The sequence below is a fragment of the uncultured Roseobacter sp. genome (assembly GCF_947493125.1).
GTDB lineage: Bacteria > Pseudomonadota > Alphaproteobacteria > Rhodobacterales > Rhodobacteraceae > Roseobacter.
Map to the genome: position 1 here is coordinate 669,913 of NZ_CANLQB010000001.1, position 53,798 is coordinate 723,710.

70 protein-coding genes and 1 pseudogene (2 of these 71 only partly in view) are annotated in these 53,798 nt (G+C 57.1%); 46 read left to right on the forward strand and 25 right to left on the reverse strand.

Annotation, left to right across the window (positions count from 1 at the left end; translation table 11 throughout):
- The 20 genes and pseudogenes from Q1A71_RS03310 to Q1A71_RS03400 all read left to right on the forward strand — a co-directional run.
- A protein-coding gene (locus Q1A71_RS03310; protein WP_299671725.1) for an AAA family ATPase crosses the window boundary here: on the forward strand, positions 1-29 show its end. It extends 1,099 nt beyond the left edge of the window; the window shows 29 of its 1,128 coding nt (coding positions 1,100-1,128); its start codon lies beyond the left edge, outside the window; its stop codon occupies positions 27-29.
- A gap of 38 nt (positions 30-67) precedes the next feature.
- Positions 68-379 (forward strand): HNH endonuclease, encoded by a 312-nt coding sequence (locus tag Q1A71_RS03315; protein ID WP_299671727.1) that lies wholly within the window; start codon positions 68-70, stop codon positions 377-379.
- Entirely contained in the window at positions 376-627 is a 252-nt protein-coding gene (locus Q1A71_RS03320; RefSeq protein ID WP_299671729.1) for a DUF2312 domain-containing protein, read from the forward strand. Before Q1A71_RS03315 ends, Q1A71_RS03320 begins: the two co-directional genes overlap by 4 nt.
- Positions 627-1,019 carry a MerR family transcriptional regulator gene (locus Q1A71_RS03325; RefSeq protein ID WP_299671731.1) on the forward strand — a complete coding sequence of 131 codons (393 nt, stop codon included), beginning with the start codon at positions 627-629 and terminating at the stop codon, positions 1,017-1,019. The genes Q1A71_RS03320 and Q1A71_RS03325 overlap by 1 nt, the downstream gene beginning before the upstream one ends.
- Positions 1,016-1,198 (forward strand): hypothetical protein, encoded by a 183-nt coding sequence (locus Q1A71_RS03330; protein ID WP_299671733.1) that lies wholly within the window; start codon positions 1,016-1,018, stop codon positions 1,196-1,198. The genes Q1A71_RS03325 and Q1A71_RS03330 overlap by 4 nt, the downstream gene beginning before the upstream one ends.
- A complete protein-coding gene (locus Q1A71_RS03335; protein WP_299671735.1) occupies positions 1,195-1,380 on the forward strand; it encodes a hypothetical protein in 186 nt (61 codons plus the stop codon). Before Q1A71_RS03330 ends, Q1A71_RS03335 begins: the two co-directional genes overlap by 4 nt.
- Positions 1,377-2,498 (forward strand): hypothetical protein, encoded by a 1,122-nt coding sequence (locus tag Q1A71_RS03340; protein WP_299671738.1) that lies wholly within the window; start codon positions 1,377-1,379, stop codon positions 2,496-2,498. The genes Q1A71_RS03335 and Q1A71_RS03340 overlap by 4 nt, the downstream gene beginning before the upstream one ends.
- 223 nt (positions 2,499-2,721) lie before the next feature.
- On the forward strand, positions 2,722-3,120 hold the full coding sequence (locus Q1A71_RS03345; protein ID WP_299671740.1) for a hypothetical protein: 399 nt from the start codon (positions 2,722-2,724) through the stop codon (positions 3,118-3,120).
- A gap of 4 nt (positions 3,121-3,124) precedes the next feature.
- Positions 3,125-3,517 (forward strand): hypothetical protein, encoded by a 393-nt coding sequence (locus Q1A71_RS03350; RefSeq protein WP_299671742.1) that lies wholly within the window; start codon positions 3,125-3,127, stop codon positions 3,515-3,517.
- On the forward strand, positions 3,517-3,672 hold the full coding sequence (locus Q1A71_RS03355) for a hypothetical protein (RefSeq protein WP_299671744.1): 156 nt from the start codon (positions 3,517-3,519) through the stop codon (positions 3,670-3,672). Before Q1A71_RS03350 ends, Q1A71_RS03355 begins: the two co-directional genes overlap by 1 nt.
- 15 nt (positions 3,673-3,687) lie before the next feature.
- Positions 3,688-4,206 (forward strand): annotated as a pseudogene (locus Q1A71_RS23635) (DNA cytosine methyltransferase); the annotation flags it as partial.
- 94 nt (positions 4,207-4,300) lie between these two features.
- Complete coding sequence (locus tag Q1A71_RS03360) at positions 4,301-4,873, forward strand: hypothetical protein (protein ID WP_299671746.1); 573 nt, start codon at positions 4,301-4,303, stop codon at positions 4,871-4,873.
- An 11-nt stretch (positions 4,874-4,884) separates the two neighbouring features.
- The gene (locus tag Q1A71_RS03365) at positions 4,885-5,556 is read left to right on the forward strand and encodes a hypothetical protein (protein ID WP_299671748.1); all 672 of its coding nucleotides are present in this window, start codon (positions 4,885-4,887) and stop codon (positions 5,554-5,556) included.
- On the forward strand, positions 5,540-5,800 hold the full coding sequence (locus tag Q1A71_RS03370; protein ID WP_299671750.1) for a hypothetical protein: 261 nt from the start codon (positions 5,540-5,542) through the stop codon (positions 5,798-5,800). Before Q1A71_RS03365 ends, Q1A71_RS03370 begins: the two co-directional genes overlap by 17 nt.
- Before the next feature lie 43 nt (positions 5,801-5,843).
- Positions 5,844-6,026 (forward strand): hypothetical protein, encoded by a 183-nt coding sequence (locus Q1A71_RS03375; protein ID WP_299671752.1) that lies wholly within the window; start codon positions 5,844-5,846, stop codon positions 6,024-6,026.
- Positions 6,023-6,550: a hypothetical protein gene (locus tag Q1A71_RS03380; RefSeq protein WP_299671754.1), complete on the forward strand. Its 528-nt coding sequence runs from the start codon at positions 6,023-6,025 to the stop codon at positions 6,548-6,550. Before Q1A71_RS03375 ends, Q1A71_RS03380 begins: the two co-directional genes overlap by 4 nt.
- A 50-nt stretch (positions 6,551-6,600) precedes the next feature.
- Entirely contained in the window at positions 6,601-7,029 is a 429-nt protein-coding gene (locus Q1A71_RS03385) for a hypothetical protein (RefSeq protein WP_299671756.1), read from the forward strand.
- Entirely contained in the window at positions 7,026-7,202 is a 177-nt protein-coding gene (locus Q1A71_RS03390) for a hypothetical protein (protein WP_299671758.1), read from the forward strand. Before Q1A71_RS03385 ends, Q1A71_RS03390 begins: the two co-directional genes overlap by 4 nt.
- Positions 7,199-7,777, forward strand: coding sequence for a hypothetical protein (locus Q1A71_RS03395; RefSeq protein ID WP_299671760.1), 579 nt, complete (start codon positions 7,199-7,201; stop codon positions 7,775-7,777). Before Q1A71_RS03390 ends, Q1A71_RS03395 begins: the two co-directional genes overlap by 4 nt.
- Positions 7,778-7,779: 2 nt before the next feature.
- Positions 7,780-8,148: a hypothetical protein gene (locus tag Q1A71_RS03400; protein WP_299671762.1), complete on the forward strand. Its 369-nt coding sequence runs from the start codon at positions 7,780-7,782 to the stop codon at positions 8,146-8,148.
- A 340-nt stretch (positions 8,149-8,488) separates the two neighbouring features.
- Here Q1A71_RS03400 and Q1A71_RS03405 read toward each other — a convergent pair whose 3' ends face one another.
- The 10 genes from Q1A71_RS03405 to Q1A71_RS03450 form a co-directional block, all read right to left on the reverse strand.
- The gene (locus Q1A71_RS03405; RefSeq protein WP_299671764.1) at positions 8,489-9,775 is read right to left on the reverse strand and encodes a tyrosine-type recombinase/integrase; all 1,287 of its coding nucleotides are present in this window, start codon (positions 9,773-9,775) and stop codon (positions 8,489-8,491) included.
- Positions 9,776-9,890: 115 nt separating this feature from the next.
- Positions 9,891-11,441: a recombinase family protein gene (locus Q1A71_RS03410; protein ID WP_299671766.1), complete on the reverse strand. Its 1,551-nt coding sequence runs from the start codon at positions 11,439-11,441 to the stop codon at positions 9,891-9,893.
- A complete protein-coding gene (locus Q1A71_RS03415; protein WP_299671768.1) occupies positions 11,438-11,773 on the reverse strand; it encodes a hypothetical protein in 336 nt (111 codons plus the stop codon). Before Q1A71_RS03415 ends, Q1A71_RS03410 begins: the two co-directional genes overlap by 4 nt.
- Positions 11,774-11,899: 126 nt before the next feature.
- The gene (locus Q1A71_RS03420) at positions 11,900-12,280 is read right to left on the reverse strand and encodes a hypothetical protein (RefSeq protein WP_299671770.1); all 381 of its coding nucleotides are present in this window, start codon (positions 12,278-12,280) and stop codon (positions 11,900-11,902) included.
- Positions 12,281-12,350: 70 nt separating this feature from the next.
- On the reverse strand, positions 12,351-12,824 hold the full coding sequence (locus Q1A71_RS03425; RefSeq protein ID WP_299671772.1) for a hypothetical protein: 474 nt from the start codon (positions 12,822-12,824) through the stop codon (positions 12,351-12,353).
- Positions 12,825-12,827: 3 nt separating this feature from the next.
- Positions 12,828-14,441, reverse strand: a complete 1,614-nt coding sequence (locus Q1A71_RS03430; protein ID WP_299671774.1) for a type IV secretory system conjugative DNA transfer family protein — start codon at positions 14,439-14,441, stop codon at positions 12,828-12,830.
- Between the two features lie 11 nt (positions 14,442-14,452).
- Positions 14,453-14,674 carry a hypothetical protein gene (locus Q1A71_RS03435; protein ID WP_299671776.1) on the reverse strand — a complete coding sequence of 74 codons (222 nt, stop codon included), beginning with the start codon at positions 14,672-14,674 and terminating at the stop codon, positions 14,453-14,455.
- Positions 14,675-14,702: 28 nt separating this feature from the next.
- Positions 14,703-14,969 carry a hypothetical protein gene (locus Q1A71_RS03440; protein ID WP_299671778.1) on the reverse strand — a complete coding sequence of 89 codons (267 nt, stop codon included), beginning with the start codon at positions 14,967-14,969 and terminating at the stop codon, positions 14,703-14,705.
- A gap of 165 nt (positions 14,970-15,134) precedes the next feature.
- Positions 15,135-15,437 (reverse strand): hypothetical protein, encoded by a 303-nt coding sequence (locus Q1A71_RS03445; protein ID WP_299671780.1) that lies wholly within the window; start codon positions 15,435-15,437, stop codon positions 15,135-15,137.
- Between the two features lie 196 nt (positions 15,438-15,633).
- On the reverse strand, positions 15,634-16,086 hold the full coding sequence (locus tag Q1A71_RS03450; RefSeq protein ID WP_299671783.1) for a hypothetical protein: 453 nt from the start codon (positions 16,084-16,086) through the stop codon (positions 15,634-15,636).
- A gap of 127 nt (positions 16,087-16,213) precedes the next feature.
- Here Q1A71_RS03450 and Q1A71_RS03455 point away from each other — a divergent pair, with 127 nt between their 5' ends.
- Together Q1A71_RS03455 and Q1A71_RS03460 are read left to right on the forward strand one after the other, a co-directional pair.
- A complete protein-coding gene (locus Q1A71_RS03455) occupies positions 16,214-16,519 on the forward strand; it encodes a hypothetical protein (protein ID WP_299671785.1) in 306 nt (101 codons plus the stop codon).
- A gap of 11 nt (positions 16,520-16,530) precedes the next feature.
- Positions 16,531-17,868 (forward strand): hypothetical protein, encoded by a 1,338-nt coding sequence (locus Q1A71_RS03460; RefSeq protein WP_299671787.1) that lies wholly within the window; start codon positions 16,531-16,533, stop codon positions 17,866-17,868.
- A 34-nt stretch (positions 17,869-17,902) separates the two neighbouring features.
- Here Q1A71_RS03460 and Q1A71_RS03465 read toward each other — a convergent pair whose 3' ends face one another.
- From Q1A71_RS03465 to Q1A71_RS03480, 4 genes are all read right to left on the reverse strand, one after another.
- Positions 17,903-18,328 (reverse strand): hypothetical protein, encoded by a 426-nt coding sequence (locus tag Q1A71_RS03465; RefSeq protein WP_299671790.1) that lies wholly within the window; start codon positions 18,326-18,328, stop codon positions 17,903-17,905.
- A 30-nt stretch (positions 18,329-18,358) separates the two neighbouring features.
- Complete coding sequence (locus tag Q1A71_RS03470) at positions 18,359-18,703, reverse strand: hypothetical protein (RefSeq protein WP_299671792.1); 345 nt, start codon at positions 18,701-18,703, stop codon at positions 18,359-18,361.
- A 129-nt stretch (positions 18,704-18,832) separates the two neighbouring features.
- Entirely contained in the window at positions 18,833-19,201 is a 369-nt protein-coding gene (locus tag Q1A71_RS03475; RefSeq protein WP_299671794.1) for a hypothetical protein, read from the reverse strand.
- 6 nt (positions 19,202-19,207) lie between these two features.
- On the reverse strand, positions 19,208-19,972 hold the full coding sequence (locus tag Q1A71_RS03480) for a VPLPA-CTERM sorting domain-containing protein (protein WP_299671796.1): 765 nt from the start codon (positions 19,970-19,972) through the stop codon (positions 19,208-19,210).
- Between the two features lie 201 nt (positions 19,973-20,173).
- Between Q1A71_RS03480 and Q1A71_RS03485 the strand changes: the two genes are divergently transcribed.
- The 6 genes from Q1A71_RS03485 to Q1A71_RS03510 all read left to right on the forward strand — a co-directional run bounded on the left by Q1A71_RS03485 (position 20,174) and on the right by Q1A71_RS03510 (position 27,667).
- Complete coding sequence (locus Q1A71_RS03485) at positions 20,174-20,803, forward strand: tyrosine-type recombinase/integrase (RefSeq protein WP_299671798.1); 630 nt, start codon at positions 20,174-20,176, stop codon at positions 20,801-20,803.
- Positions 20,804-20,906: 103 nt separating this feature from the next.
- Entirely contained in the window at positions 20,907-22,592 is a 1,686-nt protein-coding gene (locus tag Q1A71_RS03490) for an RNA-directed DNA polymerase (protein ID WP_299671800.1), read from the forward strand.
- A 268-nt stretch (positions 22,593-22,860) separates the two neighbouring features.
- Entirely contained in the window at positions 22,861-23,526 is a 666-nt protein-coding gene (locus tag Q1A71_RS03495) for a hypothetical protein (protein ID WP_299671802.1), read from the forward strand.
- Positions 23,527-23,656: 130 nt separating this feature from the next.
- Positions 23,657-26,650, forward strand: a complete 2,994-nt coding sequence (locus tag Q1A71_RS03500) for a TrlF family AAA-like ATPase (protein ID WP_299671804.1) — start codon at positions 23,657-23,659, stop codon at positions 26,648-26,650.
- Between the two features lie 203 nt (positions 26,651-26,853).
- Positions 26,854-27,372, forward strand: a complete 519-nt coding sequence (locus Q1A71_RS03505; RefSeq protein ID WP_299671806.1) for an antirestriction protein ArdA — start codon at positions 26,854-26,856, stop codon at positions 27,370-27,372.
- Position 27,373: 1 nt separating this feature from the next.
- Entirely contained in the window at positions 27,374-27,667 is a 294-nt protein-coding gene (locus Q1A71_RS03510; protein ID WP_299671808.1) for a hypothetical protein, read from the forward strand.
- A gap of 35 nt (positions 27,668-27,702) precedes the next feature.
- Here Q1A71_RS03510 and Q1A71_RS03515 read toward each other — a convergent pair whose 3' ends face one another.
- The 7 genes from Q1A71_RS03515 to Q1A71_RS03545 form a co-directional block, all read right to left on the reverse strand.
- On the reverse strand, positions 27,703-29,205 hold the full coding sequence (locus Q1A71_RS03515; RefSeq protein ID WP_299671810.1) for a hypothetical protein: 1,503 nt from the start codon (positions 29,203-29,205) through the stop codon (positions 27,703-27,705).
- Positions 29,206-29,339: 134 nt separating this feature from the next.
- Positions 29,340-29,732 (reverse strand): hypothetical protein, encoded by a 393-nt coding sequence (locus tag Q1A71_RS03520; protein WP_299671813.1) that lies wholly within the window; start codon positions 29,730-29,732, stop codon positions 29,340-29,342.
- Positions 29,733-29,848: 116 nt separating this feature from the next.
- Positions 29,849-31,165, reverse strand: a complete 1,317-nt coding sequence (locus Q1A71_RS03525) for a relaxase (RefSeq protein ID WP_299671815.1) — start codon at positions 31,163-31,165, stop codon at positions 29,849-29,851.
- Entirely contained in the window at positions 31,162-31,608 is a 447-nt protein-coding gene (locus Q1A71_RS03530; RefSeq protein ID WP_299671817.1) for a hypothetical protein, read from the reverse strand. The genes Q1A71_RS03525 and Q1A71_RS03530 overlap by 4 nt, the downstream gene beginning before the upstream one ends.
- A 291-nt stretch (positions 31,609-31,899) precedes the next feature.
- Entirely contained in the window at positions 31,900-32,952 is a 1,053-nt protein-coding gene (locus Q1A71_RS03535) for a YeeE/YedE family protein (RefSeq protein WP_299671819.1), read from the reverse strand.
- Between the two features lie 42 nt (positions 32,953-32,994).
- Complete coding sequence (locus tag Q1A71_RS03540; protein WP_299671822.1) at positions 32,995-33,375, reverse strand: metalloregulator ArsR/SmtB family transcription factor; 381 nt, start codon at positions 33,373-33,375, stop codon at positions 32,995-32,997.
- A gap of 6 nt (positions 33,376-33,381) precedes the next feature.
- Positions 33,382-33,672, reverse strand: a complete 291-nt coding sequence (locus Q1A71_RS03545) for a hypothetical protein (RefSeq protein ID WP_299671963.1) — start codon at positions 33,670-33,672, stop codon at positions 33,382-33,384.
- A gap of 157 nt (positions 33,673-33,829) precedes the next feature.
- On the opposite strand from Q1A71_RS03545, the gene Q1A71_RS03550 reads away from it, so the two are divergent.
- The 12 genes from Q1A71_RS03550 to Q1A71_RS03605 all read left to right on the forward strand — a co-directional run bounded on the left by Q1A71_RS03550 (position 33,830) and on the right by Q1A71_RS03605 (position 44,355).
- Positions 33,830-34,570 (forward strand): cytochrome c biogenesis CcdA family protein, encoded by a 741-nt coding sequence (locus tag Q1A71_RS03550; protein WP_299671824.1) that lies wholly within the window; start codon positions 33,830-33,832, stop codon positions 34,568-34,570.
- A 15-nt stretch (positions 34,571-34,585) separates the two neighbouring features.
- Entirely contained in the window at positions 34,586-35,146 is a 561-nt protein-coding gene (locus tag Q1A71_RS03555; protein WP_299671826.1) for a thioredoxin family protein, read from the forward strand.
- Positions 35,147-35,299: 153 nt separating this feature from the next.
- Positions 35,300-35,776 (forward strand): sulfur oxidation c-type cytochrome SoxX, encoded by a 477-nt coding sequence (gene soxX, locus Q1A71_RS03560; protein WP_299671828.1) that lies wholly within the window; start codon positions 35,300-35,302, stop codon positions 35,774-35,776.
- Between the two features lie 22 nt (positions 35,777-35,798).
- Positions 35,799-36,221, forward strand: coding sequence for a thiosulfate oxidation carrier protein SoxY (gene soxY, locus Q1A71_RS03565; protein WP_299671830.1), 423 nt, complete (start codon positions 35,799-35,801; stop codon positions 36,219-36,221).
- A gap of 60 nt (positions 36,222-36,281) precedes the next feature.
- Positions 36,282-36,611: a thiosulfate oxidation carrier complex protein SoxZ gene (gene soxZ / locus Q1A71_RS03570; RefSeq protein WP_299671832.1), complete on the forward strand. Its 330-nt coding sequence runs from the start codon at positions 36,282-36,284 to the stop codon at positions 36,609-36,611.
- Between the two features lie 32 nt (positions 36,612-36,643).
- Positions 36,644-37,477, forward strand: coding sequence for a sulfur oxidation c-type cytochrome SoxA (gene soxA / locus Q1A71_RS03575; RefSeq protein ID WP_299671834.1), 834 nt, complete (start codon positions 36,644-36,646; stop codon positions 37,475-37,477).
- Positions 37,478-37,565: 88 nt separating this feature from the next.
- Positions 37,566-39,266 carry a thiosulfohydrolase SoxB gene (gene soxB / locus Q1A71_RS03580; protein WP_299671836.1) on the forward strand — a complete coding sequence of 567 codons (1,701 nt, stop codon included), beginning with the start codon at positions 37,566-37,568 and terminating at the stop codon, positions 39,264-39,266.
- Positions 39,267-39,283: 17 nt separating this feature from the next.
- Positions 39,284-40,546 (forward strand): sulfite dehydrogenase, encoded by a 1,263-nt coding sequence (gene soxC, locus Q1A71_RS03585; protein WP_299671965.1) that lies wholly within the window; start codon positions 39,284-39,286, stop codon positions 40,544-40,546.
- Entirely contained in the window at positions 40,530-41,840 is a 1,311-nt protein-coding gene (locus tag Q1A71_RS03590; RefSeq protein ID WP_299671838.1) for a c-type cytochrome, read from the forward strand. The genes soxC and Q1A71_RS03590 overlap by 17 nt, the downstream gene beginning before the upstream one ends.
- Entirely contained in the window at positions 41,840-42,550 is a 711-nt protein-coding gene (locus Q1A71_RS03595; protein ID WP_299671840.1) for a c-type cytochrome, read from the forward strand. Before Q1A71_RS03590 ends, Q1A71_RS03595 begins: the two co-directional genes overlap by 1 nt.
- A gap of 24 nt (positions 42,551-42,574) precedes the next feature.
- Positions 42,575-43,843, forward strand: a complete 1,269-nt coding sequence (locus tag Q1A71_RS03600) for an NAD(P)/FAD-dependent oxidoreductase (protein ID WP_299671842.1) — start codon at positions 42,575-42,577, stop codon at positions 43,841-43,843.
- A gap of 80 nt (positions 43,844-43,923) precedes the next feature.
- On the forward strand, positions 43,924-44,355 hold the full coding sequence (locus Q1A71_RS03605) for a DUF302 domain-containing protein (protein WP_299671844.1): 432 nt from the start codon (positions 43,924-43,926) through the stop codon (positions 44,353-44,355).
- A gap of 428 nt (positions 44,356-44,783) precedes the next feature.
- Here Q1A71_RS03605 and Q1A71_RS03610 read toward each other — a convergent pair whose 3' ends face one another.
- The 3 genes from Q1A71_RS03610 to Q1A71_RS03620 form a co-directional block, all read right to left on the reverse strand.
- Entirely contained in the window at positions 44,784-45,845 is a 1,062-nt protein-coding gene (locus Q1A71_RS03610; RefSeq protein ID WP_366140214.1) for a YeeE/YedE family protein, read from the reverse strand.
- 86 nt (positions 45,846-45,931) lie between these two features.
- Positions 45,932-46,873 (reverse strand): MBL fold metallo-hydrolase, encoded by a 942-nt coding sequence (locus Q1A71_RS03615; protein WP_299671848.1) that lies wholly within the window; start codon positions 46,871-46,873, stop codon positions 45,932-45,934.
- Positions 46,873-47,787: an MBL fold metallo-hydrolase gene (locus Q1A71_RS03620; RefSeq protein WP_299671850.1), complete on the reverse strand. Its 915-nt coding sequence runs from the start codon at positions 47,785-47,787 to the stop codon at positions 46,873-46,875. The genes Q1A71_RS03615 and Q1A71_RS03620 overlap by 1 nt, the downstream gene beginning before the upstream one ends.
- Before the next feature lie 407 nt (positions 47,788-48,194).
- On the opposite strand from Q1A71_RS03620, the gene Q1A71_RS03625 reads away from it, so the two are divergent.
- From Q1A71_RS03625 to Q1A71_RS03650, 6 genes are all read left to right on the forward strand, one after another.
- Positions 48,195-48,863 (forward strand): Crp/Fnr family transcriptional regulator, encoded by a 669-nt coding sequence (locus tag Q1A71_RS03625; RefSeq protein ID WP_299671967.1) that lies wholly within the window; start codon positions 48,195-48,197, stop codon positions 48,861-48,863.
- Positions 48,864-48,948: 85 nt separating this feature from the next.
- Positions 48,949-49,161 carry a DUF2892 domain-containing protein gene (locus Q1A71_RS03630; protein ID WP_299671852.1) on the forward strand — a complete coding sequence of 71 codons (213 nt, stop codon included), beginning with the start codon at positions 48,949-48,951 and terminating at the stop codon, positions 49,159-49,161.
- A 3-nt stretch (positions 49,162-49,164) separates the two neighbouring features.
- Entirely contained in the window at positions 49,165-49,596 is a 432-nt protein-coding gene (locus Q1A71_RS03635; RefSeq protein WP_299671854.1) for a YeeE/YedE thiosulfate transporter family protein, read from the forward strand.
- A 3-nt stretch (positions 49,597-49,599) separates the two neighbouring features.
- Positions 49,600-50,046, forward strand: coding sequence for a YeeE/YedE family protein (locus Q1A71_RS03640; protein WP_299671856.1), 447 nt, complete (start codon positions 49,600-49,602; stop codon positions 50,044-50,046).
- 285 nt (positions 50,047-50,331) lie between these two features.
- A complete protein-coding gene (locus tag Q1A71_RS03645) occupies positions 50,332-50,739 on the forward strand; it encodes an STAS/SEC14 domain-containing protein (RefSeq protein ID WP_299671858.1) in 408 nt (135 codons plus the stop codon).
- Positions 50,740-50,931: 192 nt separating this feature from the next.
- Entirely contained in the window at positions 50,932-51,360 is a 429-nt protein-coding gene (locus Q1A71_RS03650) for a c-type cytochrome (RefSeq protein WP_299671860.1), read from the forward strand.
- A 266-nt stretch (positions 51,361-51,626) separates the two neighbouring features.
- Here the strand turns inward: Q1A71_RS03650 and Q1A71_RS03655 are convergent, their stop codons facing one another.
- Positions 51,627-53,798, reverse strand: the 3' portion of a protein-coding gene (locus Q1A71_RS03655; RefSeq protein WP_299671862.1) for an Ig-like domain-containing protein. It continues 1,005 nt past the right edge of the window; only the last 2,172 of its 3,177 coding nucleotides appear in the window; its start codon lies beyond the right edge, outside the window; its stop codon occupies positions 51,627-51,629.

Genomic DNA, 53,798 nt, shown 5'->3' on the forward strand with positions numbered 1-53,798 from the left:
CGTCCGAGCAAGTGACGGTGGTAATATGATAGACCGACAGGCGCTCATCCAGATCAGCGAAAGACGGTTGATCATCATCGACAAGGTGCTCGAGCGCGTCTTTGTTGACCCGGTGACAGGCTGCTGGATTTGGCAGGGGCCGACCTCGGGCGACGGCCGAGGGGGAGGTTACCCACGCATGCACCTCGACGGTCAGACGGTGGCGGTGCACCGCTTCATGTTCGTGTGCGTGCATGGGTTTGTTCCGGGCAAAAAGCAGATCGACCATACCTGCCGCAACCGGATGTGCGTGAACCCATATCCCGAGCACACCGAAATGGTGACACACAAGCAGAACCAAAAGCGCAGAGACAAAGCAATTCAGGAGGGCTCGCCATGAGCGACGAAGAAACTTACCGCGTTACCGCCAATGAGTTGCGCCAGTTCGTCGAACGGATTGAGCGCCTGGACGCGGAAAAGAAGGACCTGGCCGAGCAGCAGAAAGAGGTTTTGGCTGAGGCTAAGGCCCGCGGCTATGACACCAAAATTGTGCGGAAGCTCATTGCTCTGCGCAAACGCAACGCTGACGACATAGCCGAGGAGGAGGCGCTTCTCGATATGTACAAGCAGGCGTTGGGGATGAACTGATGGAGGAGTTCGTTCACATCGGCAAACTCGCAGAGCGGCTTGGTATCACGACACGCGCGCTGCGGTTCTACGAGTATAACGGCTTGCTGAAATCCCAGCGGTTGAGCGAGAAGGGACAATCGCGCAGGCTATACTCGCCTGAGATGTGTGAACGTGCCCGGCGGATCGTATTGGCGCGCAAGGCGGGCGTGTCCGTGGCGGCGATCTGCGACAACTACCCGCTCGAGCAACTTGACCTTGTGATCCCGCACCGTGTTTTCCTCGCCATGAAGGTTGAAAATATTCAACTTATTAAGGGATTGGGTGAGAAAAATACGATGATCGACCAGATTTGCTTCGGCAATCTGGAAAGGGAGGGCGTCTTCTGCGGACCGCCCGATGAAATCACATGACTGTGGACAAGGCCCGCCTCGAACGCGCCCGCAAGATGGCCGCTAACCTCACGCTGCTGAATGGAGCGTTCGCCCCGATATTTGATCGGTTGGACGAAGAGTATCAGGCGCTCAACAGCAGCCCGCTTGAACGAGCCCGGCGCGTGCTGGCGGAAGAGCAGCGGAGGGGCCTGCAATGAGCAAGATGAAATTCGAGGTGACGGGTAAGCCGCACGGCACCGATGCTGTCAAACACATCATTTTCGCCGCAAACCGCGTGGCGGCTTGGGACAAGTACCTGCGCGCCTACTCCAAACACGAGCCCGTCAAGGTGCAAATTGAACCGGCGCTTAGCCAACCTATCGAGGGAGAAAAGCAGTGACATCATTCAGCATAGAAGCAACCCGGCTGCGCCGCATGGTGAAGGCACTTGATCTGGTGGTCGAGCGGCGCAACACCATTCCGATCCTGGGCACTGTGCTCATTCGCGCCAAAGACAATGCCATCATTGCGACGGTCACGGATCTCGAGCAGGACATGATCATCACCGATGAGGCGGTGACCGAAGGGAAGAGCGAGTTCTGCATCAACCTGGATACGCTGAAACGCTTCGCATCCTTCGCAACCGGAGCAGTAGCCTTCACAATGGTTGAGACGCCGAAATCGTTTTCGGAGCACGCCGTCGAGATCACGGATTCCGATACATCACTGAGGGTCAACACGCTGTGGCCGGTGGTGGATTTCCCGGTGAACACGTGGACGAAACCGCAAGCGGTCTCCGCCCAGCGCTGGAAGATGTCACATGATCAGGCCAAGCGGCTCTTTGGCAATCTGCTGCATTGCATCAGCACGGAAGAGACCAGGTACTATCTGAACGGTGTGTTTCTGACGGCAAAGCCGGAGGCTAACACATTGCGCGCGGTCGCGACGGACGGCCACCGGCTGGGCGTGGTTGATACCGACATTCCGGTTGATAGTGATTTCGGTGCAATTGTGCCGCGCAAGTCGGTCAACCTGATTATGGCGATGTTCACCAAGGGTGGAAACGAACCCATCAGTGTGACTGTTAGCGATCTGCATTATCAGATCAAGGTGTCGGACGTGCTGCTTGCGGGCAAGCTGATCGACGGCAGGTTCCCGGACTACACGCGCGTCATTCCGAGTGGCGAGCCAAAAATGAGCGCTCACGTCAGTGCTGAGAGCGTGAAGCGGCTCAACGCTATGCTGACAGGCGGAAGATTTGCCAGAAGCGCTGTCGCGTTCGATTATGACACTCAGCGCTTGAACGGACAGTCTGCGGACTCCGAGTATGAGTTTTCGGTGCCGTTTCAGGGCACATCCGAAGTCAAGGGCCATCAGGGCTTCAACTTCCGCTTCCTATACGAGCAGTCGCGCGTCACGCCAGCGTTCACCATGAAAGCAGCGGGTGTCAATGATCCCGCCATCGTACAGGGTGAGGACCCTGATGCGATGTGGGTCATGATGCCGATGCGGGTTTGAGGCAGTGGTCGTATTTGCCTCGGATCAGTACGACAATCCGCCCGAGCCGTACTGCATGGCCTGTGATCGCAAGCCCGGTGACTTCTGCCCGAATTGTGACTGTGCGACATGCAGAGGGACCGGCTCTGTCAATCCCCTCACCTCGCCACCCGGAATGCTCTGCCTCGGTGTGGAGGACTGCCCACACTGCGACGGCTCGGGCGACAACATTTAAGGACCGAACATGACCAACAAACCCATCCTTTGCTTAGATTTCGATGGCGTCATTCACAGCTACACCAGCGGATGGCAGGGCGCTGATGTCGTGGCTGATCCACCCGTGCCCGGCGCAATTGAGTTCATCTGTGATGCAATCTCTCTGTTTGATGTGCATATCTTCTCATCGCGCTCCAACCAGCCGGGCGGCATAGAAGGCATGCAGGAGTGGTTGGCAGAGGCTTTGGCGAAATACTTCGATGATGCGCCGGCGGATTTCGAGAACTTCGCCCGCGAGGCCATCACATGGCCGACAAGCAAGCCGCCCGCCATGGTCACGATTGATGATCGCGCAATCACCTTCACCGGCGAGTTTCCCGATCCGCAAAGCCTCTTGGACTTCAAACCTTGGAACAAGAGGGGCTGAACTGATGCCAGGACGGAAAATCACTCAGAAGCAAATCGACCAGATCGCGAAGTTTCGCGAACGCGGATGGAGTGTGGCGCGAATTGCCGAGCACATGGGAATTTCCCGCGGCGCGGTGGACTGGAATTGCCTTAAGTTTGGCATTGAAAGCCCAAAGACTGAAGCCTTGGTGGCGGGCGAATACAACGGGCCAATGGTTTGCAAGAGAGGCAACCATGTCGTCCGCCGCTTCACCAAAGAAGAAGATGTCATTCTCATGGACATGGTGGAGAAAGGCGCCCGCCTGGTCGACATTGGCCAACGACTTGGGAGGCCAGGAAACTCCATTGGCGGGCACCTCATGACCCTCGCCCGGCGGGATGAGCGCCAACTTGCTCGCGACACGGGGGGCCAGTGATGGATCTCGTTACTTGGTACACGCTGTCCTTCGCCTGCATCGGTATCGGAGCAGATTGGGTTCTGGAGGGGATGATCCAAGATCAACGCTGCAATCAGGCCGCTGCTTACTGCTCTGCCATGAGCGGTTGCATCGACGCAGACATGACGCAGTGAGGGTCTATGCATGACATGGTGCCACCTCCCCGACACGGCCTCTCCCTCTGCGCAGGCGGCGGCGGACTTGACATGGGTCTTGAGCTTGCCGAGCCGGGCTTTGCCTCCGCCTGCTATGTCGAGATCGAAGAATACCCCCGCCAGTGCCTCATTGCCGCGCAGCGCGCCGGATACATGCGGCCCGCGCCGATCTGGGATGACCTTAGGACCTTCGACGCCAGACCATGGCGCGGACAGATCGACACTTTGCTCGCGGGCTACCCATGCCAGCCGTTTTCCCAAGCGGGACAGCGAAAAGGCGAGGATGATCCGCGCCACCTCTGGCCCGACATCGAGCGAATCGCGGGAGAGTTGGGAGACGGATTGCGTTGGTGCTTCTTTGAAAATGTCGCGGGCCACCTCTCCCTCGGCCTTGGAACCGTGGTCAACGACCTTCGAGAATTGGGTTTCAACGTTGCGGTTGGCCTATTCTCGGCGGAAGAAACAGGCGCGTCGCATGAAAGGCAGCGGGTTTTCATCGTGGCCTACCGCCCGAGCGTCGGAGAGCGAGAACCGGACAACCAAGAGTGTACCCAGTCACGGCAAGAGCCATGGAGAGGTTCTTGCGGGTGTTGCGGGGGACTTCATGATGAACTGGCCAACCCAGATGGCGGGAACGCCAGCCCAGAACGGCAACAGCGCGGCGGGCAACAACGATTTCACCCGCAAGGCCGAGGATCTGGCTCGGCAGATGTGGGGGACGCCGAAGGGGTCGGATGGTGCCAAGGGCGGACCGAACATGGCCTACAGTGCGGGCGGCACACCGCTACCAGCGCAGGCGGCGAACTGGACGACACCACAAGCACACGACGTGACCATGCGGGACAGCGGTCAGGTGCCGAGCAGTGCTGCGGGGAATGCTTGTCTGGCGCGGGATGCAGCGAACTGGCCGACGCCGGCCAGTCGGGATCACAAGGGCCAAAACTCTGCCGAGCATGCCGCGAAGGGCAAGGGGCATCTGGCCCAGCTGCCGAACTTTGTCGCCCATTGCTTCACCCGCCCGGCCCCAGCGACCTCGATGCCTGGTCCGGCGCCCTCGACCTCGCAGGACATTTGGCGCCGGCTCTATCGCTACGTGAGGTCCACGCATGGGCGCGCCGTAGGAGTATCGCGAACGCGCCCAAGTGGCACCACGCGGTCATTACATCGCCATCCCGACTGAAGGCTGGGCTTATGACGGCGAAACGATCTCCTTCGAGATCATGCTGCCGATGTTTTGAGGAGATGACTATGAAACCGACCGATATTGACCAGATCGCGACAGCTCTTGAAGGGACTGCGCTGACGTTGACCGGATGGTCAGAGCGAGAGGTTCAACTGAAACCTCAAACTGCACATGGCGCACTGATGGCAATCTCGAAACAGATGGCAGAAGTTGCTCAAAAACTGCGGGCGATGGTTCCCGTCACACCAGCAGCTCTTGCCGACGCCGAAATGGCTGAAACGCGCGCGCGCCACGCCGAAGCGATCGAGGCGTATTCGCAGCACTACAATCCGCGTGGTTTTTTCGGAAACCCTTATCTGGTGATCGACAACCGGTCGTTCGGGTTCAGTTGGAGCGTCGAGGAAGACACCGCGGAGGCGGACGCGCAGCACCGCGAGTGGTTTGGCATCATGGTCTGCGCTGCGCTTAAGACGTTGGTTGAGGAGCACCAGCCCAGCGCACGCCTCAGTGAAAACACGCTCTACTACCTGCGCGCCATCGCGAGGCGGATGGATGAGTTTCACAGCGCGCTCGACGGAATTGAGGGGCTGACTTTGGGTGGCGAAGCGTTCGCAGATGAGCGGGATTGGCTCAGCGATTTTATCGAGGCGCAAGAGCGCCAAGGTGACAGTGATGCTTAGCTGGTGGATCGCGTTCGGGGCTGGCGCACTCGCGGCCACGTGCCTGCTGTTCTTTGTGCTTCTGTGTGTCGTAGAGAAGACGGCTCGAGATCCGCGCAACGCACGTGCCCTTGAAACACTCAAGGTGGCGCGGCGGTTTCTCGAAACCATTCAGCACAGCCGCAGCCCTGAAAATGCCCGAGCCCTAGCCAAGACCGGGCTCGAACAAACTCGCATCTACAGCCTTGGTGACGATGATGCCTAGAGGGAAGATAAACTCGGAAGTCATCCCGCCAGGAATGTGTTTTGTGGGATGGAACAAGCTGGCTTTCACGACCGGTGCCGCAGTGGCGCGACTTAAGGAACTCCAAGAGGAGGCGCGGCTGAAAGGTGACTATGAGACAGCCGACAAACTGCGTCTCGTATGGATGCCCTTTCAGGACAGCATGTCTTATCTCGGCCTCAAATACACTGAGGAGGAAGACAAGTGAAACGCATTGCCTTTGCTACCGCTCTGGCCATGGCCGCGCCTAACATAGAAGCCGCAACGATGTCCGTGTTTCACCTGAACGACCCGGAAGCGCTTCACGTACATTGGGATGAAGCGACGGGCCGCGTGTCTTTCCGCAAGCCTGGCATCTACCTCGGTGACAAGATCGGCTGCGTGGAGCGACTCCAGTTCAACTACATCAGGCAAGATGGGTTCACACAGGTATTTGACGGCAAGTGCCGCGAAATCGCACCGATTGTCGAACCCATCTTTGCAAAGCATAACGGCATACTTATCCGGGGGGCTGGTCTCGTCCCCTTAACTCAAAGACATCCTGCGTGGCGTTCTGCCGTTTTGGTTTCATTAGCGCCAAGGGTGTCAGGGAGGAGTGGCTCACCAGACGAGCCGACCGTCACAGTACTGCCGCCGGCGGACCAACCCTTGGCGCCGGTTTGGTTGCCCGCGACATGGTTTTTTGTTGTCTCGGCGGTCGCATTTTTTCAACTCGTTCGGAGATTTCGATGAAATATTCCTACAGGTTCCGTGGAACCGCGCCCAACGCTTGGGCCAAGCGCATGCAGGATCACATCGACTGGTTTTTGGATGAGGTACTGCCGTGGCACAGCCGTGCGAGAGTCATTCGTCTTATCGGAGAGAGAGACGGTTTTGAAACCCTTTGGCGCGGTGAACTTCGGCGGCATCAAGAGTTGCAACGCCTGATGGGGAAAAACCTCCCCATGCCACCTTTGAGATCGGAGGTCACGCTTCAGGAGGTGGACTATGCGTTCGGGAAGGAAGTGACGCTTCGGATTGAGGTCGACCCCAAATACATCAAGCATCGCATGACTGCTGCGGATCTCCGCCGCTATGGCGATGACGCATTTCCGCTGATGCTGGAAGCCTTTGCCGTGCATTTTCATGAGACGGTTGTCCATGACATATGGGCCGAGATCGAAGAGCAACTGGTCAGGGTTGCCCGCCTTGAGGCGAGGGCAGCGCGATGAGCGATCTGCGCGTCCTTTCCGGCGATGGGAAGACAACCACCGAAACCACGAACGAGCTTTGCCAGGCGATCGAGGATACCGTTTACAGCTTTGCGGGTCGCGGGGTGACGGTTGCTGCGGCCATAGGGGTGTTGGAGATCGCGAAGCAGGAAATCTTGGAGGAACAATCATGACGCAAGCATATCCTCTGCAATGGCCAACTGGCAGGCCGCGGACTAAGACCCGGGTCAAGTCGAAGTTTCGGGTCAAACCTGCGACCGCTTATTCGGAGATGATGAGCGAGCTAAGCCGGTTCGATGTTCAGAACGTGGTGGTCAGTTCAAACATCCCCCTGCGCCGCGATGGCACGCCATACCGCGACGGGTTGACCGATCCGCTCGAAGATCCCGGCGTGTGTGTGTTCTTTATCCGCAAGAAACGTCAGGTCTCGATCCCCTGCGACACCTTCAAATATCCGTGGGAGAACATTCGGGCCATAGGGACAGCCGTCGAATGTTTCCGCACCATGGAGCGGATGGGTGCCACACAGGTGCTGGATCAAGCATTCGAAGGGTTCACCGCGCTTCCGCCTCCAGATGCTGAGTTTGAGAGCGATGAAGCGTGGTGGACGGTTCTGGGCGTATCCACTGCGGCAGACATGGTTGAGGTGAAGAAAGCCTTTAAGCAGCGCTATGAGGACGCTTCTAGGCGCGGAGACACGGAACTGCAGCGCAAGCTGCTGTGGGCAAAAGAGCAGGCGGGGGTTTGAGGATGAACGACGGTTTGTTCGTACCCGGCGCATGGCAGTGTCAGAAATGCGATTTTCGCTTGATGAAAAACATCCTCTCTGCGACCACGGGTGACGTGCACGCAGACACCTCTACACCCGAGAACTGCGCCAACTGTGATGTGCCGCTCTGGCGCGTGACTTGGGAAGCAGATTGTCGTGAGGCGTGGCAGCACCTTGAAGAGGAGATGGAGAAAACTCGTCGGCTCACGAAGGTGCTCAAAGAGATTGCCTACTGGCGGCGCGACGCGCATGCACATGACGACGATTGCGGGCACTTTCGGCGGTCGTTTGGGGGCGGCGACGTGGCGCAGATTGAGCGGATTGCACGGGCGGCTATAGACCCGCTATGAACATGCGCCAGTACAAAAAGGCAGCCAAACGGGCCATGGAAATTCTCATTCTTGAGTTTGGTTGCAAGCGCAGCGACTTCTGGTCTCCGCCTAAAAGCGAGAGAGGCGAGCATGAATTGCAGACTTCGCTAGTGGTGGAAGGCAAGTGCCCTATCTGGGGCATACCTCATTGCCCAGGGATTCCGTCCTACTTGCCAGAAAAAGTGGATTATTGGGGTGAAGCGAACGAACCACAGTGTTGTGTTGATGTTTTGCGAGAGATGATGTTTTGGAGTGTTTGCGGTGCTTCTTACGCACGGCGGCAGAGTCGCCGATAGAGCGGTTAGATACTAACTACGGCTCAAAGCGCCACCGGCTTCAACACTTCCCGCACCTTCTCCAGTGCCACCTCGCCATAGCGGTCCTCGGTCAGACGGTGGCCGAACACGTCGCGCCGGATTCTATCGTCAACGTCTGCCTCGATCATGCGCGACTGAAAACTGTGACGCAGGCTGTAGCAAACGTGATCCTCGGTTTCGAGTAGTTTGTTCTCGCGCAGGAACTTGGTCAGGGTGGACGAAACGTTGGCCTTTTCGAAGTACCGCGGAAATCCGTCTGGGCACTCTTTGAACGCCTCAAGGCTGACGCCCAAGAGTGGTATCAGACGACGCGCATGGCGGGTCTTCAGGGTGCGTCCGATGGGCTCAATGCTGATGTGAGGCACGTCATGATCCAGCACAATCTGATCAGGGCCAAGCACGCAGGCTTCGGACGGCCGATATCCGGTGTTGATCATCCCAAGCAGTATGACGCGCGCCTGCGTGTTTAGCCCTTTCAAGGCACCCGGCGCAAGGATCTTGTCCCGTATCCAACTGGTTGAGAAAGCAGGCCGTGTGCGCGCCTCGCCCTCTGATATGGACAACTCCTCGAACGGAAGGTTGAGTTTCAACCGCTTCTTTCTGTTGATGAGCCGGATCACCGCGCAGAAGTGGATCAAATCCTTGTTGGCGGTGTTTGACGTCACGATCCCGGCTACCACCCTATCCATCAGCCACTCTCTGAAATCCAGCATCATGTCGCGCGTGATCTCAGACAGATCGGGATTGCCGCATACCTTGATGAAGTTTTTGAAGGCCTTCTTGCGCGGGTTGCGCCAGCGGCGTACCTGGTCCTCGCTTTTCCCAAGGATGAGATCACGGGCGAGGGGCCAGTATTCTTCGAGGGCCTTGGACACTTTTAAAGTCGGCTTTTCGACGATGCCCAGCAACGCTTCGGCATCGCGCAGGTTCGGCTTACCCGACCCATCGTGTGCCCGCTCGACCCGCTCTATGATCTGCTCGAGGGGCAACTGGCGCGCCTGCTCAATCGGCAGGTAGTCGAAGCCATAGGACTTTGCAAGATCCCGGGCCGCGTTGTAGCGCGCCTCTGCCTGACTGGTGTCTCCGGCGAGCCGCGCTTCCCAGCTTTTCATCACATTGTCCCAGACGCCCGGTGCTTTCTTGCGCGCTTCGGTCAGGCTGTCGGTGTGCAGGCTTATCCAGAGAAGTTTCCGATGCTCGACACTTTCGTATCTTTTGGGCCGCCGCCGGACGATGAAATAGCTGCCCGTTTCAAGGCCGTCAGGCCCCTTTTTTCGTTGTAGTTTCACACGATTCTGCCTGCTGTTTTGTCTAGCGCTATGTTTAGAATAATGTTTAGAATTAGCAACCTTTTGGCGTAAGAGCTAAGCTAGTATTTTTGCAATATTCTTTAATATCAAAGCGCTAAGCCCAGCGCTGGGCGTGAAGTAAAACGGACTGTCGCTCCGCCATCACCCCTTCAGAGGCGCAAAAATCCCCTAACACACTGAAAGGTAATGTGGTTTTTGGGGTTCGAAGTCCCTCTTTTCGGCAGTAGCGCAGACGCTCGTCAAAGGTGAGTTTGAGCACTGTTCTGCGCAGGGTAAGATCACCATTCTTCCATATTTTCCAAGGGCTTGAGAGGAATCGGCACGCGAGTTCGAACATCTCCTCGAAGCTGCGCTGTGGCTTGCCACCATTCTGCAGTTTTTCATCCAAAAGCAGCTTTTCCTTTTCCAAAGCATCGATCTTGGCTTCATAGGCCGAAACGACGCGCGGGTTGGAGCTCTCAACAATCCGGTCGAGCAAGGCATCGGTCTGCGTCTCAATCTCGCAGAGCTTGCGTTTCAGCGCCTTGAACGTCGCTTTGACCTGCTGGCCCCGTAAATCCCAAGCGTGACTGAGCATGTCGCGCAGCAAGGCTGTACCACTCTCAGAGGGCTGTATGCTGTGCAGAGCGGCCTCAAAGGCCCCTTCGACATCATCGCGCTTGATCGACTTGCGATAGCTCTCACAGCCTTTGGTGAAGCAGGAATAGTACGGATGGCGCTTTCCTGTTTTGCTCTTGGACCAGCAGGCGGTCATCGGATTGCCGCAGCAATCGCACAGCACAAATCCCCGCAGAGGAAAGTCCGCATTCAAATCAGGCCGCGCGGCAGCTTTCGGTTTGGCATTCAAACGGGATTGGATCGCCTCAAAGGTCTGCAAGCTGATCAACCCTTCATGATGTCCTTTGCGCAAGGAGACATCCCAGTTTGGGAACTCGATATAGCCTGCGTAGTGCGGACGATTGAGTATGCGGTTCACGGTTTCATTCGTAACATGCCCATAGCGGGTTTTGGGGAAGTCTGGCTGGCTTTCGAGGAAGCGCTTGACCTCAGCCTGCGTCTCAAAGCGACCAGAGGCGAAGCCCTCTAAGGCTTCTTGCACGATTGATGCCAGCGGTTCGTCTCGCACCAGCAATTTGCCATGCGCTTTGACCTTCTCATACTTGAAGCCAACGGGGGCATGAGAGACCCAGTAGCCATTCATCACGCGCGCGCGCATGCGGTTCTTGGTTTGCTCTCCGTTTTTCTGGCGCTGGTGCTGCGAGACGGAGGCCAAGAGGTTCTCGACAAGGATGGAGTCGGAATCCTCCCCGAAGGTTAAGGAAGGGCTTTCCAACTTGCCGCCCATATCTTCCAGCGTCCGGCGCAGGGCCCAATGACTTTCGATATCGCGCGCAAGCCTGGAGATATCGTCAATCACAACGACAACAGGGTCTTTCTGAGCCTTGATGTAGCTGAGCATGGCATTGAAAGACGGCCTGTCCGCCACGCCGCCAGAAACGGCGCGCTCATAGAAGCTCTCAATAACAGCATAGCCTTTGCGGGTGGCGTACTCGCGGCAGCGCGTTTCTTGAGATTCCAGCCCATGGCCCTCTTCCACTTGCGCGACCGAACTGACGCGGCAGTAGGTTATGGCGTTCTGGCTCATGACTGGACCTCCTCTTTATGGCTGCTTTGAAACGCGTCTGAGAGTACCATGTTTTGCAGCAAAGACTCAGTTATTTCAGCGCTTTGCGAGGTTTTTCCACAAGCGGTTTGCTCGGGAGAGAGGCCGTATCCGATATCGGCAAATGTACAGGCAATATCCCAGTAAAGCTGGAGGTATTCTGCCTGTTTATCCGGGCTCATCCCACTGTCTTTGAGATGATGCGCAAAGATCATCAGATCGACGCCGAGCGCGGGAATGTTGGCTTCTGATGTCTCTTGGGTTGGGGGTGAATGTTGTGTTTCGGTGGTTGGTGGTCCTTTGGTTGTTGTCACTGGTTTTCTTTCGGTTGGGGTTAGCGTTGGTTCATATGTTCGATATCCTTTCATGTGAGAACATAAGTAGAACAAAATACATGTTCCGCCCGTTCAAAGCAAGAATATTTTCCTATTTTTAATGTGTTAGCGGTGGCGCTGACTGGAGGGATCGTGTCCTGAACCCGACGCGCCGCGCAGCTTTTCAAAGGCTTTACGGCCTTGATCGTGTCCGCTTTGGCCTTGGGTCTGCGTTTGAGACTGCTTGTGCTCTTGGCGCAATTCATTTGTACGATGGTATGCACTGCGTGACAGCTCGCCCAGACGTAGCATGTCCGTACCGGAATAGCTCTGACTGTCATGCCATTGGCCCTGATCATCCCGCCATGTCCGCACAAATGTGGTGGAATAGCTCACGCCGTTTTCCCCTTCATTGCGCCAGATCGAGGCTTTGAGGTTGTCATCACGCAACGTGTCAACTGGGCGGTTGGGTGCGGGTTCTTCTTTTGGCTGCGCATAATGCGCCATCGGCGATGGTCCTTGCCCGCCGTTTTGTCCATTATCTTGCATGAGGTTCCTTTCTGTTTTGGGGGATGGGTTAACGGGTATGATTGCGCGCAACGTGACGGGTTTGCTCCGGCTGGCTGCGCGCTTTCTCAAAGTCTTCTTGCGCCATGGGCTGCTGTTTTGGCGGCGGATCTTTGTATTCTTTCTCGGTCATCGTGCGCATGCCTTGCGTGGCGTGCCGATCTTCCTTCGCCTGCAGGTGATGGAACTTCGCGCGATCCACAGACTGCGCATGCGGCAGGTCCGCATGCATATCCAACTGGGCCGTCGGCATATGGCTCATGCGCTGCTGGCGAAAACTGTCATAGTCTTTCACCAGATCGACAGGCTGCCGCGCTTCATGCGTTTGCTCAAAACTCTTTCCCGCATCGGGCGCGCGGTCCGGGCTTTGCATGTCGCGCCCAGTCGCCGGAACCTGTCCGGGCAGGTCCGCCTTGTTGTTATGCGTGAATGATCCCGGATCGTGGTTGAGATCGCCGGATTTGCCGTCGGTCGTCTCAGACATGGATTATCTCCCAATATAGCTCCATAGGCCGTCTTGATATTGCGGAAGGTGAGCAAAGCGCTCAGGCACTGGTGCAGTAATCACAGGCCGCCAGCGTGTGCCGAAGAGCGTCTTGATTTGAACTCTATCGGTGGGCGGAAAAAACGGATTGGGATGGTAGCGATGCGCAAACATCCGCTCTTCAAAATACCGCCTTTTCTCCGCGAGGATCGGATAACGCACCCCATCAGCAAAGACGTAAGCGGCGTTCTCAGGCCCATGCAGGATTTCATCCGGCGTACGCAGCAAGCGGCGTTCTTTGCTCTGATACTCGGAGGCAAAGGCCAGTTGCGCCTTGCGTGCATTGAGCTCAAACGGGTCCGCGCCATTCATCAGCCCATGCAGTAGGTCTTTTCTGCGCGCGGCAGCCTCGCCTTGATGCAGCGCATGATTATAGTGCAGCGTTTGCATGCCGAGCCTGTCAGACACACGCTTGGCATCATCAAAGTCGCGGATAGAGAAATAGACTTGTAAAGCCGCACCGGACGTCAGGATCGCACGCCCATCTGAACCCAGATTGTCCATCTGGTGCGAAGACTGGAAAACGGCGAAGAGTGTAATCCCGAGGCCCGATCCCATCGTAAAGAGCTCAATCATGAGGGGAAACGCGCCGATGTTGCCGCATTCGTCCAGGCTCCAGAATTGACGCGGCGCATCTGGGCGCTTTGCTTTTTCAAGCATCGCGCCGACAAAAAAGCAGCGCAAAATTGGTGCCCAGTGGGACACCGATTGCAGCGGTGGCATCAGATAGACTTGATAGAACTGATCGCTCCGGCAAAGCTGATCCAGCGTAAAATCGAAGGGTGCGCTCAGGCTTGCCCGCAATCTGGGGTCAGAGAGCGGCCCAACTGCGCGGAGCATTTCGCCTAAAATTCCCATCGCGCCGGAACCGTCATTGTCTTTCTTCAAGACAGCGGCCAATTCTTCTTCAACGCGGAAGGCGATGTCATAGCCGGAACTGTGAAGCGCATAGGCCGTATCCAACCAACGCTCGCCCGCTGCTGCCAGATCATTCACAGCATCATACAAATCTGGCAGGGTGAGCACGCCGTTTTTGACGGCGAGCCCGACCATGATCCCGGTAAGTTGCTGTTGTGCGCGGTCCTCAAAATACGGGTTCTTTGAGCCCGGCGTTCTCGGGCATAGGTTTCTTGCGAACACAGCGGCGTCTGCAACGAGGTTTGGGTTGTCTTTGTTCAGTCCGCCCACCGGATTCACACGGTGTTGTGGTAGTCCGTGCATTCCTGTTGCGTTCCAGTAAATGCAAGCTTTGCCGTCCGGCGTTTGGTCACGTGCTACCGCTGCGCCCTCTCCCTTAGGACAAAGGATAAGGGACGTCGTGTTCGGCATAATCCCGTAAAGTTGCTGGGGTAGGACCACCCCAACGCCTTTCCCTCCGCGCGCCCCAGCCACGACGAGAACCCCGCCGCGATTGATGTCAAACCACAAAGGACGGCCCGCGTAGGTAAGGCAGTACATGGAGGCTTCGGTTTGCCGGAACATCCCCGCGCGGGCGATTTCCGCGCGGGTGGCAAACTTCGCTGAGCCATGGGCATGGCGCGCGTCATCATAGGCCATGACCAATCCTTTCAGTCGAACACGACTTCGGGAATGTCGACTTTGATACCAGCATCGCAGCCGGGTTCGCCGGGACCGCAAAACTCTTTCTCTTCTTCTGCCAACAGCACGATGAGGCCGAAGATTGTGATGCAAAGTGCTACAATGAACGACCCTGAACCTTGGCTGCCTTGGTTCGACTTAATCGGCTGCATGATGTAGCCGTCATTGTCATTTTTATTGCCGCCAAACATGGGCAAACTCCTTTTATATGATGTGAGGTTACAGCCAGCGCGCGAAGAAGCGGCTGGTGAGCGCGAGTGCGATGGCTGAGCTCAGAAACCGGGTCAGCACAAAAATGATCGCGAGCAACAGCACGCCCCAAGCCACCGATACGGCCACCGCCAGAGTGCTTGTTTCCGCAATGGCGTAATGCGTGGCCGTGTAGGTTTTGATGTGTGGAATACTGGCGCTGTACGATGGAGGCGTCAGGAAAAACGCCGCCGTGCACGCCCCGACTATCGCGCAGGCGTCAATGGATTTGGTCAAGGGGGACGACCCCATCTGACCGGATGGGTGATTGTGATACATGGGTGTATCCTTGTTTTGGACGCAAAGCGACAGGCCGCAGACCAACGCTCTGCGTTATGAGGTGTGGACTTGGGGAGGTGTCTGCGCAGGCGACCCCACGCAGGCTAGGCTAAGAACGCCCGACTAGGCTTTCGCGTTCTTGCTATAATCTGGATTTTTCACGGTTGGCCAACAAGCGCTCACAGCAAATGCCAAGCCAATGCCAACCGCGCCCCAGAATGCATTTTCATCGGGACTTTGGAGCCACATGCGGTGCGCGACATACATGAAGAAATATGAAGCCAGAATCTTGACAAATCTCTGCCCTGCGGGCTGATCGATCCTTTTTTTTGGAAGCTTTTGCGCAGGGGGCGCGTTGACGTAGCCGGGATGTGGCTGCGCGTGTGTATATTGCCCCTGAAATGGGGTTTGATCTTGCTGGTCCATTTTTGTGCCCTCTTGATGGACACCGCTACGGATGCTAAATGCTCATTGTGTGTTGGAGTACCAATCCAACGCACAACATCCAGCGCCGTTCACGGCGATTGGGTTTTCACAGAAGCCGTTCATGCTAACCGCGTGAGCGGCTTTTATGTTTGGCTGATACGATGATATTTAAGGACGTCCGTAAAATCAAGCCCTTTTAATCGGGCTCGGATTCTTCGCTATGCGAAGGTTGAAATGATGGGTATTTCGACAGGACCTCATCAAGCTTTTCAGTAACCCAACTTGTTCTATCCAAACCATCCAAGGCGGCGGCAGCGTCAATACGAGCCAAAAATTCTGGTTGGAACCTAAGCGTTACTTTTTTCTTATCTCGATTTTCTTCGGCTTGAGACCCTAGTTCTGGAAATGGTAGTTCCTCAGTCGCTCGATATGTCTTTTTCTTCAATGGCTCCTCGTTATCGTTCAAATCACGTCTCAAACGCTTGAGAATAGCACCATCTTCGGGAATTTGTCCATCTTTTCCTGTAGTTACATCTTTTGAGCCGCTAGGATACTCGGTGATTTCCACATCATCACCGCGCCGATGGCGCTCGCGAATGACCTGTGACGTCAGCCGGTCCGTCTTGCTTTTTTTCCCTTTTTTTACCACGCGAGTCCCCTCGGCCAATGTAACCAACCCTACTGAGCAACGACCGACTACAAGAACTTTGCCATTGCTCTTGCCGTGAAGAACGCCAAGATTGAGTCAAAAGTTAGTGTTACAGCGGATGTTTATCATGGCTCAGGCCCGCAGATTAGTCATTGAAGCGCCGAGAGGCAAATTTTTGAACCAGGTCTTGCATTACGTCGAGAAAAACCATGCCGAACTGGCCGAACCGGGTCATTGTCGCAAGGAGCACGGCGTAGCGCGCGGTCTTGGTGATGGGATGAAACCGGTCCTGAAGCTAACCATCGTTGCAGTAGACGACGGAGAAGGAAACCCAGCACCTGCGATGATCGAAATCGAAGAATACGCAAAAACCTTAGGGTTCATTTGTCATATGCAGATCACCGAGATGGATGTTAGTGACCCTGACGAGTAGAAGGAGCGGCCATGACCCGTGCATGGAGCGTTGATTTTGCGAACCTTATATTGCTCCTTTATACCAGCGCTCTGTTCGCGATGCTTTACCCAAAGAGCGTATGGATTGCAGCTTCACTAGGGTTGGTCACAACAGCAGCTTTTGTGTACCTGTTTTCGATCAAGCCAACGCGTGAGTCGAACAGCTTTGATTTGCACCACCCGGACCTGAGACTAACGAGGCTGGAATTTAGAACACATCCTTCGTTTAGCTTTTTCGCCGCGAAGAGTAAGCGTCGAAATCTCATCATGGTGCCTGAATGGCGCGCTGACTTCGAGATCAGCGAGAACGAGCCAATGATTTTCCACGAGTTTGCTCATCTTAAGCGAGGAGATACCTTCGCTTTTGTCTGGCTGTATCCCTTTGTCGCGGTCTTCTCGGTCTGCTTTATCCTTTTGGCTACTGGACTGCTTGGTGAAGCCCCTAGTCTTCACTTAGTGCAGTTCATAGGAAGCCTATCTGGCGATCCTGATGGGTCGATGGAAGAGATTGTCGTTGCAGTTATCTTATTGCCAACTTTTGCGCTCATCCAAATGCTGTTGCTGATGCGTGACCGGGAGTACGGAGCAGACCGCTACGCGTTTCGACTTTTGGGTGAACGATATTCAGGATTCATCGCAAACGCAGCGAAATCAGAAGAAACAGACTATCAAGATCGGTCTCTCAAAGACCATTGGAGAACTCTTGTTGATAGCATTCTGCACCCAACATTTGGCCAAAGACGTGAAGCGCTAAAAAATCCATTTTCTTACACTGAACTTCTAGGTGTTTGGTCCGGTCTGCACTTCTCGGCAATTCTGACGTTCTCGATCATTGTATGCGCGATCCTCACTCTCGAAGTGATAGTCAGATCGCACGGAGGTCTTGGTATAGATTTCTTTGATTTAGCGACTCAGCAACAGATGAGTGTTTTCATTTTGACCTTAACCGCCGGGCCGCTCTTTGTCGCCATACTGTCACATGGCAGTCTGGTCGTGAGAAACACCGTTGTTGAGCTTGGACCGAAAAGGTCGTGTTTGCGTCTCTTGCCGCACCTTTTAGCAACTTCCTTCTCATTTTTTTTTATAGCTCTTCTTATCAATTTTGCCTCTGATGGAAACGTTCGCGCCGAAGAGGGGTGGAACTTTGACTTTAGGCGCACAGCAACCGCCACTGCCATTTTCTTTTTTCTGCTTTGGGCGTTTTGGTCCCGCTTCGCAAAACCTGTCGAGAAAAACCGGTTGGCCTTTCTTTTTCACGGTGCTCTTGCGGTCGTGGCGGCGGTGCTCGCCAATGTCATCACTCTGGTTACTGTACCAAGCATACAATGACGTGTTCGACGTCGCTGTCTTGGACTGATGCAGATCAATTCGATATTTCACTCCAATCGCCAATATCCAGCTCTTTGCCGTTCGGGCGCAGTAGAACAGTCGTGACTAGGTCGACCTTATCAGCGGTGAGTTTTCCTATGTTTTGGCTAAAAAAAACCGTTCCCTTTTGCATGCAATCGAACAAATAGCCGGTTTCGGCGTCCGACCCTGAAAGCGCCTCAGGTATCGAGACAGCAAACTTAAGGGCGTCAAAGTCGGCCCAAAAACCAAACCCGCCTTCACACGATATACCTTCGTTATAGCCCGCCTTTTTAACAAAGGCGGGGACTTCAGATGACGATTGCGCCAAAGCACTGCCAAGAGACAAGAGGCTCGCAAAACTGGCAACCAAACCAACCTGCGTGACCAACTTGTGACAGGTGAACTTGGAAAAAGATACCGCAAAATGATTTGCAAGCATCAACCGATCCACTCAACAAGAGACTGAAAGTTATTCACTGAATTTTCCGCCATTCGGTCCGAACAAGTCGATTTGCAGCTCTCTCGCGTCAACAACTTGGCCTGACAAAACAGCTTGCTGTAGTACTGGCGCTAGATGCAGGGCGACACAGTCTCGCATGGCTGTCTTGTTGCCACCAATTTCAGCAATCCCTACATCGGAAACCAAGGCGAACCTTGGCGTTTTGGGATCAATCCAAACAGAAAACGGGCCTTCGCAGTCCTTGTGTTCAGTATAGCTTCGATCGAGAAAAGAAGGCCGCGCACCTCTTTCACCGGCGAACAAAGACGAAGCACATAGCCCAATCACACCCAGTACAAGAAAAAATATTCGCACCTCGGGTTCTCCGTGTAAGTGTACCAGTATCACGCTATGCGAGTGGTCTTCGGTTTCCAACCTAAATTTGGTAATGCAGGGATTTCAGGGATTCATTGCGCGATTGATGCCCAAAGATTGGTAATACCGCTATTCAAAAGCTAGCCTTTGTTCAAAGATTAATTTCCCTGTTGGTCCGTAGAGCTTGAACTCAACGTCATCCAAGGGCCGTCCTTCCAGCCGTGCATCAATCGCGTTGGGGCTGATCTTGATCACGGTTTCACCGCCTTCAACGCATGTGTTGATATCCGGGATAGCTGCCGACAGATCAAAGTCCATGGTCTTCGCGATTACGGCAATTCGTCCAGCATTGGGATCAACCCAGCCGAAGAACGGCTCTGGGCATCCCAACTCAAACAAGTAACCAGAGTCCAGAAACGGAGGCGCAGCGGGTGGCGTCTCTGCCAGCGCCAAGGGCGCTGCAGAAACCAAACCAAGCAATAGGAATATACGCTTCATGTCTTTTCACTCCCCTCGCTGGCGCCGCGCGACCCAACCAAGACCGAGCATGCCAGCCAGCATCAGCGGCAGTGACGCTGGTAGAGGAATGGGAGCAAGCGGATCAGTTACATCACCGCTATCACCCGTGATCGAAAACTCACCCGCCCCAAAGAACAACTCTGTGTCCACGAACCCGCGAGCGTCCGACACTGTGATCACGCCACCGAGTAGGTCGAAATCGTTATCAAGACCGCCGACCGCACCGGAGAGCAAAGTGTTCGGATCATTGAAGATGTAGTCACCGCTTCCTGTCGCGCTGATCCCGAATGTAAATGATGCCGGAAGGAGCGCCCCAAGCGCACCGCTCCAGCCATCGGTCAACGCTGGAAGAAGGTGCGATGTAACCGTCAAGCCTTGCTGGTTTGATCCCTGAATTTGGTTGACCTGCGCGACATCAACCGTCGGCAAGGACGTTGGGCTCGGAAGACCCTGAACTGCGGATGGCTCGTAAAGGATGTTTCCAAACTCCGTAGTCAGTGAGAACGACGTGAGCGCTGTCGTGATCGTGCCAAAGTCAAAGAACCGTCCAACGCCGGGGTCTGGGTTGCCGTCCGCGAAGTCGGCGTCGAACACCAGTTCCGCGATGTAGGCGCTGCCGGGCGTGTAAATGACCGACCCGTCTGATCCATCCGTGGAGCCATTGACGGTGAGTGTGACAGTTGAAGCGAAAAGCGGCGCGCTCAGCAGCGAACAAGCAACCGCTGCGGGCAGAAAAATTCGAGACGTCATTGAAGCACTCCTTAAGGCTGAGAGGAAATTTTTTCTGATAAGTTGGCAACCGTTGCTAGCTGTGGCTTGTGGCCTAGGAATGTTGCAGAAAGTGATCACTGCTGCGTTGCAACGCGTTGACATCAAGCCATTTTCCATACAATCCTAACTTATCAGAAAAAGATCATATTGAGATTGACGGCAGATTTTTGAGTCTGTTCAATGGCTTACATGATCGCCAAATCCGCCCCGAAACAGCCGCGCAATGTCAACCACCCAAAGAAGGGCGCGAGCATAAAAGTTGAGCCGATCAGACGGCTGGAAGACATCGCCGCGATTAAATCCCGCCTAAGTGGAAATCCGCGCGACCTTTGCCTCTTCACCTTTGGAATCAACACCGGCTACCGCGCAGGAGAGATTCTCACACTGACGGTTGGACAGGTCAGCCATCTCAAGGCCGGGGACAGGCTAGAGATCAAACAGAGTAAGGTCGGCAAGTATCGCTCCGTCACAGTCAATGGCGCTGTTGTCGCTGCGCTGGAAAACTGGCTACACGAACATCCGAACCCGGCGAATGATGCACCGCTCTTCATATCCCGGACTGGGAAGAAAGCCCTCAAGGTGTCATCGGTGAATGCCATGATCAAAAGCTGGTGCGCTGACATCGGCCTGCAAGGCAACTACGGCACCCACACCATGCGCAAGACCTGGGGCTACCACCAGCGCGTCCAGCAAAACCGACCCATACCACTCCTCATGGTCGCCTTTGGCCACACCACTCAGGCCCAGACGCTCGACTACCTCTGCATTCAGGATAGCGAGATCGAAAGCCTCTACGATCTGGAGCTGTAGGTCTCTTATCTTAAAATGGCGAGCACTTGCCCCGTAAATGCATCGTAACCAGTTGCTTTGTATTTGAAATTCTGTACGCTTGTCAGTCTGATGCGGAGGATTGATGACAGCAAAAACAAAATCAGAAAGGTTTCGCAGGCTAATTTCACACGGCTTCTTTGCGCCAGAGCTACCACCATGCTTTGTGTCGGAAGACTTGGCTAAGTACCGGCAATCTGTCTGGAAAGCTATAAATTTAATTCCCCCGAAAAAGAAGGGAGGCTCTCCTCCAATACAAAAGTATGTTTCGGAACCATGTTCTTTTTACTTTCCGCGATATGGGCGTGATGATCGTAAGCATGGAGTGATCAATCCCGTTTCATACTTGGCTATTGCACACACCGTATCCGAGAATTTTGTTGCTTTGAGAAATGCCGCGAAAAAGTCCAAACTGTCAGCATCGCCGCCAGTTTTTGATTGGACGGGTGAGCGCGCTGTCTTAAGACCAAGTATTGATATGCGAGACGATTTTCGAGTGGATCTATCGTCGCGGGTCGAAGAGTACTCAGTAGCAGATATAAGAGCCTTTTTTCATTCGATCTACACGCACGCGATTCCTTGGGCAATCCATGGTAAAAAGTGGGCAAAGAAGAACAGATCTCTAGCTAACTTTGGAAACCTCTTAGATCTGTATTGCCGGAATGCACAAGACGGTCAGACTATTGGATTGCCTGTTGGGCCTGATACTTCTCGCCTCATCGCTGAGGTGATCGCGTCCGCTGTTGATGAACAACTTCGCACTACGCTCAAGATAAGCGGACAAGATGCATCAAGATACGTGGATGACTACACCGTTGGATCGATAGAAGGGGTTTCGGGAACGGCATCCATTGCTGCCTTGAGGCAGGCCGTATCAACATTCGAGCTTGAGTTAAACAACGACAAATCTGAAGTAGTGCCCACGTCAGTCCGGCAAGGCTCCGGTTGGAAGCAAGCAATAAGAGCCCATATTCCTAGAGGCAACTACAATCATGATTCATTTCAGCGGTTCTTCTATGAAGTCGGACGGGTCTGTAGCGAACAGCCAGACATCAACATCGAGAAGTTTGCTTATCAGAATGCGAGGTCTGCTTTTGTAAGCGCTGATGATTGGAAAAAAGTGCAGAGCGCCTTGATAAGCGCCTACCGGCGCAATCCAAGCCTTGTGTCGTTCCTAGCAGAGATCCTGATACTTCGAGAAATAAAGCACAACGATGTAAACAAGATTTCACTAAAGGTATTTCTTGAGGCGCGGCTTCCCACTTTGGCTCAGGAAAACCGAACAGGCGAAATTGTATGGTTGTTGTTTCTTACACTACGTCTAGAAATAGCATTGGAAGCAAGGAAGATAAGTCCGCTTTTTGAGATTGAAAACGGTTTAGTTGCAATTCTTGTCAACGTCGCAGATTCACGGGGCCTAATATCAGGTAAGGTTGACTATAGCCTTTGGCGAACATCAATGCACGGCGACGCGCTCTATGGTCCGATGTGGCTATACGCTTACCAGAGCTCAATGCTAGGAATTGGTCCAATCAAGAAAACTACCTACATCGAAAACGATGCGTTTTTCGCTCCGATCTTAGCAAAGAACATAAGCTTTTTGGACATCGATGCAGGCTTCACGTCAATTGATACAGTGCTCCGAAGCCGACGAAGTGAGAACCAAAGAATTAAAACTTTACGACTGGACTTTATGGAGGATTTTGATTTTGAAACGGAAGAATTTGATGATGAAGACTTCGAGTTCGACGAAGAAGTGAACCTCTACTAACTTGTAGAGCCGGCGCAGTTATTGTCGCTGTCAATCCATCCGTCGAGGCTGAGATAATCCATAGGACGGACCGTAACCGCCTATTCCGAGATCAGAGCGTATGACAAAATGACTTCCGTTTCGACCTTACGTTACACGCAAGATATGCGGTGTATGACACCGCATTTGCTCAGCGATTTTCAATCGCCTCGGCAAGGGGGCGTGCCGCCCCCTGTGCAACCCCCTGCCAATTCTTGTTTGGAGCCTTGATCATCAAGGAGTTGAAGGTATGAGTGAATGGAAATCTGAACATCGCCTGCTTCAGTGGCCGTTCATCAAGGCTTTCGCTGGCAGTGAATTCGTCAAGTTTGCTGCGGTAATTCCTGTCGTTGGTTACATCATAATTTTCAACGATAGTGTGGTTGGCTCGTTGAGCTTCTTGCGAATAGCCGGTGTTGATGAAACGGACAGTGATCCATTCTGGCTTTCCAGCGTCACGAAACTTCGACTAGCTTTTTTCGGTGGCATATTCATGCTCGTTGCGAATTCACTGCAAGCATGGCTGGCTCCTCGAGCACTCGAAAACTCAAAGAATGACGTCGACTTCACAGACCGTGTTGTCTCGACATTATCTTATGGAGAAATTGTTGCAATGCAGAAAGAGGTGCTTTTAAAAAACTGGGTTTGGCGAACACCGATGATGACTAGCCTCAATCGCGCTTCTAGAGACCAACTAATCCCGCACCCAGATTTCTCGGGTTTCTCTGACAAAAGAGTGATTTTGCGTCATGGAGACTATCTCCGTGGCCTATCACGGGAATGGTGGTCAGGCAAAATGCACCAAAGGCGAGGTTGGCGATACACAATATTGTTGATCGCCAGCATGGGCTACGCCATGTTGCTAGCTCCGACATTGGACATCACCCAAGCGGTCGTTTTCGATCTCGTTCGCTGATTGAGCGGCACCTTAAAGCTGCGTGATCGTGTGAGGCTTTCAAGGCTCTTGACTTGTCGGCTGAGCTCTTTTTCGCTAGCATATAAAGCAGATAATTCTTGTTTTTTTAGTAAAAACCATAGGTTAAGGTATGAACAGCAAACGCGAGCAGCCTCAAAGTCGAGGGTCAACTTGGCACTATTGGGAGCCCCACATTCATGCTCCGGGAACGCTGCACGAAGACCGTTATGACGGCTCTGAAGACCTAGAAGACTATCTCCAAAAGCTCGAAAATCTCACTCCGGTCCCAAGCGCTATCGGCATAACTGAGTATTGCGTAACCGAGACTTATGAGCGTGTGAGAGAGCAAAAGTCGCTAGGAAGGCTCGAGAATTGCAACTGCTTGTTCGCAAATATCGAATTGCGCTTAGATATTGGAACAACGAAAGGGTACTTCGTCAATATTCACCTATTGGTGTGCCCAGATGATGAGAACCACATTGCTGAGACGAACAAATTTTTGAGCAAGCTAGAGTTTTCCGCTTTTGATGACACGTTCTCCTGCACCCCAACCGAACTTATCAGGCTCGGTCGGAAACACGATTCAGCTCTTGATGAAAGAGCCGCGCTACGCAAAGGTGCTATGCAATTCAAGATTGCTCGCGAGAAACTGGTTGATATTCACCAAAGAAACGCTTGGGCACGCGACAATATATTGATTGCCGTTTCTGGTAACGCAGACGGGACTTCAGGTGTCAAAGAAGCAGCCGACCAAACGCTTAGGCAAGAGATTGAGTCCTGCGCTCATGCAATATTCACAGGAAACCCTAAACAAAGGGAGTTCTGGCTCGGGAATTCTTCCAAGATAACCGTTGAGAAGCTCCATGAGCGTTACAACGGTCAAAAGCCTTGCATATGGGGTTGCGATGCGCACGAATACTCTAAAATTGGCAACCCTGATGGCGACAGATACTGCTGGATCAAGGGAGTCCCGAGTTTTGATACCTTAAGGCAAGCTTGTATTGATCCTGAACGTGCATTTGTTGGAGCCCAACCGCCATCTGGAGCGTCACCATCTCAGGTCATTGATCACTTGGTAATCAAAAACGCGGATTGGGCAAGGACCAATCGATTGAACTTTAACCCTGGACTAGTGGCGATCATTGGCGCCCGTGGATCGGGCAAAACAGCCTTAGCTGACATGATAGCGGCGGGCTGCCACGCGTTTGAAGATCAGCCTGACAGCCCCTCGTTCTTGAAGAAGGCTAAGGAAAAGTTTCAAGATGATTCAATCGAATTGGCCTGGGCAGACAACTCGGACACAGCCCATGTTTTGCTTTCTCACCCCGTGGGCAGAGGCTCAGACAGTTACCCGCGCGCACGGTATTTGTCGCAGCAGTTCGTTGAGTATCTGTGTTCCAACGAAGGAATGCCAGAGCTTCTGAAGGAAATCCAACGAGTTATATTCAACTCGCATACCACGCTGGAGCGTGACGCCGCGCTTGACTTCGAAGAGCTTTTAGATGTTCGCACGCACGCGTATCGCGATGCCCGAAATCGTGAAGAGACTGCATTGGCAAATCTGTCAGATGAAATCGGTGCCGAACTGGAAAAGGCAAAGAAGGTGGAGTCACTGACCAAGAAAGTGACTGAAAAGGAAATAAAGATTCGTAGGTATGAAGCTGATCAAAAAGCCCTTATGCCCAAGAACCCATCTACCGCTTCAACGCGCCTTGCCCAGTTGATGGAAGCGGTGGAGCCAAAACGCCAAGCGCTTCGAAACTTCAAATTCCAAGAAACCAGCCTAAAGAACCTAGAAGGAGACATCTCCGAGGTCAGAAACAATATGGCTCCTGCTCATTTGCGAGATCTCGAAAAAAAGCATGAAAAAACGTCCCTTCAAGAGGCTGAGTGGAGCAGGTTCTTACTGGATTTTTCAGGACAGGTTGACGAAACCGTCAACGAACACTCTACGAAGATTAGCAAAAAGATTGAAGAACTCAAAGGAGACAAGCCAACGGAATCTGGCGATGTATCGGTTGCATTCATTGAAGACGATGCTGACCTTAGAAAAGTGTCTCTCGAACTGCTTGAAGCTGAGATATCGAGGCTGCAGGCCGTCGTCACATCAGACAAGGTATCAGCAAAAAAACTGCAAACTGTTTCGAGAAATATCCAGACGGAGAACGCAGCGCTTGAAAGAATCCGAGAAGAGTTAGTGGACTGCAAAGGAGCGTCGGATCGCGCGCGAGAATTGGTCGAGGAGAGACGTGAAGGCTATGAGCGGGTCTTTGATGCCCTTCTGAGCGAAGAGCGTGTGCTCAAGGAGCTCTACTCTCCTTTGGTGGATCGGTTGAAGGACTATGAGGGCACGTTACGCAATTTGTCATTTGCCGTGAGGCGTGTCGCCGACGTGGAAAAGTGGTCAGAGCATGCGGAAAATAGTCTGTTCGACCGACGTGGTGGCCCCTTCAAAGGTAAAGGAACTCTGACTGAGATTGCCGAAGAAAAGCTCAAGGCAGCTTGGCAGACCGGAACTAAAGAAGAAGTCTCCGAGGCCATGACGGCTTTTCGAGATACTTACGAAAAGGAGCTGCTCGAGCGCGCGCCCTACCAAGATGCAAAGTCACAGGAGTATCGGGAGTGGGCAAGACGTTTCGCGAAATGGCTATATGGAACTAGCCACATCAAAATCGAATACGGTGTTCTCTACAATGGCGTGGACATCCGTAAGCTCTCGCCAGGAACCCGTGGCATCGTACTGGTACTGCTATACTTGGCTCTCGATGATGAAGACGAACGGCCACTAATCATTGATCAGCCAGAGGATAACCTAGATCCGAAGTCGATTTTTGATGAGCTTGTCCCGCTGTTTCATCTATCCAAGCAACGTCGGCAGGTCTTCTTGGTCACGCATAACGCGAACCTCGTCGTCAACACTAACGCTGACCAGATTATCATTGCAGATGCAGAACCGCATGAAGTGGATGGTCTACCACCAATCAGTTACGAGACGGGCGGCTTGGACGAAGCACATATATGGAAACAAGTTCGAAAGATTTTGGAAGGCGGCAAAAATGCCTTTCGTGATAGAGCCAGACGGCTCAGAATTTCTCTTCCTCGAAGGCATCCAGACGACAAATAATTTGTCCAACGGCAGCTTTAGTCTCACGCTGAAAATGACTTAGGGCTCCGCCCCCGGCGCACTTCGATAAAAATAGACAAGGCCGTGGCTCAGTCCCTTGCGCCCGCACCAACCTCGTCGATTTTTCCCTCCGTTTGCACCCCCGTTCTCGCCGAAGGGCAAGGTTGCATGAGCAACCCATACCCTATGAAGAGGACAAGAAAATGAAAACGTCACAAGGAGATATCCAAATCTATGTAGCCTGTTTGGCTAGCTATAATAGCGGACAGTTGCACGGCACGTGGATTGACGCGGAGCAAGACGCCAACGCGATCAGTGACGAGGTGCAGGCCATGCTGGCAGCGTCATCAATGGACGATGCGGAAGAGTGGGCTATCCATGACTATGAGGGCTTCGAAGGCGTGCGCGTATCGGAGTGGGAAGGCTTTGCCGAGGTTTCAAAGCTTGCAGCATTCATCGCCGAACACGGCAAGATGGGCGCGGCGTTGATCAACCATCTCGGGTCAATCGAGGAAGCCCGCAAGGCTATCGAAGACAGCTACGCCGGAGAGTATTGCTCTCTGGCAGAGTTCGCCGAAGAGTTAACTGAACAGAGCACAGACATCCCTGAGAGCATCCGTTCCTACATCGACTATAACCGCATAGCGCGGGACATCGAGATCAATGACGTGTTCACCGTCGAAACAGGCGTTGAGCAAGTCCATGTGTTCTGGAGTCACTGACATGAGCGTTCAGATACACCACATGACATGGGAAGGCATCGAGATTGAGCTGACCTATGACCCCGCAGCATGGGGCGGTGAGATTGCGCATCTTGAAGTGCGCAGCATCAATCCAGAGCATGCCCCACTGCCAATTACACAAACAGGCTATAGATCACACTTTCATGCCATCGGAACTCTCGAAGAGACAGAGGGTTCGTTGATCGAGCAAGTGACTGCATGGCTGAATGAAGAAGCCAAGTCTGATAAGTGGCAGAATTATCTGGAAGACAGCCGCCAGTTGTCCTTATTTTGAAGTGCTTGCGGGTTGTAATAGCAGACAAGCAAGCACTATCGCGCACCCGAAGTCATCTGTGGCTTCTGGGGTTCGTTTGGGTCATTCGCGGCAGGTGAGTTGTAAATGTCGCCCATACGGTTTTGTTGTTCAAGCCACGCCTTACGGTCTAGTTCTGCGACGGCTTGACCTGCACTTTGATTGAGCTGCCCCAATTCCTCATTGCGCAGCTTTTTCATACCGTCGGGGTATTGGCTTTCGAGCAAATTAATTGCCGCATCTGGCGTATCGGGGTTAGTCAGATAGGCATGACCTTGACTATACTCAACGGGGTGCATTTCCGTATATGGGTCGTTAATCCGCTCAATCAGTTGGGAAGCTTCTGTATAAGCCTCGCTCGTTTCGCCACTGGTTGCGGCCATCCATTGCGCATCGTCGCCTAAGGCAAGGTCAGGGTTGCCAGTCGGAATTTTTGGAAGCATGTCTTCGGGCAGTTCACCGCCAAGACGGTATTTCAGCATTTCGAGGTTAGGCGGCAAAACACCAGTTTCAATGTGTGTGCTCGCATGCAGGGCTGCGTCATTGTCGCCATCGATGTTTGGGACTTGTTTTGCGCCGATATCGTGTTCAAATTCGGCGAACCGCGCGTCACGCTCGGCATCACGTTGGAGATCATAAAGCGCAAGGATTTCGGGATCAGCCGTTACAGATTGTTGCGCGGCCAAGTCAGCTTCGCGTTCAGCAATCGGATATCGGTGTTCTGCAATGATGCGATTGACGTAAGGATTTGCCAGATCGTCGGCGTAGCGCGCGCCTACTTCACACCCCACAGCACCCGTTGCAAGCGAGCCCCAACCTCCGCCACCGACAGCGCCAGCAAGCGCGCCAACGCCACAACCGATCACACCTGGTGTAACCTGCACAAATTCTTCGAACGCGCCGTCTTGGTCGCCGTGCACGGCCATCATACTGGCATCCCAATATTCGGGTTTGGCAGTTTCTGCCATTGCATCACCGGCCTGCGCGGGGCTTCCTGTCATGATGAGTGTACCGACACCCGCAACCGCAATCATGCCCGTGCCGAGAAGAACGCCTTTTGCGTCTGGTAGATTGAGTTTCGTGTTCGTCACGTCTGCCTCGTATGGATGCCCAGCCTTGAAATCACGCGCGCGTGTGTAATCGTCGACAAGATCACCAGCGCCCAAAGAGCGCTTGGGGGCGTTTGAAAGCTCAGTCTTGTACTTGGAAAGGTGGTCAATCCATGCTCCGTCAGACACGGAACGAACTTCAGGCCTCTTGCCATCCATGTTGTCAGCGGCATCATTCAATGCACTATCGAAGTCCTTATTTTGCCGCCTTAACTCAGGCCTAATTAGCGTCCCTGCATGTCCATCAGTTTCAAACTGTGCTGGATTGAAAAAGAGCATGGTACGGTTTGATGGGTTACTGTTAAAAAATGTAATCCTATCAGTTGAGTCATCTATAAAATACTTTGTCTCTGGATCGCTCAGCGTTTCACGCACATGTCCGCGAAAATTGTCTTTTTCAACAATTTGCAAGGAGTCCCCCATGCTTCTGCTTGGTGGCTGAGACTTTCCGCTACTTCGTTCGTCTCTTAGGTCTGGTGAGTGCTTTCGAAAAGCGTGCTCAGTCACACTGTTTATGTATGCATCAACAATTTGGTTCGGCTCACTCATTTTTTTGCACGCTCTCTTCTAATAATACGCGAGGCCTGCCACACCGATTGATGGACGGAGTCCAAAAGATCCGAGTATTTTTCGTATGAGTCGCCTTTTTCTATTTCTATCAGCTCATCAAACTGGTGAATTGCGGTATAAAGTAGTCCAACCAACAACATGTAATGATCATCATTTAGGATGAGTGCCTTTGGGTCCTGGTTGTCAGATTCATTAACTATCTTTGATAAACTATTGATGCGATCTTGGGCTGCATAATGATCCATGATCGTCTCGTCAATTTCGTCATAATGGTCGTTCTGGTAGTTCACAAAGAAATGTACCAGCCACCATTCGTCATCAGTAAAATCACTGATCGTTGTTGTCTTGTTGTCGCGTAATATTTTCAAAAACATCCCCACTTAAAAAATGCCAGACGCCACTATAGCGATAGTTTCCCCAAACTGCAAATTTTAGATAAGAAATATCGTTTGTTTTCATGATGGTAGGGCGCGCAAGCGGGGCGCTATGGACACGGTCCATCCCTTGTCCGTCCGCGTTTAGGCCTCGGCGATGATCGGGATCGGCGCTGTTTGAACTGCTGTTCCGCATGCTGCGTATCGGCGCGTTGTTGCAGGGTTGATTGATCCTGCCTTAGCTCTTTCATGTTGGTTTCACGGCGCTCACGGAAGGCTTGTTCTTTCGTCTCGATGCGTTGGCGCAGCATCGCTTGTTGCGCCGTGAGGCGCTCTTTTTCCGATCTATCGCGCGCTTGTGCCTTGAGCGCCGCGTCACGGTTTTGGGCTTCGATCTTGCGGCGTTTGCCTGTGATGCGATCAATCAGCCCCATAAAGCCTTTGCGCACGCGGGCGTCTCGTTCGCGGGTTTCACGCTGCTCACGTAACTTGTGCAGCACATCCATCTTTGTGCGCTCGTCGCGTTGCGCGGCGTCCTGGCGGGCTTTGAGGGCGGCCATCCGTTCCCTGTCCCGCGCAGCGGCGCGTGCTTGTTCGATGCGGAGCGTTTCAAGACGATCAGTGACGATCTTTGCCGCCTGTTGGTGGGCGTCCCGAACCGAGGGGAGCTGTTCAGCATCACCGAGGCGGGCTTTCACATCTTTGGTCTTTTGCCCCGTCCATTTGGCGATGGCGTAGACTTCGCCCTGATGATCCAGTGCAACATAGCCCCGCCGATCACCCCGCGCGAGGATCAGGCCGCGTTCCCTGAGCGCCGCCTGAAATGCCGCCTTTGAATCCGACACGGCCCAGGCATCCTGAAACAGGGTCTTGGTCTCTTTGGGGTCGCGCTCAGCCCGTTTGGCTTGCTGCCATTCGGCAAGGCTATAATTGGCGGGGTCTTTCCATTGCGATTTCACGAGGCCTTTGGGCATCGTCCAGTCATGCTTGAGGTACAGCTCGCGCGAGACATCATTCAGCTTGCGATGATCATGCGCCATATGGACAGCTTTCATCTCATCTGTATCAATGCGGCACCACACAGCATGGGCATGACGGCGAAGTTCGCCGTCGCTGCCGAGTTTCTCGTGAAACACAATCGCTCTCGGTTGGCCTGTCAGGCCGAGGCGGTCTTCGACGCGAGATATCGCATCCTCGAATTCTGCGACGGAAACCTGTTCATTCTTAGGCGGGTTCAAACTCAGGGAATAAAGATGCTGCTGGCATTTGGTGGCGCGGCTTATCGCATAGCTTTCCTGAAAGGCCCCATGCAGATCAGAAGAAGCAAAGCCCCGCACTTCATGCACGGTGACGCGTTCATTCTCATCTTTCATCAGATGATTGGCGAGGTCTTTTCCACCGCCGCGTTGATTGCCGACGAGGATCACGACGGACGTAGCCCAAGGGCGCGGAGCAAGTCCTTGCGCAATTCGATGATCGACACCAAGGCCAGCCGCAAAAGCCGTTCGCTCTTCTCATCCAGATGCAGCGTGCCGTCTTTCACGGCCCAAGTCAGTTGTTCAAGATCATGCGCTAGGTTTGATGCGCCAAGCGCTCGCAGTACCTTCGCCAGCGCCGAGTGATCTTTGACCGGGTTCAATCCGCGAGATCGACGGGGCTTGGCATCCTCCGCCAAAAGGCATTCACGAATGTAGGCACTCAAGGATTTCTTGCCTGCGCGTTGATCCAACAATGCGCGTTCTTCAGGTGTAAAGCGAACGGAAACAGGCGCGATTTTCTTGCGCTTGGGCTTTGGCGGTTTTTCCAGAACCCGTTCATTGAACGTCTCGGTGATATAGGTGTTTTGGTCTTCGAGAAGGAACTTGTTCATAACTCAAGCCCCTCGAACTCAACCCCCTTGAGCTGAGCTTCCCAATCCTCCAAAATGTCGAATAATTCGTTCGAACAGAGTCCCGCTCTGTCCGCCACTGACCTTTCGCGCGGCGAGACACCAAGAGCCTCCTTCAATGTATGTTGCGTGGCGGGCGTATCGGCACCCTCACGAGGGCATTCGAACGGCCAACACCTGCGCCGCCATGTCAAACACATGATGCGCGGGCGGTCGGAGCGGTCGCTATCCGAGCGGCAAGGACGGGTTGCGGTTTTGCGGTGAGACCAGAGTTTACTCCGCCGGGGAGAAACCGGTGATCAGCTGTTTGAGGCCGAGGCTTGCGCCCAGGAAGATCGCGAGAAACGCGACCGGTGCGCTGAAGGCCAGAGTGGCGAATGCGGAGATCCCTTGCCCCACGCTGCAGCCGACGGCCAGTATGGCACCCGGACCCATCAGCGCGGCGCCGCCAATCTGACGCCGCAGTTCGCGCGGGTCTTCGCAGGCCTCCCAGCGAAAATGACCCTTGGAGTAGGAGCCGAGTGCCGCCCCGATCACCACGCCCACCACGGAGCCGACGCTGAAGGACAGCGCGTTGCCGGAGGCGGTCATCGCATAGAAGATCGTGTCTCCTATGGGGGCTGCGAAGGTGTGGGTCTCGATCGGCTCGGCTTCGAACCCCGTCATGGCGACCCAATAGGTGCCGACCCAGCCTGATGCGATCGCCAGCCCGACGACGGCGCCCCAGATGACGTGTCCATATGACCGGCGCATGTCCGACGCCGACAGCGCGAAGAGTACCAGCGCGCCCCCCGCGAGCAGACCGGTGGTGATCGGGGCGATGCCAAGCGTTTCGAAGAGCTGGGTGAACCCCTGGGGTGTGGTTGCGTCCGTTTCGACGGGGAAGAGCGCCACCCGCAGGTGGGCGAGCGGGCCCGACATCACCACGTAGGCTGACAGCCCCATCACGAGCACGATGACGAAGGACCTCAGATCACCGCCCCCGAGCCGCGCCAGCGCTCCGTAGCCGCAGTTGCCGCTGAGCGCCATGCCGTAGCCGAACATGAGCCCACCGACGATGGTTCCGATGGGGTTCCAGACGCGGTCGAGATAGGCGGTCTCTGCCGGATCGAAGAGGCCCATGGGGATGGCAAGATGGGTGCCGATGATCGCCACGCCAATCGCGATGGCCCACATGCGCATGCGGCGATCATCCGAGCCGTAGAGCGCATCTTCAATGGCTCCGAGGGTGCAGAACCGGCCGATGCGCGCGGCAAGGCCAAGGGCGATGCCGCCCAACAGACCGATCAGAGCAACGGTGTTGGCTTCCCCGAGTGTTTCCAGCATATCGGCTTCCTCCCGAAGACCGATCAGTGGCGAGGTGACCGGTCAGTCGTCCCTGCAGAACAGGTCGTAGACCACTTCCATGATTTGCCGGGGCCGGTCATCTGTCAAGCTGTAGTAGATCGTCTTGCCCTCGCGGCGCGGTGTGACGAGGCCTTCGAGACGCAGGCGGGACAGCTGCTGCGACACGGCGGCCTGACGGGCGGAGAGCAGATCCTCCAACTCGGTCACCGACTTTTCGCCGGAGGCCAGATGGCACAGGATCATCAGACGCCCTTCGTGGCTGATCGCCTTGAGGAAGTTCGATGCGGCCTGGGCATTCTTCATCATCTTGTCCATGTCCTCGGCGCACATGTCGGCGTCGAAGACAGGCAGGCGCGATGGGGTCGCGGTGGCGTTGGGGTCAGGTGTCACATCGAACGTCATACGCGCTTAACCCTTGCTGTCCAATGGGATATTGGCCTTTTCGAACATCATTGTGAGCAGGCCCCAGAAGAAGTCCTCGCCGGGGTAGCCCTCGATCCGGCCGACCTCGGTGTCATCCTGGACCAGAATGAAGGTGGGGGTGAAATGGACCCGCTGGGCGAAGGCCACATCCGGTGAATGCCCGTGAACATCATAGCGCTGCAGGGGCGCTGTCCTGCCTTCGACGGTCTTGGGATAGATATGCGCGATCTCCTCGTTCCACTTCGCGCACCAATGGCAGCCGGCCTCCTCGGCCATCAGCAGATAGGTGTCGGCCACGGCGGGCAGGGGCAGCCACAACCCGGCTGCGCAAAGCCATGCGATCACTGTTCTCACGCCGACCTCCGATTGACGCAGTTGCAAAATCAATCATAATCTAATTTGTGAATATCTCAAGGCGAGAGGCCGCCGAAACATGTTTGACGTTACATTTTTGGGCGCGTGGCTGGCCGGTCTGCTGTCTTTTCTATCGCCTTGTATCTTGCCGATGGTCCCCTTTTACCTCAGTTACCTGGCCGGGGTGGGGATGAACCAGATTTCGGCGGAGACCGAGATATCGGGCGCTGTGCGTCTGCGCGCCTTTCTGGCGGCGTGCTGTTTCGCGCTGGGGGTGATCACGGTGTTCATGGGGCTGGGCGCCACGGCCACGGCCTTTGGCCAGATGGTGCGCGAGTATTTCGATGTTCTGCGCTGGGTGGCCGCGGCGATTATCATCGCCATGGGGCTGCATTTCCTTGGCGTGGTGCGGATCGGGCTGCTTTATCGCCAGTATCGGGCCGATGCGGGAGCGACGTCTCATGTGAGCCTTCTGGGGGCCTTCGTCATCGGGCTGGCTTTTGCCTTCGGCTGGACGCCCTGCGTGGGGCCGGTGCTGGCCGCGATCCTGTTTACGGCCGCGGGGCAGGACACCGCCGCCCAGGGTGCCAGCCTGTTGTTCATCTATGGGCTGGGTATGACCTTGCCCTTTGTCCTGGCCGCCCTGTTCATCGGGCCCTTCATGTCATGGATGACGCGGTTTCGCCGGCATCTGGGTCTGATCGAGAAAGCGATGGGGGCGCTTCTGGTGCTGTTCGGCGTGCTGATCGCGACGAATTCCATCAACTACATCGCCTTTTGGATGCTGGAGCACATTCCGTGGTTCAGCGCCATCGGCTAAACTTGGGAGGATATCATGGTTCGACTGATTGCGTTGCTGACTGCCCTCTGTCTCGCGCTGCCTGCGGCGGCGGCCGAACTGGGGGATGACGGGCTGCACAAGGCCCCGTGGATGCGGGATACGTTCAAGGACCTGGCCGAGGATCTCGATGAGGCCAACGCCGAGGGCAAGCGCCTGATGATCATGGTCGAGCAGCGCGGCTGCATCTATTGCACGAAGATGCATGAGGAAGTCTTCGTGATCCCTGAGATCGAACAATACATCGAGGACAATTTCTTTGTGGTCCAAATCAACATGTTCGGTGACGTGGAGGTCACCGACTTCGATGGCACAACCCTGCCGGAAAAGGACATGGTGAAACGGTGGGGGGCACTGTTCACGCCCAGTATCTACTTTTTTCCCGAAGAGGTTGGGGCGGACGTGAGCGCGCATCAGGCGGCGGTGGCGAACATGCCCGGCGCCTTCGGGCGCTGGACGACCTTCAACATGTTCACCTGGGTGGTGGAGAAGGGATACGAGGGGGAGGAGTCCTTTCAGCGGTACCACGCGCGCAAGTTCGAGGAGCAAAAGGGCTGACCTTTGCTGCAGGTGCGAAAGGTCCTTGCTGAAAATGCCGCGTCTGCGAACAGATATAAAAATTCAATTAGTTGAATTTGATGTTGCGTTGCGCGGTTTGTGTACCGTAGTCTACCCGTCAACAGCCCACAGGAATCGGGCGAGGGAGGGTGCATGAAACATGTGATTGGAGTGGGGTGCGCTGTCGCGCTGGCCGGTACGATTGTATGGGCGGAGGCGGTGAAACCGACCGATGTCGTCTTTGAAGATGGTGCCGTGTCGGTCTCCCTGAGCGGCATGCCGGGCGATCCGGCGAACGGTGCCGTCCTGATGAACAAGGGCTCGGGCAACTGCATTGCCTGTCATGCGGTCGATGCGCTGTCGGATCTGCCGTTTCATGGCGAGGTCGGCCCGCCGCTGGACGGGGTGGCTGACCGCTGGAGCGAGGCGGAGCTGCGCGGGATCGTGGCGGATGCGAAGAAGATGTTCGATGGCACGATGATGCCGTCATTCTACAGAACCGAAGGGTTCATCCGCCTTGGCGATGCCTATACCGGCAAGGCCTTTGAAGGCGCCGAAGTGCAGCCCCTTCTGACCGCGCAGGAGATCGAGGACGTCGTGGCGTTTCTTGTGACCCTGAAAGAAGAGTAACCTGAAACGACTGGAGAGTTCCATGGAACTGACACGGCGAAAACTGCTTGCAATCGGGTCCGGCGCGGTGGCGCTGTCGAGCCTGACCGGCCTTCCGGCCTTTGCCAGCCTGACGGATGACGCGATCACGCAGCTGACGGGCGGGGCGGACCTGGGGGAAGGCGCGGTGTCGATCACCGCCCCAGAGATCGCGGAAAACGGCAACACCGTTCCAATCGAGGTCTCGGCGCCCGGGGCGGTGGCGATCACGCTCTTTGCGGATGGCAATCCAGTGCCCAACGTGGCCACCTTCAAATTTGGCCCGCTGAGCGCATCGCGCAGCGCCTCCACACGCATCCGTCTGGCCACCACGCAGGACGTCATCGCGATCGCGGAGATGGAAGACGGCTCGTTCCAGAAGGCATCGGCGAACGTGAAAGTGACCATCGGCGGCTGCGGCGGCTGATCCAGAGACACGCGCCCTCACGCAGGACAGCGGCAGGGCATAGAAAATCGGAGAAGAGACATGGCATCTGGTGTAAAACCCCGCGTCAAGGTTCCCAAGACGGCGGCTGCTGGCGAGACGATCACGATCAAGACCCTGATCAGCCACACGATGGAAAGCGGCCAGCGCAAGGACGATGATGGCAACGTCATCCCACGGTCGATCATCAACCGCTTCACGGCGGACTTCAACGGCCAGAACGTGATCGACGTCACGCTGGAGCCGGCGATTTCAACGAACCCGTATTTCCAATTCGAGGCGATCGTGCCGGAATCCGGTGAGTTCCAGTTCACCTGGTACGACGATGACGGTGACGTCTACGAAACAAGCAAGAAGATCGAAGTCTCCTGAGAAGACAGGGATCTCGCCAGGGAGGGACACCAATGAATTTGAAACCGTGGATGGCCGCTGCCGTCATCGGACTGGCCGGGAGCGCATTTGCGCAAGACGACAGCACGCTGTCGATTGATGGTGAGGAGTTCGTCACCGAAACCGAGGCGCCGGCGCATCTGGAGAATGTCAGCACGATCTATTCGGGCTGGCGGTTCCGGACGCCGGAAACCCAGGCGTTGCAGGTCGATGACTTCGACAACCCGGCGATGATCTTTGTGGATCAGGCCCTGGATCTGTTCCAGCAGGTCGATGGGACCGAAGGCAAATCCTGCGCCTCCTGTCATACGGATGGTCCGGAAGAGTTCGCCGGTTTGCACGCCAAGATGCCCAAGGTCGTCGACGGCAAGCTGATGGTGATGGAAGAGTTGATCAACACGCACCGCCAGGACGCCATGGGCGCCGAGCCGTGGAAATGGTCCGGTGCGGACATGCAGGCCATGGTCGCGCTGATCGGGCTGCAATCGCGCGGCATGCCGATGAACGTGGCCATTGATGGCGATGCGGCGCCGTTCTGGGAGAAGGGCAAGGAGATCTACTATACCCGGTACGGTCAGTTGGAGCTGTCCTGTTCCAATTGCCACGAAGACAACTATGGCAACATGATCCGAGCCGATCACCTGAGCCAGGGTATGATCAACGGTTTTCCGACCTATCGCTTGAAACAGGCCAAGCTGATTTCGCGTCACAACCGGTTCCGTGGCTGCATTCGTGACACGCGGGCAGAGACCTTTGCGGAGGGGTCGGACGAGTTCAAGGCCCTGGAGCTCTATGTGGCCAGCCGCGCCAATGGGCTCGACATCGAAACACCGGCGGTCCGACAGTAGGCAAATCAGGGGCGCGCCGGTGGCAGCGCCCCTTTTTCCGGCGTATGAATTCAAACATACGCATATGTATGAGGAAGGCTAGACAGACATGATCTCGCGCAGGGACTTTCTGCAGGTAGGCATGGCGGCCTCCGCTCTGGTGGGGGCGTCGGGGGTCGGCGGTTGGGCACGCCTCGCTGCCCAGCAGGCGCTGACGCAGGAGCAGTTGCTGGAGTTCGAGACCTTCGGGAATGTGTCGCTGATCCACATCACGGACATTCATGCGCAGCTGAAACCGATCTATTTCCGCGAGCCGTCGGTGAATATCGGGGTGGGCGGCAACAAGGGGGCGGTGCCGCATGTGACCGGCGCCGAATTCCGCAGGCTCTATGGAATCGACGATGGCAGCCCCAGCCACTACGCGCTGAGTTCCGGTGACTTCTCCGCCCTGGCGCAGGCCTATGGCCGTGTGGGCGGGCTCGACCGTGTCGCGACTATCGTGAAGGCGATCCGCGCGGACAGGCCCGATGCGCTGCTGCTCGATGGTGGCGACACTTGGCATGGCTCCTACACCTGTCTGAAGACCGAAGGTCAGGACATGGTCAATGTCATGAACGCGTTGCAACCCGACGCGATGACCTTCCACTGGGAGTTCACGCTGGGATCGGACCGGGTGGCCGAGCTGGTGCAGGGGCTGCAGTTCGCCGCTCTGGGCCAGAACATCTTCGATGCCGAGTGGGATGAGCCCACCGATCTCTTCCCGCCTTACAAGATGTTCGAGCGTGGCGGCACCAAGATCGCCGTGATCGGTCAGGCCTTTCCTTACATGCCCATCGCCAACCCAGGCTGGATGTTCCCCGAATACGCCTTCGGGATCCGGGACGAGAACATGCAGAGCATGGTGGATGAGGTTCGGGCGGCGGGCGCGGACTGCGTTGTCGTGTTGAGCCACAACGGCTTCGACGTGGACAAGAAGATGGCGACGGTCGTGAGCGGCATCGACGTGATCCTGTCGGGTCACACCCATGATGCGCTGCCGGAACCGGTGCTGTCAGGCGAGACGCTGATCTTCCCGTCGGGGTCGAACGGCAAGTTCGTGACCCGCATTGATCTCGACATCCGCGACGGGCGCATGATGGGCTATCGCTCGAAGCTCATTCCGGTCTTCTCCGACGTGATCGCGCCCGATGCGGAGATGGCCGCGCTGATCGCTGAGCAGCGCGCGCCGTTCGAGGCTGAGCTGGGTGAGGTGATCGGCCAGACCGAGAGCCTGCTCTATCGCCGCGGCAACTTCAACGGCACGTGGGATGACCTGATCTGCGATGCGCTGCTCAGCGAACGTGAGGCGGAGATCGCCTTGAGCCCCGGGGTGCGCTGGGGGCCGTCGCTGATCCCCGGTCAGGACATCACGCGGGAGGATATCTTCAACGTTACCTCGATGACCTATGGCAAGGCCTATCGCACGGAGATGACCGGCGAGTTCCTGAAAGTGGTGCTGGAGGACGTGGCGGACAACATCTTCAACCCCGACCCCTACTACCAGCAAGGCGGGGACATGGTGCGCACTGGCGGGCTTGGATACCACATCGACGTAGGTCAGCCGCAGGGCAGCCGGATCAACAACATGACCTTGCTGGGGACGGGGGAGCCGATTGATCCGGCGCGCGCCTATGTGGTGGCGGGATGGGCCTCGGTGAACCCAGGGACCGAAGGGCCGCAGATCTGGGATGTGGTCGAAAGCCATATCCGCAAGATAGGCAGTGTGACGGTCAACAAGGACAATAACAGCGTCGTCGTCAGCGGCGTGTAATCATGGGAACCTCAGATATGGATGATGCCTTCAAACCATCCCGACGGGCCTTCCTTCGCGGCTCAGCCGCCGTGGCGGCGGCCGGCCTGGCCGGTGCGGCCTACGCCAATGGCCCAGATCCGCTGATCACGGAGTTGCAGGACTGGGCCAGCTACACCGGGGTGGGCGTCGATGAGACGCCCTACGGGATGCCGATCAGCTTTGAGAGCCATGTGGTGCGCCGCAATGTGGAATGGCTGACCGCCTCGCCGATCTCGTCGATCAACTTCACGCCGATCCACGCGCTCGATGGCACGATCACACCGCAGGGCTGCGCCTTCGAGCGGCACCACTCCGGCGCCATCGAGCTCAGCAAGCCAGACTACCGGCTGATGATCAACGGGCTGGTCGATCAGCCGCTGGTCTTCACCTATGAGGATCTGGAACGTTTTCCGCGTGAGAACCATGTGTATTTCTGTGAGTGCGCGGCCAACACCGGCATGGAATGGGCCGGGGCGCAGCTGAACGGCGTGCAGTTCACTCATGGCATGATCCACAACATGGAATACACCGGCGTGCCGCTGCGCACGCTGTTGAAAGAAGCCGGTGCGGAAGTTTCGCGTGACAAATGGGTCTATGTGGAAGGTGCGGACGCGTCGTCCAACGGGCGGTCGATCCCGATGGAAAAGGCGCTGGATGACGTGCTCGTGGCCTTCAAGGCGAATGGCGAGGCGCTGCGGATGGAGCATGGGTATCCGGTGCGGCTCGTCGTGCCAGGCTGGGAAGGCAACATGTGGGTCAAATGGCTGCGCCGCATCGAGGTGACCGACATGGCCGTGGAAAGCCGCGAGGAAACCTCGAAATACACCGACGTCTACGCGGATGGCACGGCACGAAAGTGGACCTGGGAGATGGACGCCAAATCCGTCATCACGTCGCCCAGCCCGCAGATGCCGATCACCCATGGCACGGGCCCGCTGGTCATCTCCGGGCTGGCCTGGTCCGGTCACGGCAGGATCACGCGGGTGGATGTCTCCAAGGACGGGGGCATCACCTGGGAGACCGCGCGTCTGGGCAAGCAGGGTGACACCAAGGCGCTGACCCGCTTTTACCTCGACATGGACTGGGACGGCGCGCCGATGCTGCTGCAATCGAGGGCCATGGATGAAACCGGCTATGTGCAGCCGACCAAGGCACAGCTTCGCGAGAAGCGGGGCGAGAATTCGGTCTATCACAACAACTGTATCCAGACCTGGTACGTGAACGCAGAAGGGATCGCCGAGAATGTCGAAGTCTCCTAACATCCTCTGGCCCGCGCTCGGCGGCACGGCACTTGTGCTCGGGGCTGCCTTTGGCCTGATGAACCGCGATTATGCGGGCGACCGGATTGAGGCGCTTGAGACGCGGGTCGAGGCGGTCTCTGCCCAGGCGAGTTCGGCGGCGGAGCAGGCCGAGGCCGAAGCGGCGCGCGCCGCCGCGCTTGAGCAGCAGGTTGCAGAAGTCCAGGCCGCCGCCTCTGTGATGGCCAAGGGCGGGTCCGTCACAGCACCTGCACCGCACCGGGATGGGCGCTATGGTCTTGGCCGCGCGGCCTACGCCGAAGAGATCGCCGCCTGGGACGTGGATGTCCTGCCGGATGGGCGCGGTTTGCCCGAAGGCAGCGGCGATGTCTGGACCGGAGAAGAGGTTTTCGTCGAGCAATGCGCCTCCTGCCACGGTGATTTTGCGGAAGGTGTCGACAACTGGCCGGTGCTGGCGGGCGGGTTCGACACGCTGGCCGACAAGGACCCGGTCAAGACGGTGGGCAGCTACTGGCCGTATCTTTCGACTGTCTATGACTATGTGCACCGCTCGATGCCCTTTGGCGGCGCGGGCACGCTCTCGGCGGATGAGACCTATGCCATCGTCGCCTATATTCTCTATTCCAACGATATGGTGGAGGATGATTTCGTGTTGAGCCGCGACACCTTCATGGATGTGGAGATGCACAATGCCGAGGGTTTTGTCGTCGATGATCGGCCCGAGTTGGAGTATGCGGAATGGCGCGCAGAGCCCTGCATGGAGAACTGCAAAGAGGAGGTCGAGATCACCATGCGGTCGGTGTTTCTGGTCGAAACGCCGCCTGAGGGTGGGTCCAACTCGGTCATGAACGAGGCGGCGGTCGACGGTTTGCCTTCGTTCACATCGGAGGGCCCGTCGTTTATTCCGGCAGCGGCGCCCACGCCCGCGGCGGCGCCCGCGCCCGTTGCCACCCCTGCCGCGGCGAGCGAAGATGACGCGATGCTGAAACAGGGGGAGAAGGTGTTCAGGAAATGTGCCGCCTGTCACGCCGTGGGTGAGGGGGCCAAGAACAAGGTGGGCCCGCAGTTGAATGGCATCATGGGGCGGACCATGGGGTCGGTCGACGGCTTCAGCTATTCGGACGGGTTTGTTGAGGCAAATGCGGCGGGCAAGGTCTGGACACCCGAGGAGATGGCGGCCTTTCTCGCCAAACCCAAGACCTATATGAAAGGCACCAAGATGGCCTTTGCCGGGCTGAGGAAAGACGAGGATCTGGCGGCCATCACCGCGTATCTGCAAAGTTTTGCGGAGTGATGGCGACCCGAGCGGCCCGATATCTTGTGTCATTGGCCTGTGCCGCGCTGATGGCGCTGCCGGTTCGGGCCGAGACGGGCGATGTTGCGGCGGGCGAAAAGGTGTTTCAGCAGTGCAAGGGCTGTCACCAGGTGGGCTCGGGCGCGACGCACCGGATCGGCCCGCATTTGAACGGGCTGTTCGGGCGCAAGGCGGCCAGTCTCGACGACTTCGCCTATTCCAAGAGCTTTCGCCGGGCGGGTGCGGGCGGTCTTGAGTGGCATGCGGACACATTGGATGTCTTTCTTGAGAACCCCCGTTCGATGACCAGCGGGACACGGATGAGTTTTCGCGGGATCAAGGATGCTCAGGAGCGTGCGAACCTGATCGTATTCCTGCGCCAGTTCTCCGATAATCCGGCAGACATCCCGGAGGCGGATCCGACGGCCCAGGGGGCGGATCATGATCTGGATCCGGCGATCCTCGCGCTTGTCGGGGACCCGGAGTATGGCGCGTATCTGAGTGGCGAGTGCACCACCTGCCACCAGGCCGGGGGAACCGATGCGGGCATTCCGTCGATCACGCTGTGGCCTGAGGAGCAGTTCGTCACCGCCATGCACGCCTACAAGAACAAGCAGCGCAACCATCCGGTCATGCAGATGATCGCGGGCCGTTTGGGAGATGAGGAGATCGCGGCGCTTGCAGCCTATTTCAAAGACCTCACCAACTGAGGCAACCCTAGGGAGGAAAGAGGGATGACATTGAACAGACGGACGTTTCTTGGAACATCTGCCGTTGCTGCCGCGAGCCTTGCGGCGCCGATGGTCCGTGCGCAGGGCAAACCGCGCGTCGTTGTGGTGGGTGGTGGCGCCGGCGGGGCGACCGCCGCGCGCTACATTGCGAAGGACAGCAAGGGCGATATCGACGTGATGCTGATCGAGCCCACGCGGACCTATTACACATGCTTTTTCTCGAACCTCTACATTGGCGGGTTCAAGGAGATTGACGATCTGGGCCACAGCTATGGCGGTCTGGCTGCGGGCGGTGTGAATGTGGTGCATGACTGGGCCGTTGGCGTGGACCGCGACGGCAAGACCGTAGCGCTCGCAGGCGGGGCCGATGTGGCTTACGACAAGCTGATCCTGTCACCGGGGATCGATTTCGTAGAAGGGTCCGTCGAAGGGTGGGACCTGAATGCGCAAAACGCCATGCCGCACGCCTACAAGGGCGGGTCGCAGACGGAATTGCTGAAGGCGCAGCTGGCCGCGATGCCGGAAGGCGGGATCTTCGCCATGGTGGCACCTCCGAACCCCTACCGCTGCCCCCCTGGGCCCTATGAGCGCGTGTCGATGGTGGCGCATTACCTCAAGCTCAATAATCCGACTGCCAAGATCATCGTGGCGGACCCCAAGCCGAAATTCTCCAAGATGTCGCTGTTTGAAGAAGGGTGGAACACCCATTATGCGGGCATGGTCGACTGGATCGGAGAGGACTTTGGCGGCAATGTCGTGTCGGTCGATCCGGCGGCCATGACGGTGAGCATCGATGGCGAGGACACCAGCGTTGATGTGTGCAACGTGATCCCGGCGATGAAGGCGGGCCGGATCGCCGAAATGGCCGGTGTGACCGAGGGCAACTGGGCGCCGGTGAACGCGGCGGATATGTCGAGCAAGACTGATCCGGACGTCTATGTGCTGGGCGATGCGAGCCAACAGGGCGACATGCCGAAATCCGGCTTCTCGGCCAACAGTCAGGCCAAGGTCTGCGCCAATGCGGTGCGCGGTGCACTGACCGGCTCAAAGGTGTTCCCGGCCAAGTATTCGAACACCTGCTGGTCGCTGATCGAAACCAACGATGGCGTCAAGGTCGGGGCCACCTACGAGGCGACCGAGGAGAAGATCGCCAAGGTCGATGGCTTCATTTCGCAGACAGGCGAAAGCGCCGATGTGCGCAAAGCCACCTACGAAGAGTCGGAAGGTTGGTATGCGGGCATCACCGCTGACATGTTCGGCGTGGAGGCCTGAGACAAGGGGCAGGGCCTTGGGGCAGCTCGAGGCCTTGTACGCGGTGATGAGTGGCCCTGCGGCCATATCGGGAGGAACAGATGAAACAGACCATTTTAGCCATAGCACTCGGCGCTGGTGGGAGCGCCGCCCATGCGGAGGCCCCCATCGTCGTGCCGTTCGATGGCAGTTTCGATGACGCCAGTTTTGCGGTGGAAACGGCCATCGTCGGGCGTGGTCTGGTCATCGACTATGTCAGCCACGTGGGCGACATGCTGAACCGTACGGGCGCGGATGTTGGCAGCGAAATCAAGCTGTTCGATGCTGCAGATATCTTCATTTTCTGCTCCGCTGTCGTCTCACGGGACGTGATGGAGGCCGACCCGATGAATATCGCGCACTGTCCTTACGGCATATTCGTCGCCGAACGCGACGGCGAGGTCATGGTCGGGTATCGAGCCTATCCTGACGGCGCCATGGCCAAGGTCGAAGACCTGTTGCAAGGCATCGTCGCGGAGGCCGTGGAGAACTAGCGGACGGCAACAGCTGTATCCGTCCGGGGCGGGACGCGTCGCGGGGCAACGGCACCTATCGCGACTTTGCGGTGCTCGAGCCGCACGGTGGGGCACGACGGACCGCGACCGGACGCAATGGCCACGGACCGTATGACGACCTGGTGCTCGAACGACGGTTTGAGCATTGGAGTGGCGCGCGCCCGGGTGCACGAAGGGTCGACATTGGATCGCGCCTCCGGACCATCCCAGCCATATCGGTCTGGTGACGGTGGGGGATCCGCGCCACAGCAAGGCCCTCTTGGCGACGTGGCTGTGCAGTCGTCAGATCCCTGTTCCGCCGATCAACCAACATGACCGTTTCGACGGGGGCGGAGCGGTTGCGCTGGACGCGTTGTGGGCATGGTACCAGCGGTCGCCGAGGCCGGTTGCGGCGCAGACGGGTTTGCTTAGGCGGACCGGGCCACTGGCGGGCGCGCGGCGATCCAGCGATGGGTGAGCAAGGCACCGAGCCACATGCAGGCGACGGCAACCCACGCCGTCAATGCCATGATGGACCCACCCGCCATGCCCGCGCCCACGGCGCATCCGCCGGCCAGCATGCTGCCAAAGCCCATGAGCACGCCGCCGATCAGATATCGCTCCATCGGCGTATCGGCCTCGAAGCGCTGGATGCGTGCCTCGCCTTTGGCAAGCGCGGTCAGCAAGGCTCCGATGAAGACGCCTGGCACGAGCCCAAGCCCGAAACTTGGGGTGACACTTGGCGTTGTTACAAGCGCCATGAGCGTGTCCGCGGATGGCCCGGTGAAGGTCACGGATTGCACTGCGGTCACCTCGAAGGACACCTGTGCAATCGTGTAGGTGGCGGTCCAGCCGAGAAACACGGCGAAACCCACAGCTGCGGCGGCGGCGAGGTTGAAGACCGGTACGCGGTGCACCCGGCCAAAGGCCAGACTTGCCAGAAGTGCCAGTCCTGACAGGGTTGTCACATGAGGGACATCGACGTCTAGCATCGTCGTGAGACTGCGGGCCGTCCCACCCGGCACCGTCCAAAGCAGCGCCAGAGCCTCGCGCACCGGCGCAAGCGCCCCGCTCAGCGCGGCCTGGGCGACGATGGTCACCACAAGGCCGGTGACGATCGCCCGCAGGTTTCCAGTGGCCGAAAGCACAAGCAGACGGCTGACGCAGCCCCGTGCAAGGATCATACCGACCCCGAACATCAGCCCGCCGATGATCGCGCCGGACAGGCTGCCGGTGGTGGCCAGTTGTCTGGCGCCGCTTGTGTCCAAAGCTCCTATGAGGACACTGGCTTGCACCGCCGAAAGGGCGGCGAAGAAGGCAACCAGCCAGACGGCAAGGCGCGGGCCAGGGCGGCCTTCGGCCACTTCAACGACTGCAGCACGCAGACAGAATTTCGACAGCAGAGCCGCGGCCCCGAACAGGAGCCCCACGAAAAATCCTGCGGCACAGAGGATCGCGGGATCACCGAACCGGTCTATCAGGGCGTCCATGTCCATAGGCTCCCGGCATCAAGCTTCGCTGGGGGGTATGACAGGGCGGCAGAGCCCGCGCCTTGACCCAGCGCAAAGGGGCCCTCTCATTCAAACTCCATCTGCTCGTAGACGCGCCCGGCGTTTCGGGTCGACAGTTCCTCGAAGGTGTCGAGATGGGCATAGGGGCTTTGGTCGACGTAATATGCGTCAGCCAGATCGCCGCCCGCCTCCAGGTGCGCGCCGATCTGGCCGCGCAGGTAGATGAGATAATCGCGGGTGTAGCGGCGCACCTGGGCCATGTCGGTCGGATGACCGTGGCCCGGTATGACGTAGGTCGCGCCGAGCGCTTCGAAGCAGCACTCCCATGTTTCGATCCAGTCGAGCACGACGGTGTCTTCGAAAATTGGCAGCATCCGTTCGTGGAACGCCATATCGCCCGCGATGACGAGGCCTTGCTCGGGCAGCCAGACCTGCGTGTCGCCGGGACCATGCGCGGGGCCGAGGTGCAGGACCTCGATGCGGAAATCGCCCATTTCGATGATCTCGATGTCTTCGAAGGTCCGGGTCGGCGGGGCGACAACTGTGCCTTCGGCCTTGTCACGATTGTAGCGCTTCATGCTTTCAAGACTGCGGTGCCCGTTCTCCTCGATCTCTCGCGCGGCATCGATGTGCGCGAGGGTCGGCACGCCTTGCTCGGCCCAGTAGGAATTGCCGAGCATCGCGTGGCCCTGACCGTTTTCGTCAATCACCAGTTTCACGGGCTCCTCGGTGATGGTCTTGATCTCGTCATGCAGCGTCTGCGCCAGGAGGTAGGCCGCCCCGCCGTTGATCACCACCACACCGTCGCCGGTGACGATAAAGCTCAGGTTGTTGTTGTGGCCGCTGTTCTCGTAGGTGGGTGGTGCCGTGGCGCCGATGGCGGACCAGACATGCGGGATCACCTCGACGGGTTTGGAGTAGAGCAGGGATCCGGGGTATTGGTCCGCAATGTCCTCGCTCGCCAAGGCGGGTACGGCGAGACACAGTACGGCTGCCGCCGCGCGCATCATGCGGCCCCGGGCACGAAGATGTACCCCTCCGCATCGCGCTCCACGCGTCCCATTCCGCCCTGCGGCAGATGAAAGCCCACGATCTGCGTCTGTTCGGACAGGAGACGATCAAACAACCGCGTTCGCGTCACAGCCGCCATATCGCCATCCTGATCAGAGCCGCTGACCCAGTCAGGTCTGCGGAACGCCACATGATGGTTGCCGATTGCATCGCCAAGCACCATCGCACTCTCCGATCCGTTGCGGATTTCAAAGCTCATGTGACCCGGCGTGTGTCCGGGCGTCGAAACGGCGAGGACACCGGGCAAGATCTCTTGCCCGTCATTGAAGAGCTCGACACTTTCCTCGATGACCTCCATCCGCCGCCTGGCCCCAACGGCAAAGGCGGCGCGTGCTTCGCCGATGGTGTGCACGGTCTCGGGGTTCCACCAGTAGTCCCATTCGGCACGTCCCATCAGGTAGGTCGCGTTGGAAAACAGTGGATCGTCGAAGTCGTCCAGCAGGCCCCAGATGTGATCGGGATGGGCATGTGTGAAGACGACATGGGTGATCTCCTCCGGGGTGAGCCCCGCTGCATCGAGGCTGTCGAGAACGTTTCCGGCCGTCGGCATGAAGTCCGGACCGGAGCCCGCGTCGAACAGGACGGTTTTGTCTTCATGCTGGTACAGGGCCAGATTGCATTCGAGGGTCAGCCGCTCCCGCGAAATGCCGAACTCGGACAGGACGGGCGCGAGCTGTTGCTGGGGCATGGGGTCGAAGACAAAATCTCCGGGCAGCGCCAGGTATCCATCGCTTACGGTTGTCAGGTTTGCCTTGCCGACCTTTGCAGTCAGTGGGCGCGGGGCAAGGCCAATGGCGGCCGTGGAGTACGCGCCGCTGTGTAATAGAAACGATCGGCGGCCAAATTTCATGAGCCCTCCTTAAATTCTCATATGCGAATGTTTATTATTTTTGTGGGCCGCGCAAGTGGGTTTGGTATATCCGGAGGCCCGTGTTGTCGGCAAACTGAGCAGATGGTTACTCCCGGCAACCGCAGATTTTTGTGCGGAAGTAAGGTCGGGAGTGTCGAACGCTGTCTTGCCACAGCGACAGGGCGCGACGAGCGAGGGGCATATTTTTGGGCACAAGATGACGTGAAGCTGGTTTGCCTGAGGAGGATTGTTGGGTCGGCCTGTTTGCCCGGCGGTCGCAATCAAGCGGATGCAGGGCGCGGCGCGGCCCTCACGGCTCGTCGCGCGGCCACGCCTTCGGGGTTTTGACAGATATCAAACCGCTCTCCGAGGCATTGACCTATTCTTGCCAAAAAGGGGTGATCCAGATGTCGACAGAAGCGCAATGGCGTTCGAGTTTTCCGGGCTTGTCCGGCGTTTCGGAGGAGGTGTCACGTGTCTTGGACCGCAGCGCAAAGCCCGTCCATCTTGCAGAAGGTACCGTCATTTTTGGTCCGGGCAGCCCGGCCCAAAACCTTCTGCTGTTGAGGTTCGGGTCGGTCAGGGTTCAGCAGTTGTCCGAGACGGGGCGAGAGATTGTCCTGTATCGTGTCCAGGCAGGCGAAAGCTGTGTGCTCACGACCGCCTGCCTGTTGGCTTTTGAGAACTATTCGGCAGAAGGCATTGCGGAGACTGACATCGAGGCGATTTTGATCGCGCGCGATAACTTCGACACGCTCATCTCGATTTCCAAGGATTTCCGGGCCTTCGTGTTCGACGCCTACTCAAGGCGCATGACCGATCTCTTCCTTGTCATCGAAGAGATTGCGTTCAAACGGATGGATATCCGCATCGCTCAGAAGCTTCTGGAACTGGCGGAGACGAGCGCACGCCTACATCTGACCCACCAACAACTTGCTGTTGAACTGGGGACGGCACGGGAGGTCGTCTCACGCCAGCTCAAAGAGTTTGAACGCCGTGGCTGGCTGGTTTTGTCCCGGAGAACAGTCGAACTCAGGGACCGACAGGCCGTGACCCAGCTGGCGGAAACGTCCTGAGACGCCCCTCCAATGTGACAAACTCACAGACGCGCGCGCGCCGTGTGACGTAGGTCGGGGCGATCAAACGCAGAAAGGTGAGACTATGACTGCTAATCTTGGAACACTCGACCGTGCTGCCCGGCTTATTCTGGGCCTTGTCCTCTTTGTGGCGCCGCTGCTGAATGTACCAGCCATCTGGTCCAACACGGCGCTCAGCTTTGGTAGCATGGTGGTTGGACTGATCCTCGCCGGGACCGCTCTCGTCCGGTTTTGTCCACTCTACCGGATCCTCGGCATCTCAACCTGCAAGCTCTAGTAGATGGAAACGGAATTCACACCGCTGGCCTCCTTTGCCGGTGGCCTCTTGATCGGCACTGCCGCGGTGCTTCTGATGCTTCTCAGAGGCCGGATCCTGGGGGTGACCGGCATACTCGCTGGCGCGCTCAGGCCGGCGGGCGCCGAAGATGCAGCCTGGCGCATCCTGATGCTGCTGGGCATGGGCGCCGGACCATGGGTCTTTCATCTCTTTTCCGGGCATCTGCCGGTCATAACCGTCCCGGCGTCCCTCGGCGTGCTTGTGGTCGGCGGCCTTTGCGTTGGCGTCGGGGTCACGCTGGGCAGCGGGTGCACCTCGGGGCATGGCGTCTGTGGCTTGGCCCGGATGTCCCCAAGGTCGGTCGTGGCGACGCTGACCTTCATGCTGACAATAGGCGCTACGGTTTTCGTGATGCGCCATGTGTTGGAGGGCTGAGACATGCGGCATCTGCTCACAGTGCTGATTGGTGTGCTGTTCGGCACCGGGATTTCGCTGTCAGGCATGGCCAATCCGGCGAAAGTGCTCAACTTCTTCGATGTTTTTGGACCATGGGACCCGAGCCTCGGCTTGGTCATGGCCGGGGCCGTGATGGTGACGTTCGTGGGCTACAAGCTGGTCCTGAAACGAAGGCGTCCGGTCTTTGAGCAGACCTTTGAGATACCGGAAAATCGAAACCTGGATGCGCGGCTGATCACAGGCGCGGGCCTCTTCGGCCTTGGCTGGGGCCTTGCAGGCTTTTGCCCTGGAGGGGCGCTTCCCGCATTGGGAACCGGCAATCGCGAGGTTGGTGTCTTTGTGGTCGCTCTGATCGCAGGTCTTCTGATCACCAGAGTCGTTCTTATGCGCGTCACGCAAGGCCAACAGCAAAAACAACCCGCCGAATAAGCCTGCCGCAGGACAGGCGACCGCTGAGCTGGAAAACGGCCTGTGCCGCGATTCGCTGCGGCGTGGTCAACGGTGCCTGGCTTCACGGGGGATGGCATCCGGGATGATGTGCGGTTGCGAGGGTACATTGGATCTGCGCTTGGCATGCAAGCCTGATGACATGCCGACATCGACGTGCGTCGGTACTCGGAGAAGACGATCCAAAACAGACCGGCTTTGATTTGCCTCAACGACGCCAGTGGTCAAACAGCGCATTCTCCACTTCGAACAGGCAGGAGGGAGACCATGTTCAAAATTTCGAAACCGTCAGAGAACCGGCTGGACATCGAGCTGTCAGGCGGTCTGGACGCGGATGAGATGCGAGAGGCTCTTGAGTCCCTCACGGTCGCCTCGCAGGACATGGCCGGAGGCAAGATGCTCTACAGGATTTACGACTTCGAGATGCCAACCTTCGGGGCCTTGGCGGTCGAGTTCCAGCAGTTGCCCAAGCTCTTCGGTGTGATCGGCCGCTTTGGCAGATGTGCAGTGCTGTGCGATGCCTCGTGGATCCGCACGGCGGCGGAGATCGAAGGCGCGCTGATCCCCTTTCTTGAGATCAAGAGCTTTCCGCTGGCAGAGGCAGAGGCCGCCGAAGCCTGGCTGGAGGATGGTGTGGGGACGGACGAGGGTGGAGATTCGAACGTTCCGGTTTGACCGTGCAAGTTCGACCGATGGTCGGATCGGTTTTCAGATGACGGGGGCCACTCAGAGCACCAGCAAAACAGTGTTCAGCCTCGGGCGGGATTTGAGCGCTGAGCACCCTCCCTGACCGCTTTCGTGATGGCATGGTAGCTTTTGCAGCCAGACCCGTAAGACCGTCAGGCATAAACAAAAAGGAGAGGCATTATGCAGAAGACTATCCTGGCCATCTTTACGTTCGGAGCCGCCCTTTCGGTGCTGGTGTCATGCGCCGCGCCGCCCGGGCAGAACCAGGTCATGCCAACGCGTGCAGATGGCGGTGCCTTCTTCGCCGCGAACTGTGTGGCCTGCCATGGGGCGGACGGCAAAGGCCGGGGCACCGCCGCGACGGCGCTCGCCCCTGCGCCGACGAACTTGACGACGTTGAGCGCCCGAAACGACGGCGTTTTCCCGGCCGCTCGGGCGCTGAGCTACATTTATGGTGATCCGGAGACCAGCCACCTCGCGCGGGTCATGCCGCAGTTCGGCGGGGCAATGGCCGAGGATCTTGTGCCGGTCGAGATCGACGGCGTGCTGACACCGACACCGAGAGAACTCGCGGGCTTGCTGGTCTATCTGGAGAGCATCCAGGAGTAGTGCAGCAAGGGGTCGAAAGCGGCGTACCGGGCTGTTTCGGTAGGAGGCCATCTAACCCGTGGGATGGGCCGGACAGGCCAAACGATCCGACATAGGTCGTGCGCGGATATGGTCCTGTCCGGTTTCGCATTGGCTGGGGCACAGGGCCATCAACGGAGTGGTATTCTGGGATGGCACGCTGTCATCACCAGTCCCAAAGGACCTCTAGGAGGCCCGTCGAGAGAAGCGAAGGGCGGGGGCCACCGCAGTGGACGCCGCCCCTGCAATCAGACGAAGCTGAACATATCGGCGTCAAGGTTTGCCAAGTCGGTGTCGCGGAAGGTCAGGTGGTCGTCGTCGTTGAAGACGAGGGCGACGGAGTTGCGCGAGACCGTTGCGATCTCCAGAAGATCCTCGAAGTTGTCGAACCCCTCCATGTCGATCACGACCTGATCAGAGGGCAAGCCGACGCCCGGTTCTGCGTTCCCGACTTCGAAGTCGGTGATCAGGTCATGGCCGCCATTGAAGACAAATGTGTCGGCCCCAAGGCCGCCGCGCATCTGATCGTTTCCGGCACCGCCGTTGAGAAGATCATTGCCGTCCGACCCAATCAGAAGATCATCGCCCTCCTCTCCGAAGAGCGCATCGTCCGAGAAACCGCCCTTGAGCCGGTCGTCATCGGCGCCGCCGTAGAGGGTGTCTTCGCCCCAACCGCCATCGAGGCGGTCTTGGCCCGCGTCACCGCGCATCACGTCGTGACCCCGATCGCCTTTCAGACTGTCATCGCCGTCACCGCCGGACAGAAGATCATCGCCGTCTCGTCCATTGACCCGGTCGTCGGCGGCGCCTCCGCGCAGAAGATCCGTGTCAAGCCCGCCGCGATAGCCGCCTGCCGAGGCGGCAGGCGTGTCTGACGTGGTGAAGTTGAACGTTGACGTGTCGCCTGACGCGATCCCTTCGAAGGCCTGTCCGGTGGTGTCGAGGAGTGCACCGCCCTCGATTTCGACGGCGTAGCGGCTGTCCGCTTGAAGCTGCGAGGGAGGCGTGATGACCACCCGGTCGCCGTCAAACGTGACGAGACGCGGATCGATCACGTCGATTTCAGTACGCGCGCCGGTGTCGCGATTGACCAGGGTGATTGTCCCTGTGCCGGCGGTGACCTCCTCGGTGAAGTTGAGCGTGAGAACGGTGTCGTTTGCCACGTCACGCTCATTGTCTGCTGGTGTTGCCGATGTCAGGAAGGGCGCGGCATCGGCGTCGAAATCCACCTGACGCGGACTGTAGACCGGTCCGTCGGAGGAATAGCCCAAGCGTCCGTCGGAGTTCGACCCCCAGGTGAAAATCGCGCCGGTGTCGCTGACGGCGATGATGGAGTTCGGCCCGGTCTGGATCTCGACGATTGTGACATCATCGAGTTCCGCGATCTTGGTGGGATAGAAAGCGGCTTCGCTTTCAAGATCCGGGTCGCCGTCGAGGCCTCCGGTCGGGCCTTCGTCATTTGGACCCCAGGCATAGACGTCTCCATCCTTGGTCAGTGCCATGGACCAACGCGCCCCGCCCTTGATGTCGATAATCCCCTCGGGCAGTCCGGTCAGTTCAATCGGCGCTGCGACGTCCTCGGGCGCTGGCGTGAACGTACCATCGCCGTTGTCCTGCCCCTGCAGCAGCTGACCTGTGCGGCTTTCCCCCCAACCGAAGACCCGCCCATCGGCGGTGATGGCATAGGACGTGCGCCCCTCACCGGAGACTGCAACGATTGTGTCCGGCAGGCCCTCGATCAGCGTTGGCGTGATCACACGGCGATCCTCGGACGGGCTGACCTGGTTGTCGGTGTTGCCACCGAAGCCATAGACGTCACCCTCCGCTGTCAGGACCAGCGTATGCGTGACCCCAGCCGAGACCGCGACAACGGTTTTTTCGGAGACGGCCTCAATGACCGCCGGAACCAGGCGTTCGTCCTGGTCGCCGGTCCCCAATTGGCCGTTGGTATTGCTGCCCCAGCCGTAAAGCGTGCCATCTGCGGCAATGGCGAAGGAGGTGCCGTTGCCGTTCTCGATGCCGGTGATGTCAATGTCATCCAGTGCGCCGATCTTCTCGGCCGAACTGCGCGCCTCTTCGTCACCCAGACCGAGGGGCCCGCGGTTGTTGAAACCGAAGGCGTAAACATCGCCGTCGTCTGTGAGGAAGGTCGTGTGCAGGAGCCCGCCTGCGACCGATACGATACTGGCATCGAACCCTTCGGGCAGGTTGACGGGCACGGGGGTCTTCACGTCGAACCCGGTCGTGCCGTTGCCAAGCTGGCTCACAACGTTCTCGCCGGAACTATAGAGCACGCCATCCCGAAGGAAGACCGAGAAGTGATTGCCAGCGCCGGCAGTGGCGGGGACCATCACTGCATTGCTCTCATAGGGTTCGACGGCGCGAGGCCGCTCCAACTGGGCGTCATATTGATCGGAGCC

What these genes read in the sequence shown, in the direction of transcription:
- Q1A71_RS03320 (WP_299671729.1), top strand. Translation starts at nt 376, where the DNA reads ATGAGCGACGAAGAAACTTACCGCGTTACCGCCAATGAGTTGCGCCAG.
- Q1A71_RS03325 (WP_299671731.1), top strand. Translation starts at nt 627, where the DNA reads ATGGAGGAGTTCGTTCACATCGGCAAACTCGCAGAGCGGCTTGGTATC.
- Q1A71_RS03330 (WP_299671733.1), top strand. Translation starts at nt 1,016, where the DNA reads ATGACTGTGGACAAGGCCCGCCTCGAACGCGCCCGCAAGATGGCCGCT.
- Q1A71_RS03335 (WP_299671735.1), top strand. Translation starts at nt 1,195, where the DNA reads ATGAGCAAGATGAAATTCGAGGTGACGGGTAAGCCGCACGGCACCGAT.
- Q1A71_RS03345 (WP_299671740.1), top strand. Translation starts at nt 2,722, where the DNA reads ATGACCAACAAACCCATCCTTTGCTTAGATTTCGATGGCGTCATTCAC.
- Q1A71_RS03350 (WP_299671742.1), top strand. Translation starts at nt 3,125, where the DNA reads ATGCCAGGACGGAAAATCACTCAGAAGCAAATCGACCAGATCGCGAAG.
- Q1A71_RS03355 (WP_299671744.1), top strand. Translation starts at nt 3,517, where the DNA reads ATGGATCTCGTTACTTGGTACACGCTGTCCTTCGCCTGCATCGGTATC.
- Q1A71_RS03360 (WP_299671746.1), top strand. Translation starts at nt 4,301, where the DNA reads ATGAACTGGCCAACCCAGATGGCGGGAACGCCAGCCCAGAACGGCAAC.
- Q1A71_RS03365 (WP_299671748.1), top strand. Translation starts at nt 4,885, where the DNA reads ATGACGGCGAAACGATCTCCTTCGAGATCATGCTGCCGATGTTTTGAG.
- Q1A71_RS03385 (WP_299671756.1), top strand. Translation starts at nt 6,601, where the DNA reads ATGCAGGATCACATCGACTGGTTTTTGGATGAGGTACTGCCGTGGCAC.
- Q1A71_RS03390 (WP_299671758.1), top strand. Translation starts at nt 7,026, where the DNA reads ATGAGCGATCTGCGCGTCCTTTCCGGCGATGGGAAGACAACCACCGAA.
- Q1A71_RS03395 (WP_299671760.1), top strand. Translation starts at nt 7,199, where the DNA reads ATGACGCAAGCATATCCTCTGCAATGGCCAACTGGCAGGCCGCGGACT.
- Q1A71_RS03400 (WP_299671762.1), top strand. Translation starts at nt 7,780, where the DNA reads ATGAACGACGGTTTGTTCGTACCCGGCGCATGGCAGTGTCAGAAATGC.
- Q1A71_RS03410 (WP_299671766.1), bottom strand. Translation starts at nt 11,441, where the DNA reads ATGAGCCAGAACGCCATAACCTACTGCCGCGTCAGTTCGGTCGCGCAA.
- Q1A71_RS03420 (WP_299671770.1), bottom strand. Translation starts at nt 12,280, where the DNA reads ATGGCGCATTATGCGCAGCCAAAAGAAGAACCCGCACCCAACCGCCCA.
- Q1A71_RS03425 (WP_299671772.1), bottom strand. Translation starts at nt 12,824, where the DNA reads ATGTCTGAGACGACCGACGGCAAATCCGGCGATCTCAACCACGATCCG.
- Q1A71_RS03430 (WP_299671774.1), bottom strand. Translation starts at nt 14,441, where the DNA reads ATGGCCTATGATGACGCGCGCCATGCCCATGGCTCAGCGAAGTTTGCC.
- Q1A71_RS03435 (WP_299671776.1), bottom strand. Translation starts at nt 14,674, where the DNA reads ATGTTTGGCGGCAATAAAAATGACAATGACGGCTACATCATGCAGCCG.
- Q1A71_RS03445 (WP_299671780.1), bottom strand. Translation starts at nt 15,437, where the DNA reads ATGGACCAGCAAGATCAAACCCCATTTCAGGGGCAATATACACACGCG.
- Q1A71_RS03455 (WP_299671785.1), top strand. Translation starts at nt 16,214, where the DNA reads ATGGCTCAGGCCCGCAGATTAGTCATTGAAGCGCCGAGAGGCAAATTT.
- Q1A71_RS03460 (WP_299671787.1), top strand. Translation starts at nt 16,531, where the DNA reads ATGACCCGTGCATGGAGCGTTGATTTTGCGAACCTTATATTGCTCCTT.
- Q1A71_RS03465 (WP_299671790.1), bottom strand. Translation starts at nt 18,328, where the DNA reads ATGCTTGCAAATCATTTTGCGGTATCTTTTTCCAAGTTCACCTGTCAC.
- Q1A71_RS03475 (WP_299671794.1), bottom strand. Translation starts at nt 19,201, where the DNA reads ATGAAGCGTATATTCCTATTGCTTGGTTTGGTTTCTGCAGCGCCCTTG.
- Q1A71_RS03480 (WP_299671796.1), bottom strand. Translation starts at nt 19,972, where the DNA reads ATGACGTCTCGAATTTTTCTGCCCGCAGCGGTTGCTTGTTCGCTGCTG.
- Q1A71_RS03485 (WP_299671798.1), top strand. Translation starts at nt 20,174, where the DNA reads ATGGCTTACATGATCGCCAAATCCGCCCCGAAACAGCCGCGCAATGTC.
- Q1A71_RS03490 (WP_299671800.1), top strand. Translation starts at nt 20,907, where the DNA reads ATGACAGCAAAAACAAAATCAGAAAGGTTTCGCAGGCTAATTTCACAC.
- Q1A71_RS03495 (WP_299671802.1), top strand. Translation starts at nt 22,861, where the DNA reads ATGAGTGAATGGAAATCTGAACATCGCCTGCTTCAGTGGCCGTTCATC.
- Q1A71_RS03500 (WP_299671804.1), top strand. Translation starts at nt 23,657, where the DNA reads ATGAACAGCAAACGCGAGCAGCCTCAAAGTCGAGGGTCAACTTGGCAC.
- Q1A71_RS03505 (WP_299671806.1), top strand. Translation starts at nt 26,854, where the DNA reads ATGAAAACGTCACAAGGAGATATCCAAATCTATGTAGCCTGTTTGGCT.
- Q1A71_RS03510 (WP_299671808.1), top strand. Translation starts at nt 27,374, where the DNA reads ATGAGCGTTCAGATACACCACATGACATGGGAAGGCATCGAGATTGAG.
- Q1A71_RS03530 (WP_299671817.1), bottom strand. Translation starts at nt 31,608, where the DNA reads ATGAACAAGTTCCTTCTCGAAGACCAAAACACCTATATCACCGAGACG.
- Q1A71_RS03535 (WP_299671819.1), bottom strand. Translation starts at nt 32,952, where the DNA reads ATGCTGGAAACACTCGGGGAAGCCAACACCGTTGCTCTGATCGGTCTG.
- Q1A71_RS03540 (WP_299671822.1), bottom strand. Translation starts at nt 33,375, where the DNA reads ATGACGTTCGATGTGACACCTGACCCCAACGCCACCGCGACCCCATCG.
- Q1A71_RS03545 (WP_299671963.1), bottom strand. Translation starts at nt 33,672, where the DNA reads ATGGCCGAGGAGGCCGGCTGCCATTGGTGCGCGAAGTGGAACGAGGAG.
- Q1A71_RS03550 (WP_299671824.1), top strand. Translation starts at nt 33,830, where the DNA reads ATGTTTGACGTTACATTTTTGGGCGCGTGGCTGGCCGGTCTGCTGTCT.
- Q1A71_RS03555 (WP_299671826.1), top strand. Translation starts at nt 34,586, where the DNA reads ATGGTTCGACTGATTGCGTTGCTGACTGCCCTCTGTCTCGCGCTGCCT.
- soxX (WP_299671828.1), top strand. Translation starts at nt 35,300, where the DNA reads ATGAAACATGTGATTGGAGTGGGGTGCGCTGTCGCGCTGGCCGGTACG.
- soxY (WP_299671830.1), top strand. Translation starts at nt 35,799, where the DNA reads ATGGAACTGACACGGCGAAAACTGCTTGCAATCGGGTCCGGCGCGGTG.
- soxZ (WP_299671832.1), top strand. Translation starts at nt 36,282, where the DNA reads ATGGCATCTGGTGTAAAACCCCGCGTCAAGGTTCCCAAGACGGCGGCT.
- soxA (WP_299671834.1), top strand. Translation starts at nt 36,644, where the DNA reads ATGAATTTGAAACCGTGGATGGCCGCTGCCGTCATCGGACTGGCCGGG.
- soxB (WP_299671836.1), top strand. Translation starts at nt 37,566, where the DNA reads ATGATCTCGCGCAGGGACTTTCTGCAGGTAGGCATGGCGGCCTCCGCT.
- soxC (WP_299671965.1), top strand. Translation starts at nt 39,284, where the DNA reads ATGGATGATGCCTTCAAACCATCCCGACGGGCCTTCCTTCGCGGCTCA.
- Q1A71_RS03590 (WP_299671838.1), top strand. Translation starts at nt 40,530, where the DNA reads ATGTCGAAGTCTCCTAACATCCTCTGGCCCGCGCTCGGCGGCACGGCA.
- Q1A71_RS03595 (WP_299671840.1), top strand. Translation starts at nt 41,840, where the DNA reads ATGGCGACCCGAGCGGCCCGATATCTTGTGTCATTGGCCTGTGCCGCG.
- Q1A71_RS03600 (WP_299671842.1), top strand. Translation starts at nt 42,575, where the DNA reads ATGACATTGAACAGACGGACGTTTCTTGGAACATCTGCCGTTGCTGCC.
- Q1A71_RS03605 (WP_299671844.1), top strand. Translation starts at nt 43,924, where the DNA reads ATGAAACAGACCATTTTAGCCATAGCACTCGGCGCTGGTGGGAGCGCC.
- Q1A71_RS03610 (WP_366140214.1), bottom strand. Translation starts at nt 45,845, where the DNA reads ATGGACGCCCTGATAGACCGGTTCGGTGATCCCGCGATCCTCTGTGCC.
- Q1A71_RS03615 (WP_299671848.1), bottom strand. Translation starts at nt 46,873, where the DNA reads ATGCGCGCGGCGGCAGCCGTACTGTGTCTCGCCGTACCCGCCTTGGCG.
- Q1A71_RS03620 (WP_299671850.1), bottom strand. Translation starts at nt 47,787, where the DNA reads ATGAAATTTGGCCGCCGATCGTTTCTATTACACAGCGGCGCGTACTCC.
- Q1A71_RS03625 (WP_299671967.1), top strand. Translation starts at nt 48,195, where the DNA reads ATGTCGACAGAAGCGCAATGGCGTTCGAGTTTTCCGGGCTTGTCCGGC.
- Q1A71_RS03630 (WP_299671852.1), top strand. Translation starts at nt 48,949, where the DNA reads ATGACTGCTAATCTTGGAACACTCGACCGTGCTGCCCGGCTTATTCTG.
- Q1A71_RS03635 (WP_299671854.1), top strand. Translation starts at nt 49,165, where the DNA reads ATGGAAACGGAATTCACACCGCTGGCCTCCTTTGCCGGTGGCCTCTTG.
- Q1A71_RS03640 (WP_299671856.1), top strand. Translation starts at nt 49,600, where the DNA reads ATGCGGCATCTGCTCACAGTGCTGATTGGTGTGCTGTTCGGCACCGGG.
- Q1A71_RS03645 (WP_299671858.1), top strand. Translation starts at nt 50,332, where the DNA reads ATGTTCAAAATTTCGAAACCGTCAGAGAACCGGCTGGACATCGAGCTG.
- Q1A71_RS03650 (WP_299671860.1), top strand. Translation starts at nt 50,932, where the DNA reads ATGCAGAAGACTATCCTGGCCATCTTTACGTTCGGAGCCGCCCTTTCG.